General features: G+C 73.5%; 64 protein-coding genes (1 of these 64 cut by a window edge). 18 read left to right on the top strand and 46 right to left on the bottom strand.

Annotated features, from left to right (window positions below; translation table 11 throughout):
* The 29 genes from ACFV1L_RS22135 to ACFV1L_RS21995 form a co-directional block, all read right to left on the bottom strand.
* Positions 1–571 carry the 5' portion of a hypothetical protein gene (locus ACFV1L_RS22135; RefSeq protein WP_380368221.1) on the bottom strand. The gene continues 167 nt to the left of window position 1, outside the view, so 571 of the gene's 738 nt are visible here — the first part of the coding sequence; its start codon is at positions 569–571; the stop codon falls past the left edge of the window.
* A gap of 35 nt (positions 572–606) precedes the next feature.
* On the bottom strand, positions 607–1,293 hold the full coding sequence (locus ACFV1L_RS22130; RefSeq protein ID WP_380368219.1) for a hypothetical protein: 687 nt from the start codon (positions 1,291–1,293) through the stop codon (positions 607–609).
* Positions 1,294–1,435: 142 nt separating this feature from the next.
* The gene (locus tag ACFV1L_RS22125) at positions 1,436–3,577 is read right to left on the bottom strand and encodes a DUF6884 domain-containing protein (RefSeq protein ID WP_380368218.1); all 2,142 of its coding nucleotides are present in this window, start codon (positions 3,575–3,577) and stop codon (positions 1,436–1,438) included.
* A gap of 133 nt (positions 3,578–3,710) precedes the next feature.
* Positions 3,711–3,971: a hypothetical protein gene (locus ACFV1L_RS22120; protein WP_380368216.1), complete on the bottom strand. Its 261-nt coding sequence runs from the start codon at positions 3,969–3,971 to the stop codon at positions 3,711–3,713.
* A gap of 56 nt (positions 3,972–4,027) precedes the next feature.
* The gene (locus tag ACFV1L_RS22115) at positions 4,028–4,153 is read right to left on the bottom strand and encodes a hypothetical protein (protein ID WP_380368214.1); all 126 of its coding nucleotides are present in this window, start codon (positions 4,151–4,153) and stop codon (positions 4,028–4,030) included.
* Between the two features lie 151 nt (positions 4,154–4,304).
* Positions 4,305–4,757 carry a protein kilB gene (locus ACFV1L_RS22110; RefSeq protein ID WP_380368212.1) on the bottom strand — a complete coding sequence of 151 codons (453 nt, stop codon included), beginning with the start codon at positions 4,755–4,757 and terminating at the stop codon, positions 4,305–4,307.
* 14 nt (positions 4,758–4,771) lie between these two features.
* Positions 4,772–5,218 (bottom strand): hypothetical protein, encoded by a 447-nt coding sequence (locus ACFV1L_RS22105; protein WP_380368210.1) that lies wholly within the window; start codon positions 5,216–5,218, stop codon positions 4,772–4,774.
* Positions 5,219–5,391: 173 nt separating this feature from the next.
* A complete protein-coding gene (locus tag ACFV1L_RS22100) occupies positions 5,392–6,582 on the bottom strand; it encodes a TniQ family protein (protein ID WP_380368208.1) in 1,191 nt (396 codons plus the stop codon).
* Between the two features lie 373 nt (positions 6,583–6,955).
* Positions 6,956–7,381, bottom strand: coding sequence for a hypothetical protein (locus ACFV1L_RS22095; protein WP_380368206.1), 426 nt, complete (start codon positions 7,379–7,381; stop codon positions 6,956–6,958).
* Positions 7,382–7,422: 41 nt separating this feature from the next.
* Positions 7,423–8,031, bottom strand: a complete 609-nt coding sequence (locus ACFV1L_RS22090) for a hypothetical protein (protein WP_380368205.1) — start codon at positions 8,029–8,031, stop codon at positions 7,423–7,425.
* Between the two features lie 787 nt (positions 8,032–8,818).
* A complete protein-coding gene (locus ACFV1L_RS22085) occupies positions 8,819–9,244 on the bottom strand; it encodes a hypothetical protein (protein ID WP_380368203.1) in 426 nt (141 codons plus the stop codon).
* A 180-nt stretch (positions 9,245–9,424) separates the two neighbouring features.
* A complete protein-coding gene (locus ACFV1L_RS22080; RefSeq protein ID WP_380368201.1) occupies positions 9,425–10,135 on the bottom strand; it encodes a hypothetical protein in 711 nt (236 codons plus the stop codon).
* Positions 10,136–10,289: 154 nt separating this feature from the next.
* A complete protein-coding gene (locus ACFV1L_RS22075; RefSeq protein WP_380368200.1) occupies positions 10,290–11,231 on the bottom strand; it encodes an NUDIX domain-containing protein in 942 nt (313 codons plus the stop codon).
* Between the two features lie 74 nt (positions 11,232–11,305).
* A complete protein-coding gene (locus tag ACFV1L_RS22070; RefSeq protein ID WP_380368199.1) occupies positions 11,306–11,656 on the bottom strand; it encodes a hypothetical protein in 351 nt (116 codons plus the stop codon).
* Positions 11,657–11,782: 126 nt separating this feature from the next.
* Entirely contained in the window at positions 11,783–12,673 is an 891-nt protein-coding gene (locus ACFV1L_RS22065; protein WP_380368198.1) for a hypothetical protein, read from the bottom strand.
* A 153-nt stretch (positions 12,674–12,826) separates the two neighbouring features.
* Positions 12,827–13,417 (bottom strand): hypothetical protein, encoded by a 591-nt coding sequence (locus ACFV1L_RS22060; RefSeq protein WP_380368197.1) that lies wholly within the window; start codon positions 13,415–13,417, stop codon positions 12,827–12,829.
* A gap of 99 nt (positions 13,418–13,516) precedes the next feature.
* A complete protein-coding gene (locus ACFV1L_RS22055; RefSeq protein WP_380368195.1) occupies positions 13,517–14,047 on the bottom strand; it encodes a hypothetical protein in 531 nt (176 codons plus the stop codon).
* A gap of 37 nt (positions 14,048–14,084) precedes the next feature.
* A complete protein-coding gene (locus tag ACFV1L_RS22050) occupies positions 14,085–14,927 on the bottom strand; it encodes an AAA family ATPase (protein ID WP_380368194.1) in 843 nt (280 codons plus the stop codon).
* Positions 14,928–15,045: 118 nt separating this feature from the next.
* Positions 15,046–15,405: a hypothetical protein gene (locus ACFV1L_RS22045; protein WP_380368193.1), complete on the bottom strand. Its 360-nt coding sequence runs from the start codon at positions 15,403–15,405 to the stop codon at positions 15,046–15,048.
* Between the two features lie 126 nt (positions 15,406–15,531).
* Positions 15,532–15,915, bottom strand: a complete 384-nt coding sequence (locus tag ACFV1L_RS22040; RefSeq protein ID WP_380368191.1) for a hypothetical protein — start codon at positions 15,913–15,915, stop codon at positions 15,532–15,534.
* Positions 15,916–16,066: 151 nt separating this feature from the next.
* Entirely contained in the window at positions 16,067–16,294 is a 228-nt protein-coding gene (locus ACFV1L_RS22035; protein WP_380368190.1) for a hypothetical protein, read from the bottom strand.
* Positions 16,291–17,088: a hypothetical protein gene (locus ACFV1L_RS22030; RefSeq protein WP_380368189.1), complete on the bottom strand. Its 798-nt coding sequence runs from the start codon at positions 17,086–17,088 to the stop codon at positions 16,291–16,293. The genes ACFV1L_RS22035 and ACFV1L_RS22030 overlap by 4 nt, the downstream gene beginning before the upstream one ends.
* Positions 17,089–17,116: 28 nt before the next feature.
* Positions 17,117–17,251: a hypothetical protein gene (locus ACFV1L_RS22025; RefSeq protein WP_380368187.1), complete on the bottom strand. Its 135-nt coding sequence runs from the start codon at positions 17,249–17,251 to the stop codon at positions 17,117–17,119.
* 168 nt (positions 17,252–17,419) lie between these two features.
* The gene (locus tag ACFV1L_RS22020) at positions 17,420–17,827 is read right to left on the bottom strand and encodes a hypothetical protein (RefSeq protein WP_380368186.1); all 408 of its coding nucleotides are present in this window, start codon (positions 17,825–17,827) and stop codon (positions 17,420–17,422) included.
* Between the two features lie 121 nt (positions 17,828–17,948).
* Positions 17,949–18,404 carry a hypothetical protein gene (locus tag ACFV1L_RS22015; protein ID WP_380368184.1) on the bottom strand — a complete coding sequence of 152 codons (456 nt, stop codon included), beginning with the start codon at positions 18,402–18,404 and terminating at the stop codon, positions 17,949–17,951.
* 109 nt (positions 18,405–18,513) lie between these two features.
* Complete coding sequence (locus tag ACFV1L_RS22010; protein ID WP_380368183.1) at positions 18,514–18,954, bottom strand: hypothetical protein; 441 nt, start codon at positions 18,952–18,954, stop codon at positions 18,514–18,516.
* Positions 18,955–19,099: 145 nt separating this feature from the next.
* On the bottom strand, positions 19,100–21,442 hold the full coding sequence (locus ACFV1L_RS22005; RefSeq protein WP_380368181.1) for a hypothetical protein: 2,343 nt from the start codon (positions 21,440–21,442) through the stop codon (positions 19,100–19,102).
* A gap of 41 nt (positions 21,443–21,483) precedes the next feature.
* Positions 21,484–21,906 (bottom strand): hypothetical protein, encoded by a 423-nt coding sequence (locus ACFV1L_RS22000; RefSeq protein WP_380368180.1) that lies wholly within the window; start codon positions 21,904–21,906, stop codon positions 21,484–21,486.
* A 9-nt stretch (positions 21,907–21,915) separates the two neighbouring features.
* Positions 21,916–22,563: a hypothetical protein gene (locus ACFV1L_RS21995; RefSeq protein ID WP_380368178.1), complete on the bottom strand. Its 648-nt coding sequence runs from the start codon at positions 22,561–22,563 to the stop codon at positions 21,916–21,918.
* A gap of 271 nt (positions 22,564–22,834) precedes the next feature.
* On the opposite strand from ACFV1L_RS21995, the gene ACFV1L_RS21990 reads away from it, so the two are divergent.
* Positions 22,835–24,019 carry a hypothetical protein gene (locus ACFV1L_RS21990; RefSeq protein ID WP_380368177.1) on the top strand — a complete coding sequence of 395 codons (1,185 nt, stop codon included), beginning with the start codon at positions 22,835–22,837 and terminating at the stop codon, positions 24,017–24,019.
* Between the two features lie 310 nt (positions 24,020–24,329).
* On the opposite strand, the gene ACFV1L_RS21985 is transcribed toward ACFV1L_RS21990, so the two are convergent.
* From ACFV1L_RS21985 to ACFV1L_RS21955, 7 genes are all read right to left on the bottom strand, one after another.
* Complete coding sequence (locus ACFV1L_RS21985) at positions 24,330–24,839, bottom strand: hypothetical protein (protein ID WP_380368176.1); 510 nt, start codon at positions 24,837–24,839, stop codon at positions 24,330–24,332.
* A 325-nt stretch (positions 24,840–25,164) separates the two neighbouring features.
* A complete protein-coding gene (locus ACFV1L_RS21980) occupies positions 25,165–26,913 on the bottom strand; it encodes a DUF2637 domain-containing protein (protein ID WP_380368174.1) in 1,749 nt (582 codons plus the stop codon).
* Positions 26,910–27,134, bottom strand: coding sequence for a hypothetical protein (locus ACFV1L_RS21975; RefSeq protein WP_380368172.1), 225 nt, complete (start codon positions 27,132–27,134; stop codon positions 26,910–26,912). The genes ACFV1L_RS21980 and ACFV1L_RS21975 overlap by 4 nt, the downstream gene beginning before the upstream one ends.
* A gap of 2 nt (positions 27,135–27,136) precedes the next feature.
* Positions 27,137–27,832 (bottom strand): hypothetical protein, encoded by a 696-nt coding sequence (locus ACFV1L_RS21970; protein ID WP_380368171.1) that lies wholly within the window; start codon positions 27,830–27,832, stop codon positions 27,137–27,139.
* Positions 27,833–27,837: 5 nt separating this feature from the next.
* Positions 27,838–28,146: a hypothetical protein gene (locus ACFV1L_RS21965; protein WP_380368170.1), complete on the bottom strand. Its 309-nt coding sequence runs from the start codon at positions 28,144–28,146 to the stop codon at positions 27,838–27,840.
* On the bottom strand, positions 28,143–28,547 hold the full coding sequence (locus ACFV1L_RS21960; protein WP_380368168.1) for a WhiB family transcriptional regulator: 405 nt from the start codon (positions 28,545–28,547) through the stop codon (positions 28,143–28,145). The genes ACFV1L_RS21965 and ACFV1L_RS21960 overlap by 4 nt, the downstream gene beginning before the upstream one ends.
* Positions 28,547–29,197 (bottom strand): hypothetical protein, encoded by a 651-nt coding sequence (locus tag ACFV1L_RS21955; RefSeq protein ID WP_380368167.1) that lies wholly within the window; start codon positions 29,195–29,197, stop codon positions 28,547–28,549. The genes ACFV1L_RS21960 and ACFV1L_RS21955 overlap by 1 nt, the downstream gene beginning before the upstream one ends.
* A 323-nt stretch (positions 29,198–29,520) precedes the next feature.
* On the opposite strand from ACFV1L_RS21955, the gene ACFV1L_RS21950 reads away from it, so the two are divergent.
* From ACFV1L_RS21950 to ACFV1L_RS21880, 15 genes are all read left to right on the top strand, one after another.
* Positions 29,521–30,348, top strand: a complete 828-nt coding sequence (locus ACFV1L_RS21950; RefSeq protein WP_380368165.1) for a GntR family transcriptional regulator — start codon at positions 29,521–29,523, stop codon at positions 30,346–30,348.
* A gap of 79 nt (positions 30,349–30,427) precedes the next feature.
* On the top strand, positions 30,428–30,733 hold the full coding sequence (locus ACFV1L_RS21945) for a helix-turn-helix domain-containing protein (RefSeq protein ID WP_380368163.1): 306 nt from the start codon (positions 30,428–30,430) through the stop codon (positions 30,731–30,733).
* Between the two features lie 246 nt (positions 30,734–30,979).
* Positions 30,980–31,897 carry a hypothetical protein gene (locus ACFV1L_RS21940; protein ID WP_380368161.1) on the top strand — a complete coding sequence of 306 codons (918 nt, stop codon included), beginning with the start codon at positions 30,980–30,982 and terminating at the stop codon, positions 31,895–31,897.
* 16 nt (positions 31,898–31,913) lie between these two features.
* Positions 31,914–32,480 (top strand): telomere-protecting terminal protein Tpg, encoded by a 567-nt coding sequence (gene tpg / locus ACFV1L_RS21935; protein ID WP_380368159.1) that lies wholly within the window; start codon positions 31,914–31,916, stop codon positions 32,478–32,480.
* Between the two features lie 5 nt (positions 32,481–32,485).
* A complete protein-coding gene (gene tap / locus ACFV1L_RS21930) occupies positions 32,486–34,219 on the top strand; it encodes a telomere-associated protein Tap (RefSeq protein ID WP_380368157.1) in 1,734 nt (577 codons plus the stop codon).
* Positions 34,219–34,500: a winged helix-turn-helix domain-containing protein gene (locus ACFV1L_RS21925; protein ID WP_380368155.1), complete on the top strand. Its 282-nt coding sequence runs from the start codon at positions 34,219–34,221 to the stop codon at positions 34,498–34,500. The genes tap and ACFV1L_RS21925 overlap by 1 nt, the downstream gene beginning before the upstream one ends.
* 82 nt (positions 34,501–34,582) lie before the next feature.
* Positions 34,583–35,329: a hypothetical protein gene (locus ACFV1L_RS21920; protein ID WP_380368153.1), complete on the top strand. Its 747-nt coding sequence runs from the start codon at positions 34,583–34,585 to the stop codon at positions 35,327–35,329.
* A 287-nt stretch (positions 35,330–35,616) separates the two neighbouring features.
* Positions 35,617–36,354 carry a hypothetical protein gene (locus ACFV1L_RS21915; RefSeq protein ID WP_380368152.1) on the top strand — a complete coding sequence of 246 codons (738 nt, stop codon included), beginning with the start codon at positions 35,617–35,619 and terminating at the stop codon, positions 36,352–36,354.
* Between the two features lie 112 nt (positions 36,355–36,466).
* A complete protein-coding gene (locus ACFV1L_RS21910) occupies positions 36,467–38,557 on the top strand; it encodes a hypothetical protein (RefSeq protein ID WP_380368150.1) in 2,091 nt (696 codons plus the stop codon).
* Between the two features lie 109 nt (positions 38,558–38,666).
* Entirely contained in the window at positions 38,667–38,954 is a 288-nt protein-coding gene (locus ACFV1L_RS21905; RefSeq protein ID WP_380368149.1) for a hypothetical protein, read from the top strand.
* Between the two features lie 77 nt (positions 38,955–39,031).
* On the top strand, positions 39,032–39,796 hold the full coding sequence (locus ACFV1L_RS21900) for a hypothetical protein (RefSeq protein WP_380368147.1): 765 nt from the start codon (positions 39,032–39,034) through the stop codon (positions 39,794–39,796).
* A gap of 728 nt (positions 39,797–40,524) precedes the next feature.
* Positions 40,525–42,087 carry a ParB/RepB/Spo0J family partition protein gene (locus ACFV1L_RS21895; RefSeq protein WP_380368145.1) on the top strand — a complete coding sequence of 521 codons (1,563 nt, stop codon included), beginning with the start codon at positions 40,525–40,527 and terminating at the stop codon, positions 42,085–42,087.
* Positions 42,088–42,111: 24 nt separating this feature from the next.
* Positions 42,112–43,119 (top strand): ParA family protein, encoded by a 1,008-nt coding sequence (locus ACFV1L_RS21890; protein ID WP_380368143.1) that lies wholly within the window; start codon positions 42,112–42,114, stop codon positions 43,117–43,119.
* A gap of 212 nt (positions 43,120–43,331) precedes the next feature.
* Positions 43,332–43,661: a hypothetical protein gene (locus tag ACFV1L_RS21885; RefSeq protein WP_380368141.1), complete on the top strand. Its 330-nt coding sequence runs from the start codon at positions 43,332–43,334 to the stop codon at positions 43,659–43,661.
* Positions 43,662–43,834: 173 nt separating this feature from the next.
* A complete protein-coding gene (locus ACFV1L_RS21880) occupies positions 43,835–44,482 on the top strand; it encodes a DCL family protein (protein ID WP_380368139.1) in 648 nt (215 codons plus the stop codon).
* Between the two features lie 55 nt (positions 44,483–44,537).
* Here ACFV1L_RS21880 and ACFV1L_RS21875 read toward each other — a convergent pair whose 3' ends face one another.
* Positions 44,538–44,942, bottom strand: coding sequence for a hypothetical protein (locus ACFV1L_RS21875; RefSeq protein WP_380368137.1), 405 nt, complete (start codon positions 44,940–44,942; stop codon positions 44,538–44,540).
* Between the two features lie 72 nt (positions 44,943–45,014).
* On the opposite strand from ACFV1L_RS21875, the gene ACFV1L_RS21870 reads away from it, so the two are divergent.
* Both ACFV1L_RS21870 and ACFV1L_RS21865 read left to right on the top strand, forming a co-directional pair.
* On the top strand, positions 45,015–45,959 hold the full coding sequence (locus ACFV1L_RS21870; protein WP_380368135.1) for a hypothetical protein: 945 nt from the start codon (positions 45,015–45,017) through the stop codon (positions 45,957–45,959).
* 70 nt (positions 45,960–46,029) lie between these two features.
* The gene (locus ACFV1L_RS21865) at positions 46,030–46,359 is read left to right on the top strand and encodes a hypothetical protein (RefSeq protein ID WP_380368134.1); all 330 of its coding nucleotides are present in this window, start codon (positions 46,030–46,032) and stop codon (positions 46,357–46,359) included.
* Here ACFV1L_RS21865 and ACFV1L_RS21860 read toward each other — a convergent pair.
* The 9 genes from ACFV1L_RS21860 to ACFV1L_RS21820 all read right to left on the bottom strand — a co-directional run bounded on the left by ACFV1L_RS21860 (position 46,286) and on the right by ACFV1L_RS21820 (position 54,219).
* The gene (locus ACFV1L_RS21860; protein ID WP_380368133.1) at positions 46,286–47,077 is read right to left on the bottom strand and encodes a hypothetical protein; all 792 of its coding nucleotides are present in this window, start codon (positions 47,075–47,077) and stop codon (positions 46,286–46,288) included. The two genes, ACFV1L_RS21865 and ACFV1L_RS21860, sit on opposite strands and share 74 nt — an antisense overlap.
* A 413-nt stretch (positions 47,078–47,490) precedes the next feature.
* Positions 47,491–48,792 carry a 3'-5' exonuclease gene (locus tag ACFV1L_RS21855; protein ID WP_380368131.1) on the bottom strand — a complete coding sequence of 434 codons (1,302 nt, stop codon included), beginning with the start codon at positions 48,790–48,792 and terminating at the stop codon, positions 47,491–47,493.
* Positions 48,793–49,127: 335 nt separating this feature from the next.
* Positions 49,128–49,457, bottom strand: a complete 330-nt coding sequence (locus ACFV1L_RS21850) for a hypothetical protein (RefSeq protein ID WP_380368130.1) — start codon at positions 49,455–49,457, stop codon at positions 49,128–49,130.
* 5 nt (positions 49,458–49,462) lie between these two features.
* Positions 49,463–50,068 carry a bifunctional DNA primase/polymerase gene (locus ACFV1L_RS21845; RefSeq protein WP_380368129.1) on the bottom strand — a complete coding sequence of 202 codons (606 nt, stop codon included), beginning with the start codon at positions 50,066–50,068 and terminating at the stop codon, positions 49,463–49,465.
* Positions 50,058–50,798, bottom strand: a complete 741-nt coding sequence (locus ACFV1L_RS21840; protein WP_380368128.1) for a hypothetical protein — start codon at positions 50,796–50,798, stop codon at positions 50,058–50,060. The genes ACFV1L_RS21845 and ACFV1L_RS21840 overlap by 11 nt, the downstream gene beginning before the upstream one ends.
* 267 nt (positions 50,799–51,065) lie before the next feature.
* Positions 51,066–52,241: a hypothetical protein gene (locus ACFV1L_RS21835; protein ID WP_380368126.1), complete on the bottom strand. Its 1,176-nt coding sequence runs from the start codon at positions 52,239–52,241 to the stop codon at positions 51,066–51,068.
* Between the two features lie 202 nt (positions 52,242–52,443).
* Complete coding sequence (locus ACFV1L_RS21830; protein ID WP_380368125.1) at positions 52,444–53,040, bottom strand: hypothetical protein; 597 nt, start codon at positions 53,038–53,040, stop codon at positions 52,444–52,446.
* A gap of 91 nt (positions 53,041–53,131) precedes the next feature.
* Positions 53,132–53,533: a hypothetical protein gene (locus tag ACFV1L_RS21825; protein WP_380368124.1), complete on the bottom strand. Its 402-nt coding sequence runs from the start codon at positions 53,531–53,533 to the stop codon at positions 53,132–53,134.
* Between the two features lie 71 nt (positions 53,534–53,604).
* A complete protein-coding gene (locus ACFV1L_RS21820; RefSeq protein WP_380368123.1) occupies positions 53,605–54,219 on the bottom strand; it encodes a hypothetical protein in 615 nt (204 codons plus the stop codon).
* Positions 54,220–54,382 lie beyond the last annotated feature (163 nt).

The raw sequence follows: 54,382 nt of genomic DNA, 5'->3' as shown, positions 1-54,382 counted from the left end.
GCACGACGGTAGTGGCGTTGACCCGGCTGTCCAGCACCTGAGGGCTGCTCACGCAGATACGGCGGAGCTGGACGAGGCTCGTACGGATCTCCTGGAACCGGTCGTCGATGTCGTACAGCTCTCCCGGCTTGAACGGGGCCTCGGTGCCGAGAGCAGGAACGAGGACCTCGGAAATGAGCCTGCCCATCTCGGCGACGTCGTCGTCAACGACGTTGATCGGGTCGCTGTTGTGCTGCTGAAGGTAGGCGAGGGTCGTCTCGACCTGGTCGAGGTAGAGAACGGCGGCGCGGGCGAGTTCGTCCGCAACATCGGTGTTCCCCTCACCGTAGGAGTCCACTGCGAGGTTGAGCTCGCGTGAGGCCTCCTTGATCTGCCTGTGCAGGCCGGCGATGTCGTCGGAGACGGGTTGCGCGGCGTAGGTCTCAAGCAGGCGGTTGGCCTGCCAGAGGTCGAGGGTCGGCGGGACCGGGCCGAGGTTGTGGCGCTCGGCGGCGGCGGCGAGGTGGCGGCGCAGGACGGGGAGGAGGTCCTCGGTCCTGCTGTCGGCGTACGGCAGGGGCGACGTGGTCATGGGGGTCATTCCTGGTCGGTGGCGGGTTTGGTGTTCTACTCGGCGCGGGTGTGGCTGGCGCTGTGGAGCGCGGCGGCCAGGGCCTCGGCGAGGGCGGCGTCGTTCGTGCCTACGCCGTGCTGCTGGAGGGTTTCGAGCAGGATCTCGCGGGTCTGCTCGGCGGTCGGGGCCGACAGGACCAGTTCGCCGTTCTGGTCGAACTGGAACGCGCCGGCGGCGAATGCTGAGAGGAGTTGCTCGGCCACCTGACTGACGGACAGGCCGTGCACCTCCCGGGCCCGCTGGATGGACCCTTCCCAGACCGGGCCGAGGACGTTGATCCTCCGCGGGGTCTTCTCGTCGGTCACTTCGTTGACGCGCGGCCTGCCGGGGGTGCGCGTGTAGTGCTTGGGGGTACTCCGCGGCTTCTGGGTGTTGCGCGGCACGGCCACGCGGCACACCAGGCCGGTCACCGGGCGGCCGTCGGGTCCGGGCACCTTGCCGACCTCGAACGGGAACTCGGTCCCGGCGGTCTCCGCAGCGATCTTCTCGGCGGCTGCCGCGATGGTCTTCACGGCTTCCTTGTTCAGGGGGACGACGTAGGTCTCTACGCAGAGGTCGCCCTCATAACGGCCTTCGACCACGACGTCACGGCCGGAGCCTGCCGGCCGCTCGCGCTGTCGCAGGCCCAGGCCACGGAGGTACGGGGAAATGGTCCGGGTCGGACCGTTGAGGGCACTCATTGATGGTTCTCCTGTCGGGGCTCTGTAGGGTGGTGCGCACCGGTTTGCTTCCTTGGTCGGTGGCGGATCGGTGACGGCGGCGGGCCCGGGTTTCCGGGCCCGCCGCTTTCGTGTGTCGGTGCGCGCTCACCTCTTGTTCACGTCACGCAGTCTGGCGGGTCGTGCTTCGCGGGGCTTGCAGGGCTCCCCCGGTACCGCGGACCGGGCTGCGGCGGCTGCGGCCCACGGCCGTAGCCGGGGGACGGAGCGCGCTGCCGGCCGAAGGCCGGTTGTGCGGACGCCGCGGCGGGCAATGCGCCTGCTGCCAGGTGGCACGGCGATGCCCGCGGCGCGGCACCTGGTGCGGGCGGCGGACGGCAGGCAGGTCTACGGCCGCGGGGTCCTGGCCCTGCTGCTCGGCGTCGAGCTCGGCGGCCCGGGCGAGGAGGACCTCGGCCGCGCCGTGGGCGCCGATCTGGCGCAGCAGTTCGGCGCGCTCGCGCAGTTCGGCGGCGCCCGGTGCGGCTTCGATCCGGACCGGGGCGGCTGCCGCGGCGGGTTGGGCCTCGCTGCGGTCGGGCTCGTCGTCCGCGGGGTGGTCGAGCAGCCGGTCGAGCTGGGCGAGCTGGATCTCCGTCAGCACGACCCGGCCGGTGTCCGGTTCGGCGGCCTGCTCGGCCCGGGCGGCGCGCTGCTCGGCGAGCTCGGCCTCGATCCGCTGGAGCGTGGCGCGGGCGGCTTCGGCGCTACGGCGGTCGGCGCTGGCTGCGGCGAGCTGCTCGGCGGTGGTGACGGCGAGCAGGTAGGCCGCTTCGGTGCCGGGCCGGGTCACCTGGTTGAGCCACTTGCGGCCGATCTCCCGCACGCTCTCGCGGGCGGCGGCGCGGGACTGGTGGGGGAACGGCCGGCCCGGGTCGAGTTCCTCCTCGGCGGTGCGCGGCGTATAGGGCAGGGTCAGGACGTTGACGAGGTCCCGACGGAACTCGCGGCGGAAGCGCGTGACGGCGGCACGGCGCTCGGAGGGGGTGCACCAGTGCTCGCCCTCCCCGGTGAGCCAGTCGGCGCACCGCTTGCCCCAGGGGGCCGAGAGCCGGTCGAGCTCGTCCAGAAGGACCGGCAGGACCGCGACGAAGCGGGCGAGGTCGCCCGGGGCGGCGCTGACCGTGGCGTCGGTCCGGGTGCGGCCGAGCCGGACCTCGCGGATCTCCTGGCGCTCGCTGGTGCCGCGGAAGCACCCGTTGTCGGTGATCTCGCTGCCGGTGTCCACGTAGACGGTGCGGTAGGTGACGACCGTCTCGAAGTGCACGCCGAAGTGCCGGCCGAGGGCGGCGGCGAGCTCGCGGCGCTCGGGGCCGCGGCGGGAGGTGTCGGAGAACTCCAGCCGGGCGCCCGCGGTGCCGCGGTGGGCGGTGAACCCCCTGACCAGCCGGACCGGGCTCGCACCGCGCTTGGGGGTGTACGGGTCGGCCCAGGCGTCGGGGAGGCTGGGCACGTAGGCGGTGGCGGTGTCCGCGTCGAGCTCGACGTCGAACGGAAGCTCCGTCTGCCGGGCCTCGCCCGGCTGCTGCTCGGCGGCGATCGGGCGGCCGGCGGCGATGGCTGCGAGGCGCTGCATCTGCTCGCCGATGCCGCGGGTGCCCTCCAGCGGCGCGGCGGCGTCCGGCCACACCGAGCGGGCGAGGGCGACGTACGCGGCGCCGCCCAGGACGGTGACCTCGGCACCGCCGAGCAGCAGCTCGAACGCCTGGTGCCGCAGGGCCTCGGGGGTGATGGTGCCGGGGTCGCCGGCCTTGAGGTCGTACGGGGAGATCCACTCGTCCAGCGGGAGCAGTCCGTACTTCGCGCTGAGGATCAGAATCCGGGTGTTGCGGTCGGCGAGCTTCTCGGCGGCGCGGCGGGCGGCGCGGTGGTAGCTGCCGGTGTACATCTCGCCGGCGCGCTCGGGGCGGCTGCTCTTGGCGCCGCCGCACGGCACGATGATCACGCGCTCGCGGGGCAGCTCGGCGGCCAGGGCGCGGCCGGCGTCGGTGATGACGCACCGGCACTTCACCAGGTCCCTGATGCGGTAGCCGGCCAGCAGGGGACTGTCCGCGCCTTCGAGTTCGGCGAGGCCGCCGCTCTCCTCCAGGGCGCAGAGCGTGCGGTAATTCACGGTCTGGGGGAACCAGCCCTCGGGGTGGTTCGCCGCGGTGAGCAGGGCGCGCCGCTGCGCGAGGCCGGGGGTGCGCCCGGGGCGCCTCGGGACGGTGATCGGGGAGTTGGCGGTCATGACGGCCTTTCGGGCTTCCTTGGTCGGAAAGGCCATTATAGTGCAAGTTAGCTAACTTGCGCAATTCTTTCTCGGCGAGCCGGACCGATGGCTCCGAGTCACTGCGGCGGCACGCCCGCGGCCGGCCCGCACCGCTCGCCGAGGAGGGGTGCGGGCCGGGCCTCTGGAGTCAGGCGGCCAGGTCGCCCGCCTGGTGGCGGACGGTGGTGCTGCGGTATCCGATCAGCCGCTCGGAGGCCGAGAGGTACAAGCACTCGTCGTTCCACGCGGCGGCGGCAAGCTCCTCGTCCCGCCGCCACGGGCAGCCGGCCGCGATGTCCTCCGCCGCCATCCTCTGGCCGTCCCGGAAGGCTGCGCGGCGGACCCTGCCCCGCTCACGGTGCTGCGGGCCGAGGAGTGCGCGCACCAGGCCGCGGAGCGTTTCAACCATCGTTTCCTCCTGTGCTCGACGGAACCTGCCGGGACACCTCATCTCGGCGAACGCGGTCAGAACTCGCCGTTGTCCTTGGCGTTCCAGTAGTCGTCGAGGTCCGCAGCGTCGTTGTCCTCGATCGCCTGGTGCACCTCGTCCGTCGTGACCTCTTCGCGGTAGTAGTCGTTGTAGCGCGCCATTGGTCGGTCCTCTCGGGTGAGTGCCACCGGTCGGTGGCACGGATCAGAAGTACGGGGTAGCGGGGTGCTAGTTCGGGCCGTGGCCTGGCCCATCAGCGGTGCCGGGGTGTCCGTGCCCCTTGCCGGCCGCCGGACGGCGGCCGGCAAGGGGTCAGGCGAACTGGTCGCCCGCAGCGGCGACCAGGCTCTCAGTAGCGGCGATCGCCGCACTGCGGGCCTGCTGGAGAACCTCCAGGTCCGGGGCCTCGCGCAGGGCGTAGGTCGCCCTGACGGCATCGTTGGCGGCCTTGGCCAACGTCGGGGCCAGGACGGAGAGCGTCACGAGCGGGCCCGTGATGGCTGCGCGGGTCAGGTGGCTGGCAGTTCGGGCCTCGGTGAAAGCGTCATCACCGGCGCCGGACAGGCGTAGCTTCTCTCGCAGCCACATCGCGCGCCGGTGGTTGTCCAGGGCGGTCACCAGCTCGGCGACCGCCCGCAGGCGAGCCTGTTCGTGGGCATCGCGGCGGGCTTCGGCCCGCTCGGCGCGGGCCGCCCGCTGTTGCAGGACGACGGCGCCGAGGGTGCCCAGCAGGGTGCCGCAGACGGCGAGCAGGGTCGGAACCATGGCACTGCCCTCCATCAGCCGGCGCTCCCGTTCTGCAAGGCCATGTTCGCGGCCAGGGCGAGCAGTTCGTCGAGCTGCTGCTCGGTGAGGCGGTAGCGGCCGGCCGTCGTGCGCGAGGAGGTGCCGTCGGCGTCCGCGGCGTCGATAGTGACGGCCTTGAACCCGGCGAGGAGCTTGCGCTTGGCGGCCCGCTCCCGGTCCTCCTCGATGGCGTCCCACCAGAAGGCCGCGGCGTCGGGGATCTGGTCGAGGGCCCACCCCTCGCCGCTGGTGAACTCGATTCCGTCGGGAGCGGTGACGGTGACGTGGCTCAGCCGGTTGCCCGTCAGGCCGTTGAACGCGACGACGATCCCGGCCTTCGTGGTGAGCCGGGTGTTGTACGCCTCCCGGTTCTTCCGGACGAAGCGCTTGACCTCGGCAACGAAAGCGGCGCGCAGGTCGGCGGACGCGGTGGTGGCCATGTGGTTCCCCTCCTGGTCAGGTGTCGATGATTCTCGCGACCCGGCAGCCGGTCGGCCGCCGAGCGGAACAAGACCAATATAGCGCAAGTTGGCCAACTTGCGCTAGTAGGTGAGGGGGTCGACTTCCGACAACCGGCCGCCAGCCGCCTCCGGCCGGCAGGGAACTACGGGCCTCATCCCTGCGAGGCGGCCGGCTTCTCCGGGCAGTCGGGCGCGGGCGACCACAGGCAGCTCAGGGCGCGGCCCTGGCAGTGCGGACAGATCGCCGTCGTCGAGGTGAGCGGCAGGCCGAACATCCAGCGCAGGCAGCTCGTCGCCCGCCACGGACCGGGCTCGGCCGGCCGGTGGTGCAGCGCCGGAAGCTGGCTCCAGCGACGTTCGGCCGTGCTGTCGCCGACCGGATCGGCTCCGGCCGGGTGCAGCAGGAGCCAGTGCCGCAGCGGCTCGCGCTCCCGGCCCCGAACGATGCCCGTCACCTCGAACAGCTCGGCGACCTCCGCCAGCCACTCGACCGGCGACGCGTCGGGCCTGCGGCGCCGCTGCTCCCACCGGCCCATGGCCTCGGCCAGGGTGACGGCCTCCGGGTAGACGACCGCGGGGGCCGCGCGGCGGCGGTGGCGTGCGGCGCCGAGGGCGTCCTCGCGGGAGCGCCAAGTCTCGTGCGCCACCTGCTTGCTGACCCACCACCACAGCATGACCTGGTGGGCGTCGGCGACCAGGGCGTCACCGGCCGGGCCGAGCCGGTGGTCGAGGTCGCGGTGCCGAAGCAGGGCGCGGCCGAGGTCCGGCAGGAGGGAGGTATCCAGCAGGTACCCGCCATCGTCGCTGGCCGTCCACCGGCGTCCGCACGGACAGGGCCGCCAGCGGTGGCCGTCGGGGGCGAGCCAGGCCCCGGCCTCCATGCACAGCGGGCAGGCCGGCAGCGGGGTGCCGCCGAGCTCGTCGGACCACGGCTCGATGCGGACCACGGCGCCCGGCTCGTCGAGCAGCGCCTCGGCGCGCAGTCCCGGCAGGTGTTGCAGTTGCTCGGCCGGGCGCTCCAGCAGCGCCGCCAGCCGCTCCAGCGCGCCGGCGCTGAGGCGCACCTCGTGCTGCTGCGGCTGGACGCCGCCGGCCGGGAGGTCGAGGCGGCCGGTGTGCAGGGCCTTGAGGAGCCGCTCGGGCTCGACGGCGTTCGCGGCGGCGGTGCGCAGCAGCAGCGAGGCCGTGGCCTCGCCGTGGATCAGCGGTGCGCGCAGCGGCAGATCGGCGGCCTTGAGCGGCTTCGGGCGGGGCTTGGTGGCGGGCTTCGGCGCGGGGCCGGCGCTCTCGGTGTCGAAGAGGCCGGGCTCGCCGCGGGTCGCCGCGGCGGTGCGTTTCGTCATGGCCGGACGCTAGTGGTCGAGTGTGACAAGCAGGGGCAAATCATCTCATCCTCATCTGTGGTCCGAGGGGACGGGGGAGGTTGCGTCGGGTGAACCGTTTTGGCCCCCGCCCGGGGGCCAAAACAGGTGTCCGGATCGGGCCCGGGGAGGACGTGCCGCGCCTCCCGGGTCCGCGGCCGGTGTTCCGTCGGCGGGCCCGCGTTGACGGGAGGGCCGGTCGCACCGCGCGAACCGCTTTGGCCCCCGGGCGGGGGCCAAAGGCGACCGGCGGCGGGTGCGCGGTAGCACCGGCTGCACCGTTCTGGCCCCCGGGCGGGGGCCAAAGCAGGTGCCCGCCGACCCGGGCCGGGTCGGCGGGCACTTGCGGGACGGGTCAGGCCGGCAGCGGCAGGCCGAGGTTCGCGATCTGCGCGGCGTATCGCTGGCGGCGCTGCTCGCCCGCCGCCTCGACGCCCGGAACCTTGATCAGCGGGACGGCGGCGAGCTTCGTCGCGGTCCTGCCGTTGGTGAGCAGCGGGTGCAGTTGGTAGTGCGCGTCCTCGATCGGCCAGGCGAGGCCGATCTCGCCCAGTTCCTTGAACGCGCGGTTGACGGTGGGCTTGGAGACCTTGCCGAGGAGTGCGCACATCTCGTTCTGGGAGACCCGGGCCGCGCCGGTCGTCTCGCCCTGGTGGGCCAGGAGCATGTTCAGCACCCGTTGGGCGGTGCGCGGCAGGTCGAGCAGCGCCAGCAGTTCGAGGGCCTCGCGGGACAGGACGACGGGGGCGCCGCTGGGCGGCACAGGCGGCTGGACGCTCACGGCATGACCTCGCTTCGTGTGTTCGTTCCCATCATCGGTGATCAGCCGTTCGCGGCGGCGCGGGCCGCCGTACGCCGGGCAGGGGCCTTGCGCTGCCGCTTGATCGGGACGACGGCAGCGTTCTGCGACTGCTCGGCCCGGAGCTGCTCCTCGCGCTGCGCCCGCCACTGCTCGGGGTGCCCGCTGGAGGGGACGACGAAGTCCCGGCCGACGGCGGCGATCCACTCGGCCTGGAACCGGGCCTGCGAGGCGGAGTCGCCGCAGTAGGTCAGCCAGGGGTTGAGCTGGTAGCGGCTGCGGCCGGCGGGGCGCAACCACCTGATGTCGGTGAAGTAGGCCATGGGCTCGCTGATGTGCGAGCGGCTGATCTCGGTCTCCGCGGCGAGGAGGCGGTGATTGACCGTGATGTAGCCCTCGCCGCGCTCCTGGAAGCTGAGCAGGCCCTCCCAGGTGCGGAACCAGACGCCGGGCATGCCCATGCGCGAGAGCAGGCGGTGCATCAGCTTGCCGTCGAGGACGTAGCCGAAGCACTGTTCACCGGCGAGGAACTGAAAGCCGCTCACCTGCTGTTCGCTGCACACCAGTCGGCCGGCGGAGTCGATGCGGATCACCAGATGCGTACTGGCCGGCCCCTTGCCCTGGCGCGTCACGTCGTCGTTCTCCTTCGGGCGTTACCGGACACATGATCACGAATCGTCTCGGGGGACGGTAGCACAGGCTAAACCGCGTTGGCCCCGGGTTGGGGGCCAACGCGCCGACAGGGCGGCCGGGGCGCGCCGGGCCGGTGGCCCCCGAAACGGGGCCACCGGCTATCCCTCCTGGCCCCCGAAACGGGGCCACCAGCGGGACGAATCCGCAGGTCCGGGGTTTTCCCCTTCTCAGTAGTTAGAAGCGCCCACCGGTGCCGCACAGCCGCTTCTCCCCCCAGCGCGCGATCGGCGCTCCGGCTTCCCGGGTGCCATCGTGCCCCGGTGGGCGCCCGGCCCCGGGCGGCGTGCCGTTTCCCTGATGGGTGATCAACCGTCCGGCCCCGTCAGCAGCAACCGCCGCCGGGTCACCCCCGGCGGGCAGCAGGACGGGTAGCACCGGACGGCATGTGCCCGCAGGTGGCGACCCGGGCACCACCCTGCTCCTGATTGTCGTCGCCCCGGTCACCCCCGCACGGCCGCGGCGCTGCCCCCCATACGGTCCGCGCTGTCCGCACGGATCGGGCCCCGCAGGGTGTCGGCGGCAGGGCGGCAGGGTGGGCGTCGCGGTCGGCCGGTACAGGTGGTGGCACGGGCCGGGCCGGGGCGGGGAGAGCGAGGGGAGGGTGTCCCACCGGCCAACGCCTGGGCCTGGACGCGCCGCCGCCCCGCACCCGTTGTGCCGTGGGTGCGGGGCGGCAGTCAGGGCCCCGGGGGGAGTTCCGGGGGCCCTGGCTGTCGGGCGGCGCGGTCAGCGACCGGCGGCCGGGGCGGCCTGGCGGGCTGGGGTGGTGGCGAGGATCGCGGGCAGCGCGGTGCGCAACGCGCCGTCGGCGGCCTCCAGGAGGGCGCGGGCGCGGTCGGTGCCGGGCTCCAGGGCGGCGTCGGTGAGGAGGACGAGGATGTCCTCCAGGTCCTCGGCCTCACCGTGGCGGCCCGCCCGGTGCAGGTCCTCGACGGCTTCGAAGACGTGCGCGGCGAACAGCTCGGTGGTCACGTCGGCGGCCTGGGCGCCCAGCAGGCGGGCCAGGGCGGGGCCGTGAGCGGCCGTCAGGGCCGCGAGGGCGTCGGGGTCGGGGTGGTGGCGGTTCACGCGGTCGCTCCGATCAGGACGGCGGTCGATCAGACCGTGAGTGCCGGTCACCCAGGCGAGGGCGGTGGTGTGGTCCGGGATCATGGGTGGTGCCTCCGGTCTGATGACGGGTCGAGTGGTGGCGGGGCGGCCGGCGAGTTTGGCGACGAGACGGCCGCCCCGCGATGTACATGCCGGGGTGCCAGCGGCACCGGGCGGTCGGGGCGGAGCAGCGGCAGGACGGTCACGCCGAGCCGGTCGAGGGCGCGGCGTTTGGTGGTTGCGTCAGCGGTCGCCGACCATGTCGGTCACCTGCCGGAGCCGTGCCTTGTGCTCCTGGACCAGGTCCTCGACCTCCTGAGTCAGCGGCCCGTTGCTGCGGTAGTAGTTGCTGCGGTAGTAGCTGATGTGGCCGATGCACCAGCCGCTCGGGTCGATGCCGAACTCGGTTCCTACGGAGTCGAGTTGGCTCTCGCACTCCTCGCCGACGATGCGCAGGTGCTCGTTCTGGAGCTGGGCTAGCTCCTCGGCGATACCGTCCCAGGCACGGGCGGCGGCCAGAACCCGGGCGTGGGAGTCGATGAGCTTGAGCGTCTGGGCCTTCCACTGGACGTCGCTGGTCTCCCAGAACGCGGCGAACACCGCGTCGAGCTCCTTGCGAGCGAGGGTGTACGCCTTCCAGAGCGGGGCGGCCTTCGTCATCAGCGGCCGGACGCGGATCTTGTAGTTCGCCGTTCCCCAGGCGGTGCGCAGCACGTCGTACTCGGCGTTGATGAGGTCGCGGTCCTCGTGGGTGAGCTCGGGGTCGGCGTACATCGACATCGGGCGCTCGGGCTCCGGCTCGGTGCCCGTGAACGGGCGGGCCGTGACGTCGGCCTGCTTCATGTTGCCCCACGAGTCACGGGAGAGGCGCAGCGAGATGAAGTGCGGGTGGTGGTAGGCGGCGAGGCGGTCCCCAGCGGCGGAGGTCAGCACGGCGGCGGTTTCGGTGGACACGGGTTCCTCCTGGTGGCGTGATGCGGTGGCGGCCGGGGCGGGCGGGCGCCCGCCCCGGGCGGTTCGGCCAGGTGTTCTCGGCGGCCAGGGCCGTGAGGTGGTCGAGCAGCTCGTCGAGCTGGTCGCGGCGGGCACATGCCCGCCCCGGTGGGAGTCAGTCGGTTCGGGTGGCCAGGTGCTCGATGTGGACGGGCGGGTTCCCCCCGCGGCGGCACAGGACGGTTTCGACGATGGCGTCGTGGTCGAAGGCGAGGCGGGGACGGTCGTCGATCGGCACCCACATCACGGCTGCGGCGTCGTCCCCGGGCCATGCCTCGGTGCCCTCCGGCACCTGCGCCACGTACACGGCTGTGACGTACCGGCCTCGCGGGTCTCGATCCGGGGCGTCGAACAGGGCGGCGAGCACCAGGTCGGAAGGACTGACCTTCACGTGGGTCTCCTCCCCCAGCTCACGGCGGGCGGCGTCCGCGGAGCTCTCGCCCTTGCGGACGTGCCCGCCGGGCAGGGCGAACTCCCCCTCGAAGGGGGACCAGCGACGCTTGACCACCAGCACGGCGGGAGTGTCGCCACCGCGCACGCACACCACGTCGGCGGTGAACTTGATGATCTCGTCGTCGTCCTCGTCGGACTCGGCGGCGGAGGTCTCGACGCCGGCCGGGGCATCCGTCTCGGCGGCCTGGATGCACTGACGGCAGGTCTCTCCCTGGCAGTTGCCGCAGCTCTCAGTGATGGGGCCGGTGAACCACGCCCTGTACTCCTGCCGGACGTACGCGGCCCACTCGGTCGAGCGGGGCGGGAAGGGGCCGGCGGGCTCGTTCGGGCACCCCCGATCGAACTCCATGAGCAGCTCCGCGGCCTTCTCTGCGGCGGCGAGGTTCTCGGGGCTCTGGCAGGCCAGTCGGCGCCGGTCGGCGAGCGCGGCGGCCCGGAGGTACACCTCGCGGTGCTCGGCGACGGTGACCGCCGGGTAGAAGTCCGGCCGGCGGTCGGGGTCGAGCTCGGCGAGCAGCTCGGCGACGGTGGCGGCCTCGGCGTCGAGGTCGGGGGCCTGGGCGTAGGCGTCGGCTGCGGAGAGGGCGCTCGTGCTGATGTCCATGGGTGTCCTTCGGTCGAGCTGCTGGGCTGATTGCCTCGCAGGGCGCACGGTCGGGCCGTGCACCCGGGCGGCCGTCAGGAGAAGCAGGAGAAGTCGGCGGTGACGTCGGTGCCGGTGGCGTCGAGGACCTCGACGTTCCAGGCGGTTCCGCGGTTGGCGCAGCTCATGACCACCGGACCGATGTGCTTCTCGATCCGGGCCCGGTTGAGGAGCTTCTCGGATCGGCCGCTCTCGGTCTCGTACCGGAGGGTGTACAGCGGCTCGGGCCGGACCACCTTGCCGAGGATCTCCGCGCCGAGGAAGTCGGGGACGACTGCGGCGCACTCGGCCCAGGTCGGGCGGGCACCGGTGGCGGGAACGAGGGCGACGCCCTCCGAGATGCCGTTTCCGGCCTTGGCGCGGTAGGCGATGGCGTGGAGAAGCATGGGGACTCCTTCGGATGACGTCCGGTCAACTGTCGTGGCCCGCCTGTGGAGTGGTTGCCACACCCAGACATTAGCGTAAGTTGGCCAACTTTCGCTAGTGGGTTGGGGTGGCCGGCCCTCCTCCGCTCAGAGGGCGACGTGTCCGCGCGTGGCGATGTTGAGTTCGGTGTCGGGTTCCGGTGCCTGCCGGCAGTACGTGCTGCCGTCGGCCGCCAGGCGCCAGGTACGCACACCCTCCGCCGGGCCGTCCCAGACGACCGGCGCGGAGCAGTAGCGGCAGGCGAAGCCCCGCACCGGCGAAGCCGCCTCCGTCGCCGCGGCCTCCTCGGCCTCCGCGACGCCCCAGTACGGCACCGAGGAGGCCGGGTCGACGACGGTGTACGTGGTGACGGTCTGCTGCGCGGTGATGTGGAGCTCCTGCCGGAGCGGGTCCTTGGCCGTCCTGGCGTAGGCCGAGGGCGCCAGGAGCAGCCAGGCCCCGGCAGTGACGGCGACGACGGCGGCCCGGTCGCCCTGGGCGCCGGCCTGCCAGGCGGCGGCGGTGGTACCGGCGGCCAGGGCGGTGAAGGCGAAGCGGCCGGCGAGATTGCCCCAGCGGGCGGAGAGGTAGAGCAGCGAGGCCAGGCCGAGCCAGGCCCAGCCGAGCTGTGTCGGGGAGGCGGGGAGGTGGGCGGCGTGCTGGTGGAGCCAGTCGGAGGCGGGGCGGCGCACCGTCTCGGCGAGGGCGCGGACGGCGTGGCCGCCGGGCGAGTTGTAGAGCCACCGCAGGAGGTGCAGCCCGATGTCGGCGCACTCGCTGGCCGCCCACAGGAAGCCGAGCAGGGCCGCCGCGGGGGTGAGGACGGCCGCCGCCGTGACGGCGGCGGCGCGCCGCCGGAAGGCGGGCAGGGTGGGGGCGTCGTCGCGCCAGGCCCGCAGGACGCGGTACGCGGTGGCGGCGCGGCGCAGGCACTCGGCCGCCCAGCGGCGGCCCTGCGCCTCGGTGAACGTGGCGGTGGTGGTGTCGGTGGCAGGCATGGGTGAGCCGCCTTTCGGTGAGGAGGGCTGGGCGGTCGGCGTCCGGCCGGCCACCGGCGCCACCAGGACGGCCCCGGGGAGCGGGGTGTCCTGGTGGCGCCGGTGAGGGGCCCGGGCGGCGCGCTCCGGCCGGGGCCGGACGCGCGGCAGGGTTCAGCTCGTCCGGTCCGCGGCGGCCTGCTGCAACGCGGACTGGAGCACCGCGGCGGCCCGGCGGGTCTTGGCCTCCCACCAGTAGAGGTGGTCGGTGCTCAGGTCCGCGTCCGCGCAGCGGTTGCGGTCGAGCAGCTCGCGCAGCACGGCCCGGGCGTTGCCGAGGACCTCGCCCGGGTCGGTGAAGTCGCGGGCGGTCAGGGCGTCCAGGATCGCGACGGTCGAGGCGTGGATCGTCCGGGCGGTCTTCTCCCGGGCCTCGTCGTCCGCGCGGTCCGTTCCGGCGCGGGGGTCGGCGAGGGCCACGGTCAGCCGGAAGCGGCTCGCCGCGGCGAACTCCTCGGCGATCTCGGCGAGCTCGACCCGGGCGACGGCGTCGCGCTCGTCCTGCACGAGCTGGGCGAGCTTCTCGGCCGGGGCCGGGGCGCTGACGCGGCGGCCGGCCAACTCGGCGCGGTCGGCCTCGATCCGGTCGGTCCGGCGGGCGGAGAGGACGCCGCGCCAGCGGGTGCGGTTGGCCGGGTCGTTGAGGAAGTCGGCGAGCTCGTCGAGCGGGGCGAGGCTGCGGCCGGCGGTGGCGGTGGCGGTCATGTGCGGTCCGTCCTTGGTGTCGTGGGTGCGGTGCGGGCGTAGGGCCCGCGCCGTCCCCGGGCCCGCGGGTGCGGGTCCGGCGGCGACGCGGGTCCGGCGTCAGTACCGGTTGCGCTGGCGGCCGACGCCGCTCGCGTTCGCGCTGACGTTGGCCGTGACGTGGGTGGTGATGTGCTGGACCACGCCGGGGGCCTGCTGCTGGCGGCCCTGGCGGGGGATCAGCAGCCAGGCCAGGACGCCGACGCCGAACACCGCGGCGAGGGCGAGCAGGAAGCGGGCCGCGGCTTCCAGCCCCGGGGCGGCCTGGCCGATGCCGACGCCGACGCCGGCGGTGCCCAGGCCGATCGAGCCGGACAGGATCGAGGCGCGCAGCCACAGCGGGGCGTCGGTCCAGGCGGAGCCCTGCGCGGGCGCGGGCTGCTGGACCACGCCGGGGGCCTGCGGCAGGGCCACGATGTAGGGCGCGGGCTGGTGCCCGTACGGGCTGCCGACGCTGGTGATGACGGCGGGGGTGCCGTCGGGTTGGGGGACGACCAGGGCGGCCGTCGGCGCGGCGGGCGTGCCGGGGGCGGCGGCCAGGGCGGCGAGGATCTCCTCGACGGTCGTCGGGTAGGGCCGGGGATCGGACATGGTCGAGGTGCTCCTCGGTGGTGGTCGGGACGGGGGTTCAGATGCCGTACTCGTCGCCCTCGCAGGCGTCGCAGCGGGATTCGTTGGCCGGGTTGCCGGCCTGGGCGGCGAGCAGGTCGCCGAGGTGGTGGACCGGGCTCCACGCCGGGCCGGGGCAGTCGGCGTCGTTCGGGCAGCCGCCGACCTCGACCTCGAACCTGTGGTCGTAGGGGTCGCCGCCGTCCTGGTAGCGCAGGAGCAGTTCCTCGCCGCCGGCGGCGAGGGTTGCGGTGCGGTGTTCGGGGGCGCGGCTGGGGACGTCCCAGGTGATCAGGCGGGCGGCTTCGGTGCCGAACGTCGCCTCGATCAGGTCGGTCCGGGTGCCGTGCTCGGCGGCCAGGCGGTGCAGGACGGTCGACAGGACGGGCAGCTCGCCGGAGCGCACGACGCGGGCGAAGCCTTCGGCGGCCAGGTCGGCGGCGGCGATCCGGGAGTGCTGCTGGACGACGACGGCCGGCGGGACGCGGCGGGAGGGGGGCCGCAGGGCGTTGCGCCGCAGCGCCTCGGAGACGTCGACGTCCAGGACCAGGGCGACGGCCGGGGCTCCGTGGCGGCGGGCGCGGGTGAGGAGCTGGGCGCGGTCGGAGGCGTCGGCGCTGGTGGCGTCCACGACGGCCGGAAGGCCGCGGCCCAGGCGGGCGTCGAGGCGCGCGTACAGCAGGTTCCAGGCGTCGGAGTTGGCGCTCTGGTCGCCGGCGTCGTCGGCGACGTCCTCGCGGTGCCGGTCGGAGCTGAGCACCCAGGAGCGGGGGAACATCGCGGACAGCGAGCTCTTGCCCGACCCCGCGCAGCCGATGAGCGCGATCAGTGAATTCGGCGGCAGGCCAAGGGTGTTGAGCATCGTTGGGGCCCTTTCGGTACGGCGGGCGGATCAGGGGCGGGAAGGGTGCGCCCCCGGGCGCGGTCCGCCCCCGGGCGTGGGGGCGGCCGGCGCCCGGGGGCGCGGGAGTGCGGGGCGGTCAGAAGTCGTGGGGGTCGCCGAGGGCGTCGGCGACCTCGCAGGCCGCGTCGTAGGTGAGGGGGCGCAGCTCCTTGTCGGCGCGGCGCAGCAGGATCGCAAGCTCGTCGGCCCCGTCGGCCTGGCGGGCGGCGGCGACGGCGTCCGCGGCGTCCTCCATCGCCTCGGCCCAGTTGTCGTAGCGGCACTGGTCGAGGAAGGCGTGCGCGTCGCGGGCGAGCTGGAGGAACTCGTCCGGGGTGGCCGCGGACGGGTCGGCGGGGACGGTGTTGCCGTTGCCCTGCCGGGCGATGTAGGCGAGTTCGCTGCCGTAACGCTGGGCGAGGTCGGCGAAGGACTGGGCGGGAGCGGGGGTCGGCACGGTGCGGTTCCTTCCGGTGTGCGGCGGGCCCGCCGCGGTGCAGCGGCGGGGGCGGTGCGGGAGGGGTGCGCCCCCCGGTCCGGCCCGGTCGTGCGGGTCGGGCCGCACCCGGGGGCGCGGGGCGGGTCAGAACTGGCGGGGCCCGCCGACCGCGTGGGCGACGGCGTTCGCGGCGTCGCGGGCGAGGTCGCGCAGCTTCTCGTCGGCGCCCTCCAGCAGCACGGCCTGTGCGTCGCCCTGGGCCTTGACGGCATGGGTCAGGTGGAGGACGGGGCCCTCCTCCATCTCCCCGGCCAGCTCCCAGAAGCGGTGACCGTTGAGGACCTCGACGGCGTCGCGGGTGAGCTGGAGGAGCTCCTCGGGGGTGGCGGCGGCGGGGTCGGCGGGGACGGTGGTGTAGCGGCTCTGGCGGGCGATGTAGGCGAGGGGCTGGCCGTGGCAGGCGGCGAGGTCGGCGAAGGTCGGGGCGCCGGTGGTCGGGGCGCCGGTGGTCTGGGCGGTGGCGGTCATGGGCGGGTCCTCCCGGTGGCGGGGTCGGCCCGTCGGCGGTGCGCGGCGGGCCGGTGTCGGTTCGGTGGCAGGGGGCCGCCCGGCGTTCCGCGGTTGCGGGTGGGCCGGGCGACCTCCTGCTGAGACACTAGCGCAAGTTAGCCAACTTGCGCTAGAGGGTTGGTTGGGGGGCCTCCGAGCGGGTCGGCCGCCCCCGGTGCCCGGCCTTCCAGCAGTCGGGGCACACGTCCTCGTCCCCGCCGAGGTAGTGCCAGCCCTCGGCGCGGCGGAAGCTGCGGACGTCGGTGAACCGCGAGGTCTCGAAGGGGGTGTGCGTCTCGGCCCCGCAGTCGGGGTCGCCGCCGTTGCAGCGGATGAGCGCGATCCGGACGCCGCTCACCCGGCGGCCGGGCGCGGGGCCCAGGAGCGGAACAGGCCGGTGCGGCGGGGGGTGATCAGGTGGCCGGTGCCGGGCATGTCCTTCGGGACGGCGACCGGGCCGGAGCCGAGGCCGAGGCCGAACTCGCCGCCGCGCAGGGCGATGAGGGCACCGGAGCCGAGGCGCTGGGCCAGGGCGTGCCCGAGGGTCTGGACGGCGTGCCGGCGGTAGACGATGCGCAGGGACACCCCGCCGCGGCGGCCGGTCGCGGCGATCCGCTCGACCAGGCGGACGCTGTCGCGGTCGGTGCGGGTCAGCTCCCACATGGTGAGGGTGAGCGTCACCAGCGGCTCCGCCTCGGTGGGCCGGTAGGTGTCGGGCCAGTTGGACATGTCCGCCGCGCGGCGGCCGGCGATCTGGGCGGCGTCGTCGAGCAGGTGGTAAATCGCCTCCGGGTCGCCCGCGTGGCGCTCGAAGGGCGTGCCGAGGTAGTGCTCGGGCTCCTGGTCGAACCCGGCGACCCAGGAGCGCACGAGCGGCGAGGCGGCCTCGGCCTCCCACAGGTGGCGCAGGATCACGGACGCGCCGGCGCCGGCGTCGCCGACGATGCCCAGGGGCACCGCGCCGTGCTCGGTCCACAGCGGGACGGCGGCCGGGGTGCCGTCGGCGTACTGGCCGATGGCGACGGTGCCGGCGGCGGGGTCGAGGAGCTGCTCGGCGGCGGGGCGGGACAGCGGGGTGCGCAGCGCGTCGAGGAGCTCGGCGGCGGGCTGCTCGGCGAGGTCTGCGGGGGTGAACTCGGGGGCGAGGGCCATGGGAGGGGTCTCCGATCGTGAGGGCCAGTCAGGCGATGGCGAAGGCGAGGGCGAGCAGCACGATCAGGGCGAACCCGTAGATCAGGACGACGCGGAGCAGCTCGTCCTTCGGGTGGTCCTGGGCGTGGGTGAGGAAGCGCAGGAAGTCGGTCAGGTCGGACACGGTGCGGCCTTCCTGGTCGCGGGTGTTTCCCGCGGGAAACACCCGGGTGGGTGCTGGCCGGGCGGCCACGCCGCCCGCCGGCGCGCCCCGGCAGCCGGGCCTGGTGGGTGCGGCGGCGGGGGTGCCGGTGGGCAGCGTCAACGCCCGGAGAGGCGGGCCTCGGCGGGGTCAGCGGTGCTGGAGTTCGGCGGCGGCCCCGGCGGGCAGGGCGAGTGCGGCGGCCTCGGCGAGGCGGGCGCGGAGCTGCTCGGAGGCGTCGACCGTCCGCAGCAGCGCCCGGTAGAGAGCGCGCTGGTCGGGGTCGTCGAGGTCGAGGTTGGTCTCGGACGCACCCGCGAGGCTGTACAGGTAGACGGTGCGGTCGGCGATCTCCCGGTGCAGGCCGAGCAACCCGGACTGGAACTCCAGCGGGCCGGTCAGCCGGTGCAGGGCAACCCGCTGGGTGGGGTCGTGGCTGGCCTGGGCGGCGGCGAGGTTGTCCTCGACCGCCGCGGCGACGGCGGCCGGGTCGTCCAGCGCGGGTTCGTAGCCGAGCAGGGGCGCGAGGTGCTCGGGCAGGAAGCGGTGCAGGTTCATGGGGTCCTCCGGCTTGGGACGGGGGCGGGGTGGTGGAGGCCGGGCCCGGGCGGGCGCGGCGAGGAGTTGTCGAAGCGGTGGTGGGCCGCCCGGGGCGCGGGGCCCGGGCGGCCCGGGGCGGTCAGTCGAGCGGGAGGGCTGCGGCGGCGGCCAGGTCGAGGCGGTAGCCCTGCCAGCCCCGGTGGTCGGGGTGCTCGGGCAGCTCGGTGACCAGTGGCCCCCACACCTGCCGGTTGCTCTCGTCGAGGTGGGCGGTCCACTCCTCCAGCTCCCACCGGTAGTGCTCCGGGTCGGTGACGCCCTCGGTGTCGGCGAACGTCCTCGCGGTGCCGTCGGCGGTCCAGTAGCGGCCGGTGGGGGCCATGCCGGCGGCGGTGAGGACGAGTTCGCCGTGAACGGCGTCGAACGGGGCGTCGGGGTCGCAGCCGGTGAGGACGTCGCGGAAACCGGCGGCGGTGACCACGGCCATCACCCGGCCCCGGCGCAACGCCTTGTGCGGGTCGTCGTCGGCGACCTCTTCGGCGGCGATGGCGAGCGTGCGGGGGTCGGGGAGGAGGTAGGAGAGGCGGGGGGTCATGGGCTGGTCCTTCGGGGAATCGGGCGGTTTCGAGCCGCGCCGGTACGGGCGGAGAGGGCTTGCCGGTGGTGGGCCGCCCGGGGCGCGGGGCCCGGGCGGCCCGGGGCGGTCAGTCGAGCGGGAGGGCTGCGGCGGCGGCCAGGTCGAGGCGGTAGGTGCGCTGCTCGGCGGTGGAGGGGAGCTCGGTGACGACCGGGGACCAGCCGTCGCGGGTGGCCTCTTCGAGGTAGGCGCTCTCCTCGCGCAGCTCCCACATGACGGCGTCCGGGTCGGTGACGCCCTCGGTGTCGGCGAACGTCTGCGCGGTGCCGTCGGCGGTCCAGTAGCGGCCGGTGGGGGTGAGGCTGGCGAACTCGCTCTCGACGAGCTCGATGTGCGCGGCGTCGAACGGCCGGGTGTCGTCGCGCATGGTGAGGATGTCGCGGACGGCGGCGGCGAGAGCGGCGGCGGCCGTCCGGCCGAGGCGGTCGTTGGCGTTCCTGGCGGCCTCGGCGGCCTGGTCGGCGGCGGCGCGGGGGTCGCCGGGGACGGTGTAGGTCTGGGCGGGCACGGGGCTCCTCGGTGCGGTTCCGGTGGAACGGCACGGCGGGGCGCGCCCGCTGGTGCGGGCGGTCCGGCGTGCCGACACCCCGACCTTAGCGGAAGTTAGCCAACTTTCGCTAGTGGGTCGGGGTGTCGGCACGCCGGACGCGGCGTCAGGACCCCACGGGGGCCGGCTTCCTGGCGAGGACGTACTTGCCGTGGGCAACGCGGAGGAGCTCTCCGGCCTCGGCGAGCTCGTTGACCGCGTTGTTGATCCCGCCGGGGCTGAACCCGGTCACGGCGGCCCGGATCTCGGCCACCCGCAGTGGGCTGCTTCCCTTGAAAGCGGCCCGGATCTGGCCCTTGAGGCTCGCGTCGGCCTCCTCCTTCATCTCGGTCACGGCCTGGTCGTCGCCCTCGCCCCCGTACTCCTCCTCGTCGTCGACCAGGACGACGGCGGGGGCGGCGGGGGCGGCCTTCGGTGCGGGGCCCGCGCTCGGGGTGCCGGTGTCGCCCGCGGGCGGCGTCCAGCCGTCGGCCGGGCGGCCGAGGTAGTCGGCGCCCGCGGCCTGGGCCGACGGCTCGTCCAGCGTGGCCGGGGCGTCGGTGCCGTACAAGGCGACGATGTCCTCGTTCAGCCCCGGCCAGCGGTCCACCCGCCACACCCGCATCAGCGTCGCCTTGCCCGCGGCGAACAGGTAGCCCATGCCGGCCGTGCTCTCGCCGTCGTCGTTCGCGGTGCCCGCGAACTTCGCGGCGATCTGCCCGGCCGGGTAGATCCGCTCCGGGATGTTCTCCAGCGTGAATCCCGCGGGCGCGATGCCGTCCAGGCCCATGCCCTTCGTGCTGCTGGACATGATCCGCATCATCACGCACGGGCCGTCCTTGCCCTGCTCGCGGATGGCGTTCTCGTCGCCGAGGTCGGTCAGGTGCAGGCTCTGCACGCCGAGGCGGATGCCGACGCCGACCTTGCGCCCGGTCTTCTGCACGTCGGCGATCAACTGCGCTGCCAGCCGCTTGAGTTCGGGGTTCGGGTGCGACAGCAGGCGGTTGATCTCGTCGCACGTCACGTTGAGGAGCGGGTACGGGTCGTTGATCCAGAACCCGGACCGGCCGAGCGAGCGGTTGATCGCCTCACGGGCCTTCATCACCCTGCTGAGCGCCTTGAGCATCCGGATCGCGCCGGCCTCGTCGCCGACCATCCAGTCGACGCGGCCCACCGCCTCCGGCAGCGACGCCCCGCCTTGCAGGTCGATGACCCAGCTCACGACCTTGTTGATCTTCTCGGCGGCGAGAATGTGCCCGAGCAGCACGGACTTGCCCGCGCCGGTGCACCCGGCGTCGATGCCGCGCAGCGCGCCCTTGTCCGGGTCGTACAGCGGAAACAGCGCGTACGACCCATCGTGCTGGACGCCCGCGCGAATCCGGCCGCGCGCGTCCATCACCAGGTCCTCGCGGGTGGCCTTGCGAATGTCGAGCAGCGGGTTGCGCGCGTACACCGAGATCAGCGCGTCCCGGACGCCGTCCGTCTCGACGACGACGCAGGTCGGGTCGGTGATCCCCAGCGCGGAGCACATCTGGCCGTGGCTGACCGACGCGGTGGTGCCCTGCCGCGCCCGGCCGTGCAGCACCAGGCGGTTGCCCTCGTTGCGGCGGCCCACCAGGGCCAGGCCCGGGGCGGCGCCGCCGGGGGCCTCGACGTGCCGCGCCCAGACCTCCTCCAGCGTGCCGGCCGGGCCGTCCACGGCGGCAGCGGTGCGCGCCGCGACGTTGGGCGTCACTGCCAGCCGCATCCGGCCCGGGCCGCTGCCCGGCACCGGCCCCCACGACACCCGGTCAACGGGGACGTCGAACAGGGCCGCCAGGCCGCGCACCTTCACATCGGGCACGGCCCGGCCCGGCTGCGCCACGACGACCGCCTCGAAGTCGGGGCCACCGCCGACCAGGACGATCGCGGTCAGCGCCGTCCCCGCCGCGATGCCGCGCTCGGCCCCGGCGGTCTGCGCCCAGAACTGCGCGAGGCGCTGCTCGTAGGTCGCCGGGCCCGGCATGGCCTGCGCGGCGACCGCGACGGCCTGCGCCCCGGCGGCCGTCGCCGCGGACGGCCGGGCGATCGGGATGCTGCGGGCGATCGGGACCAGCCACCACAGCACGGTGCCCCACAGCGCGGCGGCGAGGCCGTCCTCCCACCACGGCAGGTCAACGGCGTGGAGCATCGCCAGGTACAGCAGGCAGCCGCTCAGCGGGGCCAGCAGCCGTTGCGACAGACGCACCGTGCGCCGGTGGTCCTCCTCCTTGGCGGAGACGAACAGGACCAGGCCGGCGACCAGGAGCACGGAGAACGCGACGAGCTGCGGGGCGAGCGCCTCGATCTGCGAGCCGGCGGCAATGGCGCTCGCCGCCGCGAGGTACGCGCCGCGCTCGATCTTCTTGATCTTGCCGACCGTCTCCGCCGGCAGCGCCTCCGGGTCGGCGTCGGCGTCCTGGGTGTCGGTCGGGGTCTTGGCCGGGGACATGGGGTGTTCCTCCTAATCGGGTTCGGACGTACTTCGGGGGGTCAGTCGTTCGCGTACCAGCCGGGTTTGGCCATCGGCTCGGAGGTCTGCTGGGCGAGTTCGTGGATGCCGCCGTACTCGGCCTGGTGCTCGTACTGGGTCTGCTCGGCGGCCTGCGAGGCGGCATCCGCCGCGGAGGCGAGCCGGTCCGCCGCCTGCGCGACGCCGAGCAGGCTCGCCGCGACCTCCTCCACCATCCCGAGGTACCTCGGCGCGACCTCGGCCTGACCGCCCAGCCCGACCATGACCAGGGCCTCGGCGGCGTCCTCCTCCATCTGCTGCCTCGCGGCCTGCACCCGGTTCGACAGCAGCGCCATACGCCCGCGCAGGTAGAGGAGTTGCGCCTTCACCCGCAGGTACGTGAGCACCGCGCCGACGATGCCGCCAGCACCGCCGATGTCCTCGGCGAGGTTGATCTCGCTCATGATCGACTCCTAGTCCTGGTTGTGGATGCGGGCGGACGGCGTCACCAGGCCGACGTCTGCCGTCTGCGTGGTGATGGGCTGGTACTCGTCGTAGATCGCCGACTCGGCGACCTCGGACAGCTCCGCCGCGGCGAGCGACAGCGCGCCGATCTCCTCGATCGACTTCTTCATCACCTCGACCTGCTCCGCCATCCGTGCCACGGCCCGGTTGGTCCGCTTGCCGACGATGTTGTGCACCACGCGCAGCTCGTCCTGGAAGTCGTCGAGTTGCCTGCGCAGCCGCGTCGCCCGCGCCATCAGGTGCGCCGTGCCGTCGTGCCGGGCAAACGCCCGCTCGGTGATGTTCGAGAGCTTGGCGAGGAACCGGCGGAGGTTGATCTCGGTGGCGTGCTGGGGCGCGACCGCCTCCTCGCCGGGGCCGGTGATCGAGCCGACCAGCCCACTCGCGGACTGTGTGCTCGGCCGCACGGCCGCCTCGACCGCCCCGGTCGCCGCGGCGACCGGCCCTCCTCCGGCGCCTGCGGCGGCCGGACTGCTGGGCGGTGCGGCCGTCGCGACAGTCCCGGCCTGCTCGCGCTCCTGGTCCTCGCCACTGCGGGCAGCGGGCACCAGGGACAGCGCCGGGGCGGAGGGGACGGGCGGTTCGGTCGTACTCATGGGCTCCTCCGGGGCGCGCTGCGGAGTCGGGCGGGGGGACCTGGGCGGGGGGACCGTCACACGGCCCGTAGTAATGGCCGGGCGCTGGCGCTGAGGGCGCCGCTTGCGGGGCTCGCGAGGCAGGAACTCGTACACCGGCACGTCCGGCTCGTCCGGCTCGAAGTTGGACCAGCGGTTTGACGCACCGGGCATCCACCAGGAGTCGTCACCGCCCGGAGGCGGAGGCGGCGCGGCGGTTCGGTGCTTGAACCGGCCGCGCCAGCCGCCGGCCTTGCTGCTCTTGGCGCTCTCGGCGCCCGCCGAGCTGCCGCCCTGGGCGCGGTGCTTGAACCGGCCGCGCCAGCCGCCGGCCTTGCTGCTCTTGCGGCCCGGCCCAGACGGCGCGCCGCCCTTGCCCGACCCGGCGGACTTCCCCGACTTCCCCCCGCCGGACTTCCCCCCGCTGGACTTCCCGCTGCCGCCCTTCGAGCTCTTCGAGCCCTTCGAGCCCTTGGTGCCCGAGCTGCCGCCCTTGCCCGACCCGGCGGACTTCCCCGACTTCCCCCCGCCGGACTTCCCGCTGCCGCCCTTCGAGCCCTTGGTGCCCGTCCCGCCGGCACTCCCGGAACTGCTGCCGGCCTTCCCGGAGCCGCTCCCGGAGCCGCTCCCGGACTTCCCGGAACTGCTGCCGGACGAGCCGGACGAGCCGGACGAACCGCCGGCACTCCCGGAACTGCTGCCGGCCTTCCCCGGCTTTCCCCCACCGCCGCCGGCACCGGCTCCGAAGGCGCCCGCCGCGCCGCCCTTGCCGGGCTTGCTGTCGGACGAGCCGCCGCCGAGCGGCTTCCCGCCGCCGGTGCCGCCGCTGCCGGACTTCGCGGCGCTGCTCCCGGACGAGCCGGACGAACCGCCGGCACTCCCGCCGGACTTCCCCGGCTTTCCCCCACCGCCGCCGGAGCCCCACCACGACCCCTTTCCGGAGCCGCCTTTCCCGGTGGAGGTCTCACCAAATTCGGCGGCGGACTGGATCTTTCCCTTCTTCTTTCCGCCGTCGCCGTCCTTGCCGGGCTTCTCAGACTTTTCTCCACGAAGGGAGGCGATTGCGGAGTGGATTCCCCGCATTGCAGAAACAGCAATTCCGACCACGGCGGCCATGGAAAGGGCAATGAGGGACGCCGGGCTTTCCTGCGAGGGATTCCCAGGGTTTGCAAGGAATGTGTCCGGAATGAATCCCGGGGTCGGGGAGGGAGCGGGAGCGGCATTGTTCGAGGGGATTCCCTCGGACGCCATTGCGGCCATTTCAGCGCGGGCGATGGGGCCGGTCCAGCGGTCGGCCGCCGCCTCCGTCGGGGCGTCGGGTCCGGACGCCGCCGGAGGGCTCCCGCCGGACTCGCCGGGCAGCCCGATCCGGGGGAAGCGGATGACGGTCCCGTTCCCGTCGTCGTCATGGTCGGCCATGACCCCTCCAATCGGTTGACAGAGAGTGACATGGTGTGCCACCCTCGCGCGCGCGCGTCGCGCGCGCACATTGGGACCCCGCCCGGGTCCTTCCGGGCGGGGTGATGATGATGGTGATGATCACTGGGCGTTAGCTTCGTAGAAGGCGTGCAGAACCTTGGAGAGCGCCTCGAACAGCGAGTCGTCGCCGGCCTTGGCCCGCTTGGCCGCGATGGACCGCGCGAGATCCCAATTCACCTCGGCGCTCCGTTTCCACGTCTGCACGCCGTCCTGCCGCTCGTTCCAGAATTCGGCCCGGTTCCGCATGCTCCTGATATCCGGCGACTGGCTCACTGTGCCTGCCTTCCGTCGAATTCGGTGTAGATGCTCCACTCGGCCGTACTGACGGTGGCGGTACTTCCGTTGTTCTGCTGCACCGGCGGCGGTGTCGGGTTGAGGAAATTGCCGGTACTGAACTGCATGACGGGCGCGTTCATCTGCTGCCCGGCGGGCAACTGCCCGTGGTTGTTCTTGAGCGACTTCTTGGCCTCCGCCGCCGCCCGCTTTTCCGGAACGCGGGTGACCTGGTTGTGGTAGGTGGAGTAAAGGGCCTGGTTCGTGGCCGCGATTTTGGCGCTCAGGTCGCTCATCCGCCGGGCCAGACGGGCGACCCGCCAGGCCCTCCACCACCGCGAGAACATGCCGTCGCCGTCGATGTGGTGCTCCCGCAGGTGGGCGTTCAGGCGGTCGGCCATCTGCCGGTAGTGCATCGCGTCGTTGTGGTGGATCCGCATCTTTTCGCTGGTCAGCGACTGCAAACCGGGGTCGGTGAGGATCGCGTCGGGGACGTTGCCGTTCATGGCCTGTCTCATCTCTGCTCGGGCCGCCCAGTCGGGGGCCTGGTCGGGTACGGGCAGGCCCGTCCGGCTCCCCCCGATCGAGTGCGGGGCGGGGGAAGCTGGGCGGGCCTGTCTGCGGGAACGACGGCGGCCGGCCACCCCTCCTCGGGGTGGGCGGCCCCCGCAGGGGGCGGGGGGGGGGGCCGCGGCCAGCCCCCCGACGCCGCCGGCGGCGCCCGCCTCGGGGTGGGGGGGCGGGTTTGTGGGGGCGTGGGTCGGGGGGGCGCGCGGGGGGGCCGCCGCCGCGGTGGGGGGTCCGCGCCCCGCCGCTGGGGACGGGGCGGGGCTACGCGGCCTGCCCCAGCTCGCCGCCGGCGGCTCGCGCCGCGAGGATCTCGCGGGCCCGCTCGCGGCGGTCCTGGGCGGTGCCGTGGGTGAGCTTGAGCTTGTCCATCAGGTAACTGATAGTCACCTTCTCCTCGCCGAACTGCTCGATCATGCTGGCGACGGTCAGGGCCTCGCGCTCGATGGGGCTACGACGGGCCGAGGCCGCGGCTACGGATGCAGCCTCAAGGGCCGCGGCCATCTCCTCCTCCAGCTTCGCGGCGACGGCCGCGGCCTCGGCGGCGAGGCGCCGTTCCTCGGCCGCCTTACGCTCGGCCTCGGCCTCGGTTACGACCGCGTTCGCCTTGCTTACGGCCTCCCGCTCCGCGGCCTCGGCAGCCTTACGACGGTCCTCGGCAGCCTTACGGGCGGCCTCGTCGGCGGCGGCGGCGGCCTGCTCCTGGCGCCGGCGGAGGTCGGCGAGCTCGGCCTCGCGAACGGCCGCGGCCCTGGCCGCCTCGGCGGCCTCCTCCTGCTCCTTACGACGCCGCTCCTGCTCGGCGGCCCGCGCTTCCTCGGCCGCCTGACGCTCCAACCGCTGGCGCTCGATCTCCGCCGTGAGCTGGGCGTTTTCCGCCTTGCGGCGGATCTCGTCGGCCTCGAACGCGGCCTGCGCCGCCACCCGCTCGGCCTCGGCCTTGGCCTCGGCGAGAAGGCGCTCATTCTCGGCTGTAACCTTCGCGGCCTCGACCTGTAGGGCGAGCTCGTGCCGTCGTAGGACGGCGTCGGCAACCGTACGGGCCTCCTCTCGGGCCGCGGCGAGCTCAGCCTCGGCGCGCAGTCGGCGGGCCTCGGCCTCGGCCTTGGCCGTGTCGATCGCCGCCTGCCGCTCGACCGCCGCGAGCTCCGCGTCGGCCTTCTCCCGCTCCAGTCGTAGGGCGAGCTCGCGCGCCCGTACACCGGCCTCGTGCTCTCGTAGGGCCTCGGCGTCGGCCGTGTCGGCGGGGATGCCGAGGGCCTGCTCGATCGTAAGGCCGAGCCGGGCGAGCTTGACCGGCATCAGGGCTTCCGTAGGCGCGGTCTTGCGCCACTTCTTCCCGTAACGCTGCGTCATGAGCTGCCGGTAGATTTCGCGCTCCTTGAACAGCGCGAGAGCCTCCTCGTACGAGGGGATCTCCCACAGCAGCATCAGCCGCACGACCTGGAACGTGGTGATCGGCGCCATGAACCAGCGCGACGGGCGGGCCCGCTCCATCCGGACCCGGCCGTGGACCGCGTCGATCTGCACGGCGTAGACGTGGGCCGCGATCTCCGCGAACACCACCCACAGACCGGCGAGGACGGCGTGCCCGATCCGGGAGCCGAGGTTGCCGGCGGCGGCCCAGTTCAACCAGATGGTGAACCCGGCCCCCAACCTCGGCACCCACTTGACCCACCGGGCCGGGCGGCCGATCCGGATCAGGACCAGGTTGATCAGGCTGAAACCGAAGATCGACAGGTCGAGGCCGACCGGCAGCATCCACGGGTAGGCCCACTCCCAGCCGCCCTCACTGGCGGGCTTGGCGGCCTTCTCCTCCAGCGCGTTGTAGGAGGAGGCGAGGCCGATCCCGGACACGGCCGTAGCCACGGCCGCACCCAGGACGGCAATCGCCCAGTCGGCGAGCGTGAACCGCAGCGCCGCCCGCTTCTGCTGGTCGGCGAGGTAGACGGAATCGGCCGGGGCGGTCGCGGGCACCGCCTCGCCGGCCTCGTTGGGGGTGGTCACGGTCACGGGGAGAGCTCCTGTTCGAGGGGCGACGGGCGCCTGCTGACGTTGTCCAACCGGGTAATGATCTCCAACCCAATCGCACGCACGAGCGACCAGTCCCGGATCTCCATCGCTCGCTGCTGTTCGCGCAGCCGGTCGCGGGTCCAGTCGATCGCCTCGGCCCGCGTCCGGCAGGGCGGCCCCGACTGCTGCGGGGCCGCCCCGGTCGCGGCGGGCCGGGTCACGCTCACCCGTCCTGACCGGCCGTCAGCGCGGGGCGCTGAGCGGCGGCCGGGGCGAGGACCTGCTCACCGCCGCGGGCCTCCGGCAGCGGGTACCGGTCGAGGAGCTCGTCGAGCTCGTCGAGGAGGCGGGCCTCGGCCCGGTCCAGGTCCACCGCGTTGCGCTGCGGCCAGCAGGCGCGGTCGTCCGCGGTGAGCCCGTACTCGGCGTACTGGACGGCCACCGCGCGGGCCTCGGCGTCGCCCTGGTCCTCGACCACGTAGACGCTGTCGCCGTCGGAGGGCAGCAGCTCGGCCGGGTACGCGGCCTCGACCGCGGCGAGCTCCTCGTCGGTGAGCAGCGGGCCGGGGTTGAGCGGGTCGTCGCTGTCGATCATCGCGACGAGCCGGGCGTCGAGCGCCTCGCCGCCGAGCAGGCGGTACAGCGCCAGCAGACGGGGGTGCGGCGCGACGGCGCCGAGCTCGTTGATCCGGCTGCTGACGCGGTTGGACACGTCGGTGACGTGGTCCGTCGCGACGGCCAGCGACTCGGCCGGGCGGTGCAGGCCGATGCGCTCGACGCCGTAGCAGGCCGCACCGGTGCCGAGCGCGGCGGCGAAGGCGCCGGCCTCGGCAAGGCGCAGCAGGACCAGGCGCAGCGCGCGGGCCCGGTGGTGCGGGGCGTAGACCGCGAGGGCGGTGGTGGTGGCGGGAAAGGTCATGGGGCTCACTGCTCCTCGGTCGAGGCGTGGCGGGAGAGGGAGGCCGGTGCACGTTCCGCCGCAGGACGGATGGCTTGCGCGGCCGGGTAGTCGGGGGCCGGTTCGGCGAGGTGCGGCCGGCCGTCCGAGAGGGCGGCGGCGAGGGCTCGATCGAACTGGTGGGGCAGGCGCATCCAGACGGTCAAGGACGCGGCGTGCAGCTCGGCGAGCTGCTCGGCCCCGGGGAGGGGGTCGTCCGGGAATCCGGAGGCGGCGAGGATCTCGGCAGTGCGCCGCAGGGTGTCGCGGCGGCGCTCGGCGAGCGCCGCCATCACGCGGCGGCGCTGAGGTTGCCGGACTCGGTGCGGGAACGGCGGCGGATGCCGAGCTGGTAGGCGACCTGGGCGGCCACCTGCACACTCAACTTCCCCTCCCGCAGCAGCAGGCGGCGCTGTGCCTTGGTCATCCCGCCCGACACGCCGTGCTGGTCACGGGGGTGGGCGAGCTGCTCGCGGAGGCACTGGGCGCGGACCAGGAGGGGGCATGCGGCGCAGACCGTGAGGGCGTCCAGCTCGGCAGGCGAGGGGCGCATCGCCGACTCGCTCTCGCTGACCGGGTAGAACCGGTCGAGGTTCTCCTCCGCGCAGGCCCGGTCGGGGTCCGCCGAGACCGCGGTACTGGTCGCCCGGGCAACGGCGGAGGTCAGGGAACGGGAGCGGTAGTGAGCGGTAGCCATCACGCCACCACCGACGCGAGCGTGCCGTCGGTGCGGCGGAACCGGTAGACCGGGCCACTGCGGAACGGGCTGTGCTTCTGGACGCCGCGCAGCTCGGCCGCGGACCACGTCGGGTCGTCCGGCTCGCCGTTGGTGCGGTCCAGGAGCTCGAACTCGGCGGCGCGCTGGGCGGCCCGGCTGAGCCGCTGCTCGACGCCGGCGGCGCGTCGGACACGGGCGGCCTCGGACCGCTCATTCTTCGCGTTCCGCTCGGCCTCGATCCGGGCGGCCTCCGCCAACAGCCGGATACGGGCGCCCTCGGTGCGGGTGATGGCCACCGCCTCGGCAACCGCGGGCGACAGCTCGTCGTCGGCGGACAGCGCGGCGTAGTCCGGGTTCGTGTCGAGGATCGCGGACGCGGCGCGGTCGAGGTACACCTCGCGGGCCTCGCCGTCGCGCTGCTCCCAGAGCTCGGCGTCCACGCCGGTCAGGTCCGCGAGGCGGTGGGCGAGCTCCTGGTCGAGGTCCCCGCCGGCGAGCCACAGCTCGGCGGAGACGTTGCTGGTCGCCCGAACGATGCGGCGGGCGAGGGTGCGGCCGGTGGTCGAGTTCGCGCCGTTCCCCGTGCCGGTGACGGCGCGCATCTGCTGAGCGGGCACAATGGTGCTCATAGCGGGTGATCTCCCTGGTGTCGTCAGGTGATGTGAAGCCGCTATTGGAGGTCCTCGCCTTCTCCCGGCTTTCCACGGCCTACGGGAGTCGGCGGGGGCCTCTGCCCTTTTCGGGACTCTGCGGCTTTCCACGGCCTACGCAGAGCTACCCCGATCAGGGCATAGCGGTGGTGCTGCATGCCGTCACTCCCCGTTGCCCTGGGGCCCCGGTCGGTGGCGACGTGACGAGATTGACATCCCGAACACAGCTCTGTCAATAACCTAGGTTGTATGTCATGATGGTGCCGGTCGGGAGGAGGCATCCCGAGACAGGAGACAGAGAGATGCCCGAACAAACGTGGCGGCGGCTCTTCTCGGCGACGGAGGAGCTCATCCGGACAGGACGGTTCCCGCCCGGCACGAAGTTGCCCACGATCGCCGAGCTCGATCCACGCCAAAGCAGTGGCCGGCCCCGGTCGGCCGAAGCCGCCTTGCTGACCGCCGAATCGGAAAACGGTGATGGCTGGTCCAAGGCCAACGTGGAGAGGGCGTATCGCGAACTCGCCGCATACGGCCTGGTGGTTCAGCGCCACCGAACAGGGACGATCGTGCGCGACACCAGCGTGATTCCCATTCCGCTCAGCCGATACGGCCGAGTTCTCCAGCCGGGCGGACGGCGAGGACCCTGGGAGACCGCAACGGCCGAGGTCGGACTCGACGGCCGAATGGTTGCACTCGACGTACAAGAGGTGGCGGCGCCTGACTCGGTAGCCGCGCACCTTGAGCTACCCCCGGGCGAGCCGGTTGTCCTCCGACGACGACATGCGGTAGTGGGCAGCGAGGTGATCCAACTCCAGAGCGCCTGGTATCCCCTCGACATCGCACGCACGGCCGGCCTGAACCAACCCGGCAAGATCGCGGGGGGCGTCCTCGGTGCCATGCGAGCATCTGGCCTCACGCCCGTTGCTGGCGACGAGATCGTGGAGGCCCGCCTCCCCAACAAGGAGGAGGCCAGCGAGCTCGGCATTGGCCTGCGCGTCCCGGTACTCCTGGTCAGCCGGATTACGAGACTCGCGAGCGACGCCGCCGAGCGACCCATCGAGCTCGTGCAGTCCATTGCCGCCAGCGACCGGATCAGGCTGATCTACAAGGGCCTACTGCTCGACGGTTGATCTCGGCGCGTCGCAATCGACGCCTCACGCTCCGCTATGGAAGTATGGCGCGAGGCCATATTGAACGAGGGAGTCACATGTGACTGGCGGAACAAGTACCGAGGCGTACCTCCGCCTCACCGTGGCGACGCTTCTGCGCGCTACAGCCGACAGTCAGGCCGTCCTCGCGACCGCCTTGGGAATCTCTCAGGGACAAGTGAGTCGGCGGCTGTCTGGGCGCGCGTCGTGGACGCTCGCTGATCTCGACGCACTCTCCAGCCACTACGGCATCCCTGTACCGGACCTCCTGTGTGGGCCGACGCACGCGCTCCAGAAACTCCCGGCACGCCGCCAGGCGGCCATGATCGGAGGTCGTCAGCAAATGTTCCACGTCGTACCGGCCTAGCCGGTAGATCCCGCCCCGGAAATCGCGAAAGCCCCCGCGTCAGCTGCATCCCGAGAGTTCGCACCTCTCGGAGCCGACACAAGGGGCTCTCGCAGACCCTGCTTTAGGTCTCTGTCGAGTGTACCCAGCACCTTGGCGTATACCGCATCAGGAGGCCGGAAAGGCCGATTCGTGCCCACCGACTCCGGCGGGCAGCACCGAGACGTCAGTCCGGATGACTGCCAGCCCTGCCGCAAGATTTTTGCGGTGCTCGACGAACACCAACGCGCCGCCCCCCAGGAGTGGCTGACGACCGAGGAGATCGGTCGCGCCACGGGCCTCAAGAAGCGCGCCACCCAGGTCCACCTTGCGCACCTGTGGCAGCGCGGCCGGATCGACGCGGACCGCCGCACGCCGCTGCCGGGCTCCACCGTGAGCGAGCCGGTCCTCCCGGGGGCTCTCGACTGGGTGTCCTCGGTCGTCGCGCCCGACCCCACCTGCACGAAATGCCTGCTGGCACTGGCCCGCCTCGGCTGGGAGGGTCAGATCCGCATGGAGGACCTCGCCCGCGAGGCCGGCGTCTCGCTGCGCTCCGTCGAGCGCCACCGTCCGCACCTGATCCGCGCCGAGCTGGTGCGGTTCCGGCCGGTGTCGCACACCGATCCGGTCACCGGGCGCATCAGCCGCGTCGCCGACCGGTTCACCCTGCTGAGCCAGTTCACCCGGGCGCCGCTGGCGGGCGACGAACTCAAGGGGGTGCCGCAGCGGGCCGCGCAGTTGGTCGCCTCGATCCACTGGTTCACGGGCGACCCGGACGAGCGCGCCATCGCGGAGAGTTCCGTGTCGTGGTTCCTGCGCAACGGCTGGCCCGAGGATGCGCTCCTCCAGGCCCTCGACGCGACGAAGGACCGGAGGGCGTTCCACCCGACCGGCTACCTCGCCGCGCTGCTCCGCAAGTTGTCGCCGCAGTACGTGCTGCCCGCCCGGGAGGTCTACACCGGGCAGGGCTCGCCGCGGCTGGCCGAGTGTCCGGTGTGCCGCGGCGCGTTCTATACCGCGATTCCGGGCCGGCCGCTGTGCGGTGCCGGGGTCTGCCTGGACGTCGCCGAGATGACGGCGCAGCAGATCCCGTCGCAGAGCATGTCGATCGAGCCCCTCCCCGTACGCGCCGTCAAGACCGCCTGAGAGGGGTCACATTCACATGCCAAGCAAGATCATCGACGCCTTGAAGGCGAAATTCGGCGACCAGGTCCAGACCCGAGACATCGCCAAGACGGCGCAGGGAAGGCTCAACGCCTTGGTGCGCGCCGAAACCCCGAAGGGCGGGAAGCCGGACACGGCGCGCCTGGCTGAGCGACTGGGTGTCTCCCGGCGGCAGGTGCAGCGCTACCTCAGCGGCAAGGCGAAGATCAGCGGCGCGAAGAAGCAGACTCTCGATCGGCTGGAGTCCGAGGTCCGCAAAGACCATCAGCCGCGCGTGTTCGCCAAGGTCAAGAGGGAGGCGCAGCGGCGCGGGATGGGATTGGAGATCCGGGCGTCGTTCGGGTTCTCGTCGGCGGCCGGGAGCACTGACGACCCGCGGATGCGGCGGCTGACGGAGAACGTTCCATCGCACCTGATCCCCGACATGCTCGACGCGTGGCGCGAGGGTGACGAGCAGCGACTCCGGGAGCTGGTCGCGGAGGGCCTGGCCGAGGAGTACTTCGTCGGGGCGTCCGGCAGCGACGTGGAACTGACCGATATCAACGACATCAATTTCTGGACGTGATGACCATGCAGACCACTACCTACATTGCTCCGCTGGTCGTCGTTGATGCCGCTGGCGGTGGGCTGGTGGCGTACCGGCCGGACGTGCAGGTCGTCGAGCTGCCGGCCGAGGTCGTCGATCTGGCGTCGCTGGCGGAGTGGGCGCTCGCCTACGGGCTGGGTGCGCCGGCGGTCGGTCAGCGCGGGGAGGAGTTCGGTCCGTTGCTGGTGCTGACGGAGGCCGCGACGGAGTTCGTCGGGCTGCCGGCCCGGTTGGAGGACCGGCGCAACCTGCGCCTGCCGGACGACCACCCGGCCCGTAAGGGCCTGGTGGAGGCCGGGTGGGAGCTCGGCCGCGCCGGTTTGGCGCCGTGGACGTTCGTGTTCCGGGGGCGCACGGAGTGCCGGTTCGCGTTCCTGCCCTGGGAGGCGTTCTCTGACATCACCCGCTGGGGCGGGATCGGGGAGAGCGGCGACCCGGCGGCGCTGGCGTACGTGTTGGGGCTGTTCGCGGAGCGGGTGGTCCCGCCGACCGGCTCGACCGCGGCGACGTCGCTGGAGCTGATGACCTCGCTCCGGCCGCCGACGCGACGGGACTGGACGGGCGGGCGGATGCGGCGGGTTCCGGTGCCGGGGTCGCTGGTGCGGGCGATCGACCCGGCGCCGCCGGAGGCGATCGACGATCACCCGATCGCGGCCGGCCGGACCCCGGAGCAGTCCCGCAATCCCCGGCACGTGGTGATGGAGGAGCCGCTCGTCTGGTTCCGAGAGCCGACCGAGGCCGAGCAGCAGCTCGCACACGTGGTGGGCCTGGACATCAACATGGCGTTCGGCGCGGCCTCGAACCGGCTGGAGATCGGCCTCGGCCCGGCGGTGCACACCGACGGGCCGCGCTTCGACAAGAAGATCCCCGGCGCGTGGCTGGTGGACCTCTCCGGGGCGACGCTGCGGGCGAAGGACCCGATCACGAAGCAGTGGCGGGACCTGCCTCCGGAGTTCCCGTCGCCGTTCACGCCGGACGGCAAGCCGCCGACGGGCCCGGCCTGGTACGAGACGCCGACCCTGGCCTACGCCGTCGAGCTGGGCGTCGATGTGCAGCCCCTTGAGGGGTACCTGCGGGTGGAGCCCGCGGCGGAGGGCCTGCCCGCCTCCGGCGGCTACTTCACGCTGTGGTACAGCCGCCTCCAGTCCGCCTACATGGCCACCCTCGCGGACCTCGGCGTGACCGAGGACCTGAGCGAGGCCGAGTTCCTCGCGGCGATGGCGAGCATCAGCGAGCGCGACCCGGAGGCCGCGGCGCTGCTGCGGGCGATCAAGCAGGTCGTCAAGGGCGGCATTGGCAAGATGGCCGAGAAGCCGCAGGGCAGGCGGGAGAAGAATGCTCCGTGGCCGGCGTTGAAGAGGCCGACCTACAGCCCGCACGCCCGGTACACGGTGATCTCGGCGGCCCGGACCGGCGCCCACCGCAAGGCGGTCAAGACGTGGCTCACGACCGGGGCCGTGCCGCTGGCGGTGCTGTCCGACTGCTGGGTGTACGCCTCCGACGAGCCGTCCGCGCTGTCCGTGGTGCCGCGCAAGCCCGACGGGACGCCGCTGCCCGGCGGGTGGCGGCTGGGCCCGAACCCGGGCTACGTCAAGGAGGAGGGCGTCAAGCCGATGTCCTGGTACCTCGACCTGATCGAGAAGGGCCGGGCGACGGCCAGGGGCATCAACCCCGCCCGGTTCATCAAGGGGACTGACGCTGTGTTGGATGGTGAGTGATGGACGATCAGCACCTCGCGGCGGGCGCAAAGACGCCCGCCGCCGCCTCGGAGGGCCTCGACTCGCAGTGCGCGCTGCTGCTGCTGTCGCTGACGGAGGCCGGGCCGACAGGGCACACCACCCGGGCCGCGCTCGCCAGCTCGTGCGGCCTGTCGCTGCGCCGCGTGAACCACCACATCCGGCACCTGATCGAGACCGGGCAGGTGGAGATGCTGGCGGAGTCGGGCACCGGGACGGGAAGCGGGATGCGCCTCGCGGCCCGGTACGCCCTGCCGCGCTGACCTGCCGCAGCAGCCGCCGAGGGCGGCCCTTGGTGCACAGGCACCCGGGGCCGCCCTCCTTCTTGTATAGGGAGAGCTGGAGATGAACACCCGACCGCATCTCGCGGCGGCGCCCGAGCCGCCGCCCGACGAGAGCACCCCCGAGGAGCGGTTCGCCCGCCTGGCGGGCCGGATCTACGCCGACCGCAGAGCCGTGCCCGCCGTGCGCGAGCTGCTGCTCGCCGTCGGCTACGCGGTCACCGTCGGCCGCGCCGAGGACGGCGGGGCCGCGCAGATGTGGGCGACCGTCCGGTGTGCCCTGGCCGGGCGGCCGGGCCGCGTCCAGGAGCTCGGCCGCCTCGACCTTCCCCGCTACGTCGCGCCGGGGGAGGAGTCCTGGGTCGAGGGGACGTGCGAGGCCGCCCGGCACCGGCCGTACGTGCCGCAGAGCAGCACCGGCTACGGCCGGGCCCTGGCCGCCGACGACTGGCGCAACGCCGACGGCGTGTGCGGGGCGAGCGGCACCATCCGCGTGACGGAGCGGGACCTCCGCAATGGCCGACACCTGCTGCACTGGTTCTGCGGCCGGCACCGGGACCAGGCCGCGCGGGTCGCCGCGCAGCTCGTCGCCCAGAACGAGCAGGCGCCGGAGCCGGTGCCGAACGCCGGCGGACTGCTGCCGGCGTACTTCCGCGCGGACTGGCTCACCTTCTACCGCGGGGTGTCCTCCCCCACCTGGGAGCCGCCGGTGTACGGGATGAGCGCCGACGGCTGGCCGGACGCCTCCGCGCCGGTGTCCGCGCACCCGCGGATGCGGCTCGTCCCGGTCACGACCGCCGCGGCCGAGTAGTCAGCCCGCAGCCCCGCCCCCTTCTCCGCCCCTTCGCTGGAGCGTCTGCTCGGGGGCATTCGTGCAGTGGGTGCGGGACAGGCACATCGCGTCGGGCCACTCGTGTGCGGCATCCATGCTGCCGAACGGGCTCACATAGGTCATAGGGGGCATTTTGCACCGTCAGATCCTCGGCGGGGAGCGGTTTTTGGGGTGCTGTCGCGAGGCGCGGGGCGCGACCGCCGACTCCCGTCCCACTTTCGTGTAAAGCCCTTTACGTCAGAGCGTAAAGGTGTTTACATAGGGGGGTGATCAGCGTAGACCTGTCCCGCGATGCCGCTCCCGTCCAGCCCCTGAACCGGGCCCTCCACGAACTCGCCCTCGCCGGCGGTCCGCCCCTCGCGGGCCGCGGCGAAAAGGGGATGACCCAGGCGGCGGAGCACATCCTCGCCACCCGCCCCGCGAACCCGATCCTGCGCGTAACCCCGCACCCCGACGCCGACGGCTGCGTTCGCCCGGCCCAGACCCACGCCGCCTACAGCCTGAGCTGGGCGATCCCCGCCGTGTGCCCCGGACCTGCGGGCGGCGCGCCCGCCTGCCGCACCTGTTTCCTGGAGGTCCTGTCGCCCGACGAGCGCCTCCCCCCTCACCTGCGCTGGGAGAACGTGGCGCAGATCGGCCACGTCCACGCCGAGGCCATTCCCGGTGGGTCGTTCGGGCCGTCCACCGACCGATTGGGGCTCGACTGGGCCCACCTGGACTGGGCGGGCCTGGCGGAGCGGATTGCCGAGGTGCACGCACTGCGCCCGCCTCGCCTGGACAGGGTGCAGCGGGTCACTGTCGCCGGTGCCCGCGTCCATGCGCTCGAACAGGCGCTTGTCAGTGCCCGGGCCAGCCTCGCGCAGTTCTCCCGCAACGCCTGGGCGGCCGACGACCGCGACCCGAGCCTGACCCGGGCCGAACTGGCGGAGCGGGCGGGTGTCTCCCGACCCACGATGAACGCCTACCTCAAGGGCACGGACAGCGTCGGCGGGGACGAGTCGTAATCACTCAAAGTAGTCGTTCGATTTCACTACATATTGACCGGCCCTGCGCCCGCCCTTCCGGGCGGGTTCTCACCCGCCGCCGACCGGCGGCCTTGATTCACCGGAGGTTCCCGTGCCCACCGAGCCCGCGATGCACGAGATCGAGATCCCGGCACCCGACCCGGGGGCCGTCAAGCCCTGGCGGAAGTCGCTGACCGGGGTGGACGGCACTCAGCGCGGCGGGTACGCCGTGCAGGGCCCGTTCCTGGACGCCGGCGCGGTGTACCGGCTGCCCGTCGGCGCGCTGGTCGTCGGCGTGGACCGCAGCCCGGAGAGCCCGCACCGGGTGCGGCTGTGGCGGGTCACCCGCGACGGCGCGCTCAAGACCGAGCGCGACAGCCAGTTCAAGACGCGCGAGGCGGAGTTCGGGGCGGGGATGCTCAAGACGCTGGCGACGGCCCTCACCAAGCACCCCGCCGGCACCGGCTCCCTCTACCCGCGGTTCCTGCGCCCCGCGGCGCCGGCTGCGGCCGAGGCCGAGCAGCCGAACCGGCTCGACGACCGGTGCCGGCACTGCGGCCAGGCGGTGCCGGCGGGGGCGGGCCTGCTCAAGGGCCGCCCCGGCAACCGGTGGGTGGAGCACCGGCCGGGCGCCTGTCCTCCCGCTCGCAACCAGCTCGGGCAGGTGTGCGCCGACTGCGGCGGCTGGGTCGAGGCGGGAACCGGTGTTCTCAGCAGCCCCCACCAGGGCGTGTGGGAGGTCCGCCACGACGGCGCCTGCCCGCCGAAGGAGTCCGCCGGATGGGCCGCCCCGCCCCCGGCGCCGCGCCGCCGCAACCGGCTCGCGGACCAGTGCGTGCGGTGCGAGCAGGACGTTGCCGAGGGCGCCGGATGGCTGATCCCGCCGGCGTTCGAGGGCGGGCACTACACGGTCGAGCACGAGACGTGCCCGCCCTCCCCCGCCGAGGGCCACCGGACCTGGCGGATCAGCGCCGGCGTCCCGGGCCGTTTCGACCCGCGGCCGACCGGCGGACTCTGGGGGATCGGCCACGTCGCCCGGTTCGAGGTCTACGCCGACGGCGACAACCCGGTGCCCGAGGACGCTCCTGGCCGCCGGGTGGGCCGCTACGACAGCAGGGTGTCGCTGATCGGGACCGTCGTCGCCGAGGGCCGGCCGGTGTACTGCCGGGACGAGAACGGCGACGCCCCCTGCGACGAGCTGATCGGGGAGGACGGCTGGTACTACACCGGGCGCATCCGGGCGGCGTCCCCCGAAGAGGCCGCGCCGCTGCTCGCGGAGGAGGCGGAGGCCGCGATCGACCGCGAGCTCGCCGCCCGGGTCCGCTCGCTGCTCACGTGGAGGTACCCGCGCACGGAGCACGGCGTCCGCTACCTGCCGGAGGCGGAGCTCGCCGAGGAGCTCGCCGACGCCGAGCTGGTCGAGGTGCGCACCCGCCCCCGCGGCTCCGGGCCGAGCCTGGACCTGTACCCGGATCAGGTGTGGATCGCCGCCGGCCGCGACTGGGTGATGACCACCGCTCACAACGGCCAGGACGGGGACGACTGGAGCCGGATCAATCTCTGGCGGCACATCGCCCTACTGCACCCGATGACCGACGAACTGCGCCGCCTGGTCGACGACCTGACGGCCCGCTACGGAACCGTCGCCCCGCAGCGACCCGCCGAGCCCCCGGCCGACGCGGAGAGCACGCCGGACGACGAGATCCCCGGCACGTACGCCGACGTACGCCCCGGCACCCGCTTCACCACCGCCGACGGCGAGCAGTACATCGCCGTCGATCACAGCGTCCCGTACGGCGAGCGACTCGGCCTGTCGATCATCGGCCTCGACGACGGCCGCTCCGCCCGCACCCGCGACAGCGTCCTACAACTGGGCAACCTGCCCATCCTCGACGGACAGTTCATCGGCGGCGCGGACGGCCTGCCGGCCGCGACCGCGCCGATCACCATCCACGAACACGGCACCGCCTACGACCACCACGTGCACCACGCCGGCCGAGGGGGGAACCCGGGCCGGTGCGCCGCCCGCGATGAACTGCTGCGAACCACCACGGTCCTGCGCGACAACGAGCAGCGCTCGCCGCGGATGCGGAACGCGGCGGTGCGCAACGCCCTGCGGGAGGGCCTGGACGTCGCCGAGATCCGGGAGATCACCGCTCTGACGGAGGCCGAGATCGAGGCGATCCGCGACGCGGCCCGCTGACCACGGCCGATCAGCACCACCCGCGCGAGAGGGCCCCGCACCCCGGGGCCCTCTCGCGTTCCTCCGACCCGGGCGGCCCCGTCGCCGCCGACGACAGGAAGGCTCCGCCATGAGCTCTCAACGACCGCCGCTGATCGGCGACCACTGGCACCATGTGGGCCCCGTGCGGCCCGACGGCACGGACGGCTATTGGATCTGCGCGCGGCCGGACTGCGGCCGGCACCGCTCCGACCACATCCAGGTCGAGGGGGAGTGGCTCCGGCGCCCCCCGCACCGGTTCCGGCCGCAGTGGATCGCGCCCGCCCGCTGCCGCACCTGCGGCTACCACTGGCGGCACACCTTCCACATGCCGTGGCGGTGGGACCAGTGGGAGGCCCCGACTCCGCCGCCCGAATAGGCGATATCGCCAATTGACAACGCAGGGCAAGTCGGCTCACAATAAGCGATATCGCTTATTGTGAGAGGGGTGACCACATGCTGACCTACGAACTGCGTTACCAGCCGGAAGGGCACCGGGCCCGCTACTTCACCGTGGCGGGCAAGAGCGTCGCGGACGCGCTCGCGGCCGGCCGCGACACCCTGAGGGAGATCGGCCTCGGCAACGCCGCCGGACTGAGCATCCGGGACATCGAGATCGAGGATCTCAACTGGGAACCCCGCTACCAGATGGACTACTCCGGCGGAGCGGGGAAAGCGGTCCTCGACAGCCGCGGCGAGCCCGTCGTCACCAACGACGCGCTCCCGCGGTTCGCCGTGCACCTGCGGTACACCGGCGCGGTGAACGCTCTCGGCAAGACGGGCGAGGAGAAGATCACCACTCTGTACGGCCGGGAGGTCGAAACGCCGGGCCGCGGTCGGCCGGGCATCGGCGGCGCCGCGCACATTCGGTTCGGCGAGGACCTCCTCGCCGAGGTCGACAAGTACGCCACCGCTCAGGGCCACGACCGGGCCGCCGCCGTCCGGTCCCTGGTCGCCACCGCCCTCACAAGCGCCCGGCCGCTCCCCGAGGGCGCGCTCGACGAAGCGGGGACCGACGTACTGCACGCCGACTTGGTGGAGGCGGTCCGGCAGTTGCCGGAGGACCACCGCGTCCGCGTCCTCTGGGAGCGGCTCGACGAGATCCTCACCGCGGGCGGCGGCGAATGCCTCCCCGGCCCCTGGGACCACCTCCCGTGCGGGCATCCCGTGGGCATGGCGGCGGAGTGCACCTCCTGCGAGGTCCCGCCCACCGTCGAGTAGGAGAAGTCGCCGGGCCGGTCCGGCCCGGCGCAGGGTGCTGCCGGCCTCCGGGGCGGGCAGCAGCGGACAGGGGGTCGCCACGGTGGCGGCCCCCTGTCGCGTTTCCTCCCTGCTATGCCCTGTGAACTGGGAGAACACCGCCCGCTCCCCCGCGCTGGTTCCATCGCGACAGCGCGACAGGTCACCTCCCCGGGACAGGCCGTCACCCGTAGCGGTGGTCTCCCGCGCGGCCGGGGGCCGGCGGGTACGGGCGTGCGTGCGCGAGCGTGGGCGGCATGAACCGCACCGCTCTTGTCTTCACGGTCGGGGCCGCCGCCTTCGGGGCCGTCGTGCTGCTGATTCGGCCAGGACGACCCGCAACCCCGGCTCGCGTCGTCCGGCGACGCCGTCCCCTCGGCATCCCGCCCCACTGCGCCCTCGCCGTCGAGCCCCGGCCCTGCCTCCCCCACCCTGCCGGTCGACGCTCCATCGTCGACACCGGCCGGACCCGCTGACGACAACTCCCCCGAGGCCCCGGCCGACGCCGACTCCCGCCCCGCCAACGGCGCCGGGTTCGGCAGGACGCCCGCCTCGACCGCCCCGCAGCACCGACCGACGTCCCGGCCGGCCTCTCCGCACCACGAGCTGACGCACGGTGCTGACGGGCACCCACCGACACGAGTTCCGCCGACCCGCTGAGCGCGGAGACTAGGGTTTCGTTCAGCGCGACCGGAGATCACGGAGGACGGATGGCAGTGAAGCCCTGGAGGAACCAGGCGAACAAGCTCGGCAAGGACCGGGAAAAGGCCGGGCTGGGTGAGGCCGGCGCGGGCGGTGAGCAGCCGGACGACGGCAACGGGACGGGGGTGCACAAGCTCGACCGTGAAGAAGGCGAAATGTTCTTCGTCGATCCGGCGAACATCTCGCCGAACCCCATGAACCGCCGCCTCACCATGCGCCGCATGGACGAGATGGTGGAGAGCGTGAAGCGTCAGGGTGTCCACACCCCCGGCGCGGCGATCTCCATGCACCTGTTCGTCAAGTTCTATCCGGAGTGGGAATCCCGGATCGAGAACCCGGAAGCCGAGTACATCCTCGGCCCGGGTCACCGCCGCCGACTCGCCGCCGAGCAGGCGGGCAAAAAGATGCTCGTCATCCTGCGGAACCGGTGGGCGAGAGAGCGCACGGTCGAAGAGAACCTCATCAGTGAGAACAGTGACCGCGACGACCTCTCGCCGATCGAGGAGGCTCTCCAACTCGACCTGCTGCGCCAGCGCGGCATGACGGGCGATGAGATCGCGGCGCGCTCCGGCTACAAGAACCGGGGGACGGTCTCGAAGCTGCTCAACCTCCTCGACTTGCCCCAGGCGATTCAGGACGCCATCCACGCCGGCCCCAAGGTGACGGACGACCAGGACGACACCTCCGAGGCCGTGACGTTCGGCATCTCGCCGAAGGCCGGTTACGTGCTGTCCACCATCAAGGACACCGACGGCGAGAACGACACCGAGGCGGCTCACGCGCTCCAGCTCCGGGCCTTCGCGTGGATGCGCGAGGAAGGTCTGTCAGCCGAGGCGGCGAAGAACCGGCTGCAAGCGGAGGCCGCCCTCGGCAGTGGCGAGGCGTTTCCCGCGGGAAACACGGAGGCCGACCCGTCCACGGACGCCGGCACCGGAAGTGCCGGCCCGGAGGACGTTTCCCGCGGGAAACACCCCGACGGCGAGCCTGACGGAGAGTCGGAGTCGGAGCTGGACGGCGAGGAGGACGTTTCCCGCGGGAAACACGGCGAGCCGGGCGCGGGTGCGCCCAGCATCCCGCACCAGCCCGACGGAAGCGAGGAGGAGCACGGCTCCGGCGGCGAGGACGAGCAGGAGGCGGAGCCCGAGCCGGACCCCGCCGCGGAAGCCGCGGCGACCCGCGATCTGGCCTGCCGGATGCTGCTCAGCGAGGAGAAGTACGCGAGCGCTGGCGCGACGACCGCCCACCTGGTCAACGCCGTACTCAACCCGTCGGAGTGGAAGGAAGCGGCCACCCTGGCGCACACCTGGCTGCGCGAGCTCGGCAAGGGACCGAACGTGGGCCGACCTGCCGCGTACATGGCTGCCGTCGCCGCCGAGGGTGACGCTAACCTGATGCGGCGATGCGCCTTCGCTGTCGCCCTGGCCGCCGACGAGCTGCGTGCCGCGCAGCCCGATCGCGAGTGGGACGCCCGCGACCGGGCGCACATCGAGTTCCTGGTCTCCAGCAAGGCGGGCTACCAGCCGACCGCATGGGAGCGGGAACGACTGGCACCCGTCACCACCTCCCGGTAAGAACCCGTCTCCCCTGGAGTCCCATTGACCAGCCCCATCACCGAGTCCGCAATCGAGGTCATCGCCCCGCGGATGCCGGTCACCGTCGTCGCCGCCGTCGCGCAGGGCAGGACGCTCGGCAAGACCCGCGTGATCGTCTTCGCCCTCAAGGCGGGCGGCACCGCCAAGACGAGCTCATGCACCAGCCTGGCGGCGATCCTGGGCGAGCGCGGGTACCGCGTACTCGTGATCGACCTCGACCCCCAGGGCCATGCCTCGACGGTCCTCGGCTACGGCACGTTCGCCGAGGGACAGCTCGGCATCACCGACGTCATCAAGGACGAGGCCGCCCTCTCCGACATCGTCGTTCCGGCCCGCTACCAGGTGGCCGAGATCGACCCGAAGAACCCCGAGGCGGCGTTCCAACCGATCCCGAACGTCTACGTGGCGCCGGTGGACCTCGAACACCCGGAGCTCGACGACCCCGAGTCGATCCTCAACGACCCGAAGGGCGCTGACGCCTACTGGATTCGTGACGGCCTGGCCGCCATGGACGGACAGTGGGACGTCGTCCTGATCGACTGCCCGGCCACCTACGGCCGCATCACCGTGACGGCCTTCGTCGCCCTCGACGATGCCGTCGACGGCGAGGTCCTGCCCCCGGTGCTGTGCACCTACAAGGAGGCCGGTGCCGTGGTGAAGCTGGAGAAGAAGTTGAAGGAGGTCCGGGAACTGCCGAAGTACCTCAAGAAGGGCATCCAACCGAGGATGAAGCGGGTGCTCGTCTGCGCCGCCCCGAACTCCTCCTATGGCCGGGCCGAGCACTTCAAGACCCTCGCCGAGATCCAGGAAGAATACGGCGACATCCTCCTCCCCCTGGTCCACTGGTCCGGCGAGGTGCCCAAGATCTACCGGCAGGAGGTTCCCGTCTCGGTGATGGCGCCCAACAGCAGGCCGGCGCAGGAGTACCGCAAGGTCGCGACCGCTCTCGGCTTCCCCCGGCTGAACCCGAGCCCGCAGGGGTCGGAGGAGCTGGAGGAGTCGGCGGCCTGACCGTCGGCCTTCCCCCGCGCCGCAGCCCCCAGGCCCCGCCTGGGGGCTGCGGCGTTTCTGCGTCCGCCTCCGGTGCAGCCCTCGGCGTGCTGCGCCAGCACTACGCCGAGGCCGCCGAGTAGGACGGGTCTGCCGTACGCAACTACAGCCCCGGGCGCTCCGCCCGGGGCTGTAGTGTTCCCGGACACCCTCACCGACAGAGAGGCCAGACCTTGAACACCGACACCGCCACGGCCGCGCTGTACGAGCAGGCCCGTCGGCAGAGCGCGGCCGACCCGACCCGCTGCGTCGTTCCGTGGGGGGTGTGCCCGGAGCACGGCGGGACGCTGCGCTCCAGCGCCGACCGCACGGTGTGCACCGACCCAGCGTGCTTCCTTGCCTGGGAGTACGACCGGCTCGACGCGCCGTGCCCGGAGGCGGCCACCCACACCGTGACGGCTGACGACGGCGGCTGCTACGTGGTGTGCGATGGGCATGCCGTTGCGGCCCGCTCGGAGATCGTCGGCGGCCGGATCATCGCCAATCTGCCCTACGCGCACTGACCCGGCCATTCGGCCGCCGGCTCCGGGCCGCCCTGATGCGCACTGCGCCGGGGCGGCCCTTCGCATGTGGCGGACCTCTCTATCGCACGGGGGGAAATGTCGCGTCCTGCGGCCATACTCGGGGGTCCACCGGCGCCCAGAGACGGCGCCGGGCTGAGCAGAAGGTTGTTGACATGGCAGTTTTCAGGATCGGGCACCGGCAGTACCGGACGAAGGAAGAAGCGAAGAAAGCAGTACGCGCGGTGCTGCACAAGTACCCCGTCGGCACCGAACTGGAGGGCGAGGAGTTCGAGCTGATCCGAGACCTCCTCGACCTGCACCACGATGCCGGGAAGAAGATCGGCGGCGGGGTCGCGGCAATCCGGATCGGCCCCCCGCAGCAGGGCCGGTACCCCGGGTTCGAGGTGGTCCACCCGGACGGCAAACCGATCGACTTCTCCTACAAGACCTGCTTTGATCCCCCGACCCTCCGGCAGCAGGTCCACAACGTGATGGGCGTGGAGATCAGCGACCTGAAAACGGAGTACTTCAGGAGCCGGATCGCGGCCGGTACGTTCACCTCGGACCTGTCCGGGGTGCCACTGGACACCAGCGACACCGCCGTCTCCCACTTCCAGGGTCCGCCGCTCTTCCAGATCGCCGACGCCTTCGCAGCCGCCGAGGGCGGGTGGGAAGCCATCCCGCTGACGCCCACGACCGACTACGGCCGCGGCCTGTTCGTGGACCGCGCCCAGGCCGACCGTTGGCGCGCCTTCTGGCAGGACCGTGCGGTCCTCGGCTTGCTGACCAAGGCGGAGGACCGCCGTCGCCCGCGCGCCTGACCGCTCACCCCGGCCCCGGCTCCGGTCCCCGAGAGGGTCCCGGAGCCGGGGTCGTTTATCGGTGCGGCGTCGCGAGTCCGACGGGTTGGAGCTCGGCGACGGCGCCGATGGTGGAGAGGGTGGGGTCGTGGGCGGGGCGCAGGGGGGTGACGGTGGCTGCGGGCCCAGGGCGGGAGGCGTCGAGAGAGCGGGAGAGGACGACGGCCAGGCCCTCGGCGGTCTCGCGGAGTCGGGGTTCCTCGGCGGGGCGGTCGGTGAGGGTCCGCAGGAGGTGGAGTGTGGACTCGACGGCGGCGGCGGGGACGCCGACCAGGCGCAGGGCGGCGAGGGCATCGCGGGCCTGGTCGGTGCTGCTGGCGGGTTCGGGTGCGGGCTCGGTGGCGAACCAGGCCGGCGCGCGGGAGGAGCGGCCGGGGGCGGGGATGCCGGTACCGAGGGCGCGGCGGGGTTTGTGGGTCACGCCTGATCAACGATGCGGGCCGGGTTGCGTGATGCCTGCCGGGAGCGGCGGGCGGGACGGCATGATCGGGGGATGACTGAGGAGACGGGGCCGGCCGGTGCGGGCGTGCGGGAGTCGGTGCGGGAGGCTCTGGCGCTGGCCGGGCCGCGGGTGCGGGTGGTCGACGACCACATGTTCCGGCCGTCGGCGGAGGGGCGGGCGTCGTTCCGGTTGCAGTTGTTCACCGGGGAGGGGCTGCGGCCGGTGGCGGTGGCGACTCAGACCATGTACGAGGGCATGGGGCTGACCAACGCGGCGGAGGAGTACGCGGCGGCGGTGTGGGAGCGGCACTGTGCGGAGCAGGAGTTGCCGCCGTTGTGGATTCAGCGGCAGTTGTACGACTCCGGGATGGGGTTGCGGGAGCGGTTCGAGCTGGTGACGTTCGGCCGGGCGGAGCGGTTCGAGCTGGGGTCGCCGGGGTGGCGGCGGATCAGCGCGGAGCAGGTGGCGGAGCTCGTGGGCGGACCGGTGGCCGAGGACCGGGGCGAGGGGTACGTGCCGTGGGAGCCGCTGCCGGAGCCGCGGTCGGTGTTCGAGGTGCTGGCGGTGCGGCGGCTGGCGGACCCGAAGCCGTTCCGGGAGCCCGGGTGCATGCCGGTCGGTGCGCCGCGGTGGGTGCGCTGGTGCCGGAGGTGGTGGCGGCAGGCCGTTCCGCGGCGCGATGCCCGGGAGTGCTGCTGGTACCACGGGGGCGACTGGCACGCGGTCAACGAGTGGGCGATCGGGTTCCTCGCCGAGGGTGAGGCGGCCGGTGTCGCGGCCGAGGACATGGCGGACTTCGTGGACGAGCGCGCCGTCGCGGCCGGGGCGAGCCGGTGGCAGCGGGAGGCGTTGGAGTCGGTGTTCGCGCTGAGTGTGGCGATCGTGCCGAACGACGACTTCGGCTACGTCAACGGTCAGCACCGGGCCCGGGCGATGATGGACGCCGGGGTGAGGCGGACGGTGGTGGCCCGCGACGTGTGGCTGGAGGACTCCTGACGGCTGGCGGTTACGCCCGGCCGGGTACGCAGCGAGTGCCCGGGCTGCCCGGGATGGGCAGGGTTGGAGGGTGACGACTTCTCGCGGCCCGTCCCCGATCCTCGCGCGCGTCCGGGCCTGGGGGGCCGATCCCGGCCGGGCCGGGCGCCGGCTGCTGGTGTGGGCGCTGTTGGCGGTGCCGGTGGGGCTGCTGGCGGGTGAGGCGGCGCGGGCGCTGTCGGGTCTGGTCGGCCGGGTCGGAGTGTTGGAGCTGCCGCCGCTGGCGCTGTTCCCGGGGATGTTGCTGTTGCTGCTGGCGCTGAGCGGCCGGGGGCTGCACGAGGTGGTCAGGCAGCCGGGGGCCGAGGTGGTGTGGTTCCTGGTCCTGGCCGGGTTGTGCTCGCTGGGCGCTCTGGCGTGAGGTGCCCTGGCCGGGCGGCGACGCGGGGCACGGGCGGGCGCAGCAGAACGGGGGAGCCGGGGTGCGCGGGGTGGAATCCGCCGAGAGCGTAGGTACGGCGGAGCCTGTCGGTGGCGGGGACGGCGGCGAGGCCGAGGCCGTGCTCGTCGGCCCAGGCGAGGGTCTGCCGGACCAGGGCACGGGTTGCGTGTCCGTCCCGGCCTCCGGCGAGGCCGGCGACCTCGGCCCACGGGGCGCTCTGCCGCAGCGGGGTGATGGTGCGGTGGAGTTCGGCACTGCGGCGGGCGGCGGCGAGGAAGTGCGCGATCTGCCAGCCGATCGCGGCGACCTCGGCTGCGAGGACGGCGCACTCGGCGGTGGTGCCCGCGAGGGGTCCGGCGAGGGCGTCGCCCGCCGCTTTTACGGCGATGGCGGGCGGCAGGAGCAGGGCCAGCAGCGCGGCGACGGTGGCTGGCAGGAGGACCAGGGCGCCGAACAGGTGCCAGCGCAGGGGGCGGGGCTGGTGGACGCCGAGGGTGGACGGGCCGACGGCGAGGAGGTCGCCGGCGGTGTGCTGGACGGCGAGGTTGAACAGCCACACGGGGGCGAAGGCGGCGCGCAGTGCGGGCGGGAGGTGGGCGGGGGTGAACGCCTGGGCCGAGACGGCGGCAAGGCGGGGCAGGTCCCGCCAACGGGGCACGAGTTTCGGCGGGGGAGTGATCCGTCCGGGGCTGGGCATGGCCGGGAGTCTACGAACAGGCGGGCCCGGTCCCCGACGTCGGGTCAGGAGATCAGCGAGTGGGCGGCGACGCCGCGCAGGGTGCCGGCGCCCTTCGCGGCGGCATGGCCTCAGTGATGGGCGCGTGTGACGTTTGCTCCGGGATGCATCGTTCTGTCGGGTCCGGCGGGTTTGCGCTGGTGGGACCGAACCCGCCAAATCGTGCACCCCCTCCCACCTAGGGCTATGCATGCGACGCATAATCTGCGGGCTCTGTGCATAGTGCCTGGTCGGGCACTTGCTCCTGCGATCGGCCGGGCACGCACCGGCGGGCAGCCAGGCCCTGACCTGCCCCCGACATGCCGCAGCCCCGGAGTGGGGACTCCGGGGCTGCGGCATGTCGGGACCGATCGGGAGTCAGGCCGGGCCGGGAGTCAGGCCGGGTCGGGGGCCTGGGCGATCGCGCGGAGCCGGTCGGCCAAGGCGAGGCAGTCGCCGGCCGCGCGGTGCGGGCCGTTGAGCGGCTGCCAGGTGTACGAGCGGTGGTACTCGTCCCAGGTGCCGACGAACCGGGCGTGCTGCTCCATCGCGCACTCCTCCCAGCGCTGCGCCACGATCCAGTCCTTGGCGGCCGGGTGAGCGTCCCACGGCGACATCAGCAGCGGGGGGTGCAGCGGCTCGGCCTCCCGGAACCAGCGGTCGAGCTCGTAGGCGAGCCTGGCCCGCTCGAACGCGCGGTTGTAGGCCACGATGCGGCGCCCGGCGAGGGCCTCGGTCAGCGCGGGCAGCACTTCACCGAAGGCCGGCACACCGGGGGCGCTGACCATGTCGTCGGTGATGCCGTTGACTGCGGTGGCCCCCGGGGTGATCGGCTCGCCCTGCGGGTTGACGAGCGTGTCGAGGAGCTGTTCGCCACCGACGCCGTACACGGCGATCTCCACGATCCGCGCCTCCTCGCCGAGCCCCGTGGTCTCCAGGTCCAGGAAGCAGGTCGCGGGGTCGGCGAGCAGCTCGCGGGCCCAGTCGCGCACCGGGCCGGCCACCGGCCAGTGCTCGCGGTAGCGGCGGCGCTCGGCCTCGGTGCGCTCGGCGTCCTCCTCGGCCCGGCAGGGCTCGCAGGTCTGCGGCTGGAACCAGGTGCCGTAGGGGTCGGCTTCCTGGTCGGCGATGACATGGTCCTCGGTGCGGGTCTGCACGGTGCAGCGAGGGCAGGCCCGGCGCTCCAGCAGCCGGACGACCTCGCGGGCCCGGTCGAGGTGTTCGGCGCAGGGGAGGCAGTAGCCGTTGCGGACGCTGGCGGCCTCCTCGAACACCGTCTTGCAGCGGGGGCAGGTGCGGCGGTGGAGCTGCTCGTCCGCGGTCAGGCAGGGCCGGCACCAGCGGGCCCAGCGGCCAAGGGAGGTCGAGTGCCCACCGCGGACGATGTCCTCGAACACGGTCGCGCAGCACTCGCAGGTGCGCCGCCCGGTCTTGGCCCGCTGCTGGGCGGGCGTGGTGTTGAGCCGGATCGAGTCCGCCTCGCGGTACAGCGCGACGTAGTCGTACCCGCGGTACGGCATCGACAGGTGGAGCCAGGCGGCGGGCTGCTGCTTGTCGAGGACGCGGCGGCCGAGCCTCTTGAGCTGGGCCGCGGTGTGCAGGCCGTCGGGGACGTTGCCGGCCTTGTGGATCGGCCGGCCCTCGAAGGTGGCGGGAACGGCGGCGGCCTGGTCGGCGGTGTCGGTGGTGGGGGTCATGCGGGGTCCTTCCGTCGGGGTTCCGTCGAGGCGTCACGAAAGTGACATACCTCGCAAATGATCGTCAAGTGCCTTGATTCTCAACAGAGTTGGGCGAATACCCCTCTTACTGCACGCACGTACGCGAGGGAGATTCACCCGGTAGGGCGAGCTGTCCACGGGAGTCCGAAGCAGTCCACGGGACAGTGCGGGAGACGACGAAACGGCGCGGCGCCCGGCCCCGGGTCGGGGGTCGGGCGCCGCGCCGTTTCGGTCGGGCGGGGTGGCGGGTTCGGTCGGGACGGCCGCCTCGGCGGCGGGACTGCACCGTGCCGCCGGGGTTCAGCGGGTGGTCGTCACCAGATGCCGTCTTCCAGGTCCGCCATGTTCGACGGCTCCCGGTCCCAGTCGTATGGGCTGTCGCACGTGCAGGTGCCGCCCTCGTAGATCAGGCGTTCGCAGTGGTCGTCGTGGTCGTGGCCGGCGCGGGACGGCTGCGGAGGTTCGGGCCGGTCGATCTGCGCCGGCGGGCGTACGGGCTCGGGCGGCAGGCCCGCGAGCTCGCGCCGGAGCTCGGCGAAGGTGCGGCCCTCCCAGGTCTCGCACAGCTCGCAGCCGCGCCCGCCGGGCAGGGTTCCGGGGCAGTCGTACATGTGCATCTCGGGGTCGACGTCCAGGTAGGTCATGGTGCTCAGCCCTTCCGCGGCTCGGCCGCCCGGCCCGGGCGGCGGGGCGCCGGCCCGCCCGGCCGGGTGCCGGTGAGCCGCTGCGCGAGCCAGCCGGGAAGCGGCCGGATCGGCCGGTCGAGGGTGACGGCGTAGGCGGTGCCGGCGACCCGGGAGCCGGGGCCGATCAGGTAGCCGCCGCTGCGCACCCCGGGGCCGCGGACGTCGATGCCGGGGCCGAGGGGGGCCTCGGTGCCGGAGCTGCTGGCGATGGTGCACCGCTGCGGCACCCGGTAGTACAGGTGCCGGCCGCCGGAGGGGGTGCACACGGTCAGGGTGTCGAGGGCGGCCGTCCGGTCCGCGCCGTGGGCGTCGACCAGGTCCGCGAGGGAGGCGGCGCCGTCGCCGTCGAGGTCGAGCCCGACGATCCGGCTCGCGCGGCAGCCCACGCCGATGTTGGCTCCGGCGGGCCAGGTGCGCAGGACGGCGGCCGGGTCGGTGAGGCACTGCCGCTGCCAGCCGGGGGCGGCCGGGCGGCGGCCTCCCGGAGGCAGGGGGAAGACGGCCAGGCCGCGGGCCGCCAGGGCGGCGGCGTCGGCCGGCGTCGGGGCCGGGGCGGTGTCAGCACACACAGTCGTACCCGACCGCGGAGCCGCAGTCGCAGCGGTCGTCGTCCTCGCCGTCCCGGTCGGGGTCGAAGTCCCAGCCGTCCGGCCAGGTCTCCGCACTGTCGTCGTCCTCGCCGGCGGTACCGAAGTTTGGGTGCCGGACGTCGTCGTAGACCACCGTCACACTCTCCGGGTGCCACGGGCCGGTGTTGGCGGGCGGGCGGACCTCTCCCCAGGGGACGGCGGGGAGGTCGACGTCCTGCTCGAAGGTCGCGCCGCAGGCGGTGCACACGTACTCGTCGTGCCAGGCGGTCAGGGCGAACATCGACCCGGGGTAGCGGTCGGTGTGCAGGAGTTCGCCCCCGCATCCGCCCTCGGCGTCGTCCGGGTTGGGGCAGGGGGTGCCGTGCTGGCAGGTGCCCGAGCAGCGGCAGGGCAGGCCGGTCCCGATGGGGCACCAGGTGGCCTCCGCGCGGGCGCGCTGGGCGGGGGTGGCGTCGGCGGGCAGGGCGCTGACGCCGAGTTCGGCGGCGGTGACGCCGGCGGTGGCCTCGGCGGGGGTGGGCTGCCGGGTGTAGGCGATGGCGAGGATCTGTTCGACGGGGGAGGGCTGCTCGGCGGCGGCGTGCTCGCGGCGGGGGGCGGCCTCGCGTACCTGGTTCAGCGCGTCGTGGTAGCGGAGGCGCTGGCCCCGGGCCTTGGCGGCCTTCTGGAGTTCGCGGGCGCGCTGCTCAAGGGTGGTGCGTCGGGTCACGACGACTCCTCTCGATCCCGGGTTCGGCCCCCACGCGGCGCCCCGGGTCGACGGATCGTCAGAAGACTGTGTGTTGGTGCGCAGATCCCGCAGGACCTTCTACCGTCCTGCCCGGCGGCGTGGGTGGCCGGGCGCGGTATGGGCGTTGGCTCCGCCCGGGGCAGTGACCTGCCCGTGGCACCACCGTAGCGGAGAGCGTCAAGGGAGCGGGGTGTCGCCCGGGCCCGGGCGGCACCCCGCATGTCCGCGCTACACGGTCTGCCGCGGTCAGCGGCCGAGGGCGGGTTCCTCGGCGTGGGCCTGGGCGAGGAGTTCGCGGTACTCGGCCTCGGTGATGGCAGGGACGGTGTCGATCTCGATGCGGGCCGGGTCGGCGACGCGGACGAAGCGGCCCGCCAGGCCGACCAGGACCTCGCCGGTGGGGGCCCAGCCCGCGACGATGCCGCGGCCGGGACGGCCGGTGGTGCCGTGCAGCAGCACCCGGGCGTTCGTCGTCAGCGCGGTGCCGTTGCGGTCGGTGCGGACGGGTTCGGCGGGGTGCTCGGCGTCGTCGTCCTGGGCGGCCGGGGCCCCGGCGGTGTGCAGGGTGAGGGAGGCGGCGGCGGTGGCGGCGAGGACGTCCTCGACGGCCGGGGCCGGGGCGTTCTCGCGGACGCGTTCGGCGGTGCCGTTGGCGACGCGGGTCGTCGGCCTGCCCGCCACGTAGCGGACGCTGACGGTGAAGGGGAATCCGGCGAGGGCGAGCTCGGCCTCGATCCGGTCGGCGTGCTCGGCGATGGCGGCCTCGGCGCGGTCGCTCAGCACGAGTGCCCAGGTGTACAGGCGCTCGCCGTGGCCGTTGTAGTGGCCCATGATGCGGAAGTCCCGGCCCCGGCCCTGCTGGAGGTCGAGGCGCTTGAGGGTGCGGGCGAGGGCGAGGGCGGGGGTCGCGAGGCGCTGCTCGGTGGCGAGGGCGGCGGCGGAGCGCTGCTGGCCGGGGGCCGGGGTGTGCCCGGCGGGGGCGAGGGTGCAGACGTGCACGGGCATGCCGTTGCCGGCGGCGAGGCGCTGGGCCTCGGCGACGGCCTCGGCGAGTTGCTCGGCGCGGTAGGCGGCGTGCAGCTCGCGGCCGTCGAGCGCGCAGTCGCAGCCGAGGTGCAGGGAGGTCTGCTCGTGCCAGCGGCGCAGGATGCGGATCGCGTCGGGTGCGGCCGAGGGCATCGGGGCCGGGTAGGCGGTCCAGGCGGTGCGGGAGAGGCTGCGGCGGCCGTCGACGACCTGCCAGGTGTGGACGAGGACGATCTCCCCGGCGGCGGCGAGGGCCTCGATGGTGGGGAGGCTGATCCCGTTCCCGGAGGACTCGTTGCGTCCGGCGCGGATGGTGGTCAGCGCCGCCTGCATCGCGGCGGTGAGCGGTGCGGTGCGGGCGGTGGCGGGCTGGTGAATCCGGCGCTGGGTGCTCACGTCTGGTTCCCCTTCGGTCTTCCTTGGTCGGCACGGCCACATTAGCGGAAATTGGCTAACTTCCGCAATGCAGTTCCTCGACCTGTCGCGGCCCCTGTCGCGCGCCCCTCCCCCGCCGCGCCTGCTATGCCCTGTGAGCTGGGAAAACACCCCCTTACCCCTACCTGTTGCCCCATCGCGACAGCACGCGGCGGGCGGGTGGTCAGCGGCCGAGCGGGTGCTCGGTGATGGTCAGGTGCTCGGTGTCGAGGACGTACTCGCTCTCGCCGCGGCCGTTGTTGTGGGCGAGCAGCGCGGCGGGCGGGGCGACGGTGCGGTAGAGCCGTCCGGTGGTGGGGCGGCGGGCGGCGGTGCCGTTGGCGTAGCCCTCGGCGAGGTCGCGGCGGGTGGTCCACGACCAGTCGGTGCGGCGCTCGGGGACGCTGCCGCGCCACAGCTCGACCGGCTCGGCCGGGCGCTCGGCCGGCTCGCCGTCGGCGGTGTAGCCGGCCGCGGTGAACAGCTCGCGCCAGTCCTCGCGGTCGAGTGCAGAGTCGGGGTACTCGGCCATGCTCCACACCCGGCCGATGTGCGCGGCAAGGGCCGCGGCGTCGATCACCTCGCCGAACCATGCGTCGTACAGCAGGGCCGGGCCGTAGAGGCGGCCCGCTTGCAGCAGCAGCTTGCCGAGCTGGTCGGCGTCGAGGTGCTCGCCGAGGTCGGCAGCCTCGGCGACGGCGGCGAGCGCCTCCTCGGTGAGGTCCCGGAGGACGGGCTCGGGGGCCGAGTCGGCGCCGGCGGGTGCGTCGGGGTGGGGCATGGTGCTGTCCTTCCTCGAAGTGCCGGCCGGGGCCGGGCCGGCGGCAACGGTAGCGGCCGGCCCGGGCGGGGCGCGTCGCGGTGACGTGTGGTCAGGGAGTGTCCAGTACGCGGCGGTCGAGGGTGTAGCGGCTGATGAGCGGCAGGCCGCGGCCGAACAGCACGGGCCAGGGGAGCGGGTCGTCCTGGCCGCGGCCCATCGCCGCGGTGTAGGCGGCGGCCTCGGCGAACGCCCGGACGTAGGCGCCGCGTTCGGCGCGACGGCGGCGCAGCGCCCGACCCCAGGGGGTGCGGGCCGCGCCGGCGTAGCGGTCGAGGAGGGGGTCGAGGAGTTCGCGGCCCCGTCGGACGTGGTCGGCGGCGAGGCGGGCGGCCTGTTCGCGGGTGAGGCCGCGGGGCGGGGTCATCACGGCGTCGAAGGCCCGCAGGACCTCGCGCGCGACGGCCTGCCACTGCCGGGCCTGTTCGAGGTCCTCGCCCTGGTCGTGCTTCACGTTCTGTCCTCTCCGGCGGCGGGGCCGCCTCGGTCGGGGTGCCGTTGTCGGTCGGGGCTGCCGTCAGGTCGTCAGTGCGGGTCTGCCATCGGGGGCGGGAGGGGCAAGCCGGTGCACGCGGCGAGCTCCTCGCCGGACATGACCCCCTGCCGGACCAGAATCGGAAGCGCGGTCATCAGCAGGGGCCACACCGGGTCGAGCGCTTCGTCCGCCATCTCGTGCAGTGCCGTGTAGTCCGGGCCGCCGGTGCCGAACGCGGGTCGGGGCGTGGTGTGTTGCAGCAGCCATGCCCGGTCTTCGTGGGCGGCGATCTCGACCAGGGCGGCCCGGTCCGGGTTCCACAGTCCCGCCTCCCTCAGCCATCGGTCCTCCGCCCGCTCGCCTCCCACCAGGCCGATGGCCCGGAGCCGGGCCTCTCCGGCGACGCCGGTCGGCAGCGCCTCGGCGTGGCCGTTGCGCCGACCGTCCGAAACGGTGCTGGCCCGGGCGACGTGCAGTCCTCCGGCGAGCCACAGCAGGGCGTGCCCGAGTTCGTGTGCGGCGGTCGCGGTGAGCTCCTGCTCCTGCGTCAGGTCCATGAGGTCCCGGGCGCCGATGTCGCCGCCCCGAAACCGACGCGGCACCGGGTGGCGCGTCGGATAGGGCTCGCCGTGCAGGCTGGCGCCGCGGTGCCACGTCGGAATCATGATCATTTCCTCTGCTCTGGGGTTGGGCTCTCGGTGGTACTCGTCGCGTCTTCGGGTCGCTCCGGCCGCGGGGGCCCGCCGCCCGCGGCGGCCGGGGGGCCCCTGGGGGGTGCCGAGGTTTGGGGGGTACCCGCCCCCCCACGCACAGGGGCCGCGCGGCGCG

Source organism: Kitasatospora sp. NPDC059646, from assembly GCF_042734615.1.
Taxonomy (GTDB): domain Bacteria; phylum Actinomycetota; class Actinomycetes; order Streptomycetales; family Streptomycetaceae; genus Kitasatospora.
The sequence above is the reverse complement of the archived record's forward strand: the minus strand, read 5'-3'. Positions and strand labels throughout refer to the sequence as shown.

Coding starts and splice junctions, on each gene's coding strand:
- ACFV1L_RS22130 (WP_380368219.1), bottom strand. CDS start 1,293: ATGAGTGCCCTCAACGGTCCGACCCGGACCATTTCCCCGTACCTCCGT.
- ACFV1L_RS22125 (WP_380368218.1), bottom strand. CDS start 3,577: ATGGCCTTTCCGACCAAGGAAGCCCGAAAGGCCGTCATGACCGCCAAC.
- ACFV1L_RS22120 (WP_380368216.1), bottom strand. CDS start 3,971: ATGGTTGAAACGCTCCGCGGCCTGGTGCGCGCACTCCTCGGCCCGCAG.
- ACFV1L_RS22115 (WP_380368214.1), bottom strand. CDS start 4,153: ATGGCGCGCTACAACGACTACTACCGCGAAGAGGTCACGACGGACGAG.
- ACFV1L_RS22110 (WP_380368212.1), bottom strand. CDS start 4,757: ATGGTTCCGACCCTGCTCGCCGTCTGCGGCACCCTGCTGGGCACCCTC.
- ACFV1L_RS22105 (WP_380368210.1), bottom strand. CDS start 5,218: ATGGCCACCACCGCGTCCGCCGACCTGCGCGCCGCTTTCGTTGCCGAG.
- ACFV1L_RS22100 (WP_380368208.1), bottom strand. CDS start 6,582: ATGACGAAACGCACCGCCGCGGCGACCCGCGGCGAGCCCGGCCTCTTC.
- ACFV1L_RS22085 (WP_380368203.1), bottom strand. CDS start 9,244: ATGATCCCGGACCACACCACCGCCCTCGCCTGGGTGACCGGCACTCAC.
- ACFV1L_RS22075 (WP_380368200.1), bottom strand. CDS start 11,231: ATGGACATCAGCACGAGCGCCCTCTCCGCAGCCGACGCCTACGCCCAG.
- ACFV1L_RS22070 (WP_380368199.1), bottom strand. CDS start 11,656: ATGCTTCTCCACGCCATCGCCTACCGCGCCAAGGCCGGAAACGGCATC.
- ACFV1L_RS22065 (WP_380368198.1), bottom strand. CDS start 12,673: ATGCCTGCCACCGACACCACCACCGCCACGTTCACCGAGGCGCAGGGC.
- ACFV1L_RS22060 (WP_380368197.1), bottom strand. CDS start 13,417: ATGACCGCCACCGCCACCGCCGGCCGCAGCCTCGCCCCGCTCGACGAG.
- ACFV1L_RS22055 (WP_380368195.1), bottom strand. CDS start 14,047: ATGTCCGATCCCCGGCCCTACCCGACGACCGTCGAGGAGATCCTCGCC.
- ACFV1L_RS22050 (WP_380368194.1), bottom strand. CDS start 14,927: ATGCTCAACACCCTTGGCCTGCCGCCGAATTCACTGATCGCGCTCATC.
- ACFV1L_RS22040 (WP_380368191.1), bottom strand. CDS start 15,915: ATGACCGCCACCGCCCAGACCACCGGCGCCCCGACCACCGGCGCCCCG.
- ACFV1L_RS22030 (WP_380368189.1), bottom strand. CDS start 17,088: ATGGCCCTCGCCCCCGAGTTCACCCCCGCAGACCTCGCCGAGCAGCCC.
- ACFV1L_RS22020 (WP_380368186.1), bottom strand. CDS start 17,827: ATGAACCTGCACCGCTTCCTGCCCGAGCACCTCGCGCCCCTGCTCGGC.
- ACFV1L_RS22015 (WP_380368184.1), bottom strand. CDS start 18,404: ATGACCCCCCGCCTCTCCTACCTCCTCCCCGACCCCCGCACGCTCGCC.
- ACFV1L_RS22005 (WP_380368181.1), bottom strand. CDS start 21,442: ATGTCCCCGGCCAAGACCCCGACCGACACCCAGGACGCCGACGCCGAC.
- ACFV1L_RS22000 (WP_380368180.1), bottom strand. CDS start 21,906: ATGAGCGAGATCAACCTCGCCGAGGACATCGGCGGTGCTGGCGGCATC.
- ACFV1L_RS21995 (WP_380368178.1), bottom strand. CDS start 22,563: ATGAGTACGACCGAACCGCCCGTCCCCTCCGCCCCGGCGCTGTCCCTG.
- ACFV1L_RS21985 (WP_380368176.1), bottom strand. CDS start 24,839: ATGAACGGCAACGTCCCCGACGCGATCCTCACCGACCCCGGTTTGCAG.
- ACFV1L_RS21970 (WP_380368171.1), bottom strand. CDS start 27,832: ATGACCTTTCCCGCCACCACCACCGCCCTCGCGGTCTACGCCCCGCAC.
- ACFV1L_RS21960 (WP_380368168.1), bottom strand. CDS start 28,547: ATGGCTACCGCTCACTACCGCTCCCGTTCCCTGACCTCCGCCGTTGCC.
- ACFV1L_RS21955 (WP_380368167.1), bottom strand. CDS start 29,197: ATGAGCACCATTGTGCCCGCTCAGCAGATGCGCGCCGTCACCGGCACG.
- ACFV1L_RS21950 (WP_380368165.1), top strand. CDS start 29,521: ATGCCCGAACAAACGTGGCGGCGGCTCTTCTCGGCGACGGAGGAGCTC.
- tpg (WP_380368159.1), top strand. CDS start 31,914: ATGCCAAGCAAGATCATCGACGCCTTGAAGGCGAAATTCGGCGACCAG.
- tap (WP_380368157.1), top strand. CDS start 32,486: ATGCAGACCACTACCTACATTGCTCCGCTGGTCGTCGTTGATGCCGCT.
- ACFV1L_RS21925 (WP_380368155.1), top strand. CDS start 34,219: ATGGACGATCAGCACCTCGCGGCGGGCGCAAAGACGCCCGCCGCCGCC.
- ACFV1L_RS21920 (WP_380368153.1), top strand. CDS start 34,583: ATGAACACCCGACCGCATCTCGCGGCGGCGCCCGAGCCGCCGCCCGAC.
- ACFV1L_RS21905 (WP_380368149.1), top strand. CDS start 38,667: ATGAGCTCTCAACGACCGCCGCTGATCGGCGACCACTGGCACCATGTG.
- ACFV1L_RS21900 (WP_380368147.1), top strand. CDS start 39,032: ATGCTGACCTACGAACTGCGTTACCAGCCGGAAGGGCACCGGGCCCGC.
- ACFV1L_RS21895 (WP_380368145.1), top strand. CDS start 40,525: ATGGCAGTGAAGCCCTGGAGGAACCAGGCGAACAAGCTCGGCAAGGAC.
- ACFV1L_RS21880 (WP_380368139.1), top strand. CDS start 43,835: ATGGCAGTTTTCAGGATCGGGCACCGGCAGTACCGGACGAAGGAAGAA.
- ACFV1L_RS21870 (WP_380368135.1), top strand. CDS start 45,015: ATGACTGAGGAGACGGGGCCGGCCGGTGCGGGCGTGCGGGAGTCGGTG.
- ACFV1L_RS21860 (WP_380368133.1), bottom strand. CDS start 47,077: ATGCCCAGCCCCGGACGGATCACTCCCCCGCCGAAACTCGTGCCCCGT.
- ACFV1L_RS21855 (WP_380368131.1), bottom strand. CDS start 48,792: ATGACCCCCACCACCGACACCGCCGACCAGGCCGCCGCCGTTCCCGCC.
- ACFV1L_RS21850 (WP_380368130.1), bottom strand. CDS start 49,457: ATGACCTACCTGGACGTCGACCCCGAGATGCACATGTACGACTGCCCC.
- ACFV1L_RS21830 (WP_380368125.1), bottom strand. CDS start 53,040: ATGCCCCACCCCGACGCACCCGCCGGCGCCGACTCGGCCCCCGAGCCC.
- ACFV1L_RS21820 (WP_380368123.1), bottom strand. CDS start 54,219: ATGATTCCGACGTGGCACCGCGGCGCCAGCCTGCACGGCGAGCCCTAT.